Annotated in this window: 54 protein-coding genes and 1 tRNA gene (1 of these 55 only partly in view); 32 read left to right on the forward strand and 23 right to left on the reverse strand. The window is 62.5% G+C overall.

Features of this window, described 5'->3' with window-relative positions:
* The 3 genes from HY30_RS03220 to HY30_RS03230 form a co-directional block, all read right to left on the reverse strand.
* Nucleotides 1-198 carry the beginning of a GMC family oxidoreductase gene (locus HY30_RS03220; RefSeq protein ID WP_051614735.1) on the reverse strand. 1,443 nt of this gene lie to the left of the window's left edge, so 198 of the gene's 1,641 nt are visible here — the first part of the coding sequence; its start codon is at nucleotides 196-198; its stop codon lies off the left edge, out of view.
* Nucleotides 170-1,015 carry a helix-turn-helix domain-containing protein gene (locus HY30_RS03225; protein ID WP_034737051.1) on the reverse strand — a complete coding sequence of 282 codons (846 nt, stop codon included), beginning with the start codon at nucleotides 1,013-1,015 and terminating at the stop codon, nucleotides 170-172. Before HY30_RS03225 ends, HY30_RS03220 begins: the two co-directional genes overlap by 29 nt.
* Before the next feature lie 421 nt (nucleotides 1,016-1,436).
* Entirely contained in the window at nucleotides 1,437-1,790 is a 354-nt protein-coding gene (locus HY30_RS03230; RefSeq protein ID WP_034737052.1) for a hypothetical protein, read from the reverse strand.
* Nucleotides 1,791-2,100: 310 nt separating this feature from the next.
* Between HY30_RS03230 and HY30_RS03235 the strand changes: the two genes are divergently transcribed.
* Nucleotides 2,101-2,436, forward strand: coding sequence for a hypothetical protein (locus HY30_RS03235; RefSeq protein WP_034737053.1), 336 nt, complete (start codon nucleotides 2,101-2,103; stop codon nucleotides 2,434-2,436).
* Between the two features lie 74 nt (nucleotides 2,437-2,510).
* Here HY30_RS03235 and HY30_RS03240 read toward each other — a convergent pair whose 3' ends face one another.
* Together HY30_RS03240 and HY30_RS19930 are read right to left on the reverse strand one after the other, a co-directional pair.
* A complete protein-coding gene (locus HY30_RS03240; protein ID WP_051614737.1) occupies nucleotides 2,511-3,188 on the reverse strand; it encodes a cytochrome b/b6 domain-containing protein in 678 nt (225 codons plus the stop codon).
* Between the two features lie 6 nt (nucleotides 3,189-3,194).
* On the reverse strand, nucleotides 3,195-3,710 hold the full coding sequence (locus HY30_RS19930) for a c-type cytochrome (RefSeq protein WP_034737054.1): 516 nt from the start codon (nucleotides 3,708-3,710) through the stop codon (nucleotides 3,195-3,197).
* Nucleotides 3,711-4,136: 426 nt separating this feature from the next.
* On the opposite strand from HY30_RS19930, the gene HY30_RS03250 reads away from it, so the two are divergent.
* Complete coding sequence (locus tag HY30_RS03250; RefSeq protein ID WP_034737055.1) at nucleotides 4,137-6,035, forward strand: winged helix-turn-helix domain-containing tetratricopeptide repeat protein; 1,899 nt, start codon at nucleotides 4,137-4,139, stop codon at nucleotides 6,033-6,035.
* A gap of 28 nt (nucleotides 6,036-6,063) precedes the next feature.
* Here HY30_RS03250 and HY30_RS03255 read toward each other — a convergent pair whose 3' ends face one another.
* The gene (locus tag HY30_RS03255; protein WP_034737056.1) at nucleotides 6,064-6,918 is read right to left on the reverse strand and encodes a metal-dependent hydrolase; all 855 of its coding nucleotides are present in this window, start codon (nucleotides 6,916-6,918) and stop codon (nucleotides 6,064-6,066) included.
* Between the two features lie 69 nt (nucleotides 6,919-6,987).
* Here HY30_RS03255 and HY30_RS03260 point away from each other — a divergent pair, with 69 nt between their 5' ends.
* On the forward strand, nucleotides 6,988-7,590 hold the full coding sequence (locus tag HY30_RS03260; RefSeq protein WP_034737057.1) for a TetR/AcrR family transcriptional regulator: 603 nt from the start codon (nucleotides 6,988-6,990) through the stop codon (nucleotides 7,588-7,590).
* A gap of 76 nt (nucleotides 7,591-7,666) precedes the next feature.
* Complete coding sequence (locus HY30_RS03265; protein ID WP_034737058.1) at nucleotides 7,667-8,152, forward strand: DUF2165 family protein; 486 nt, start codon at nucleotides 7,667-7,669, stop codon at nucleotides 8,150-8,152.
* 9 nt (nucleotides 8,153-8,161) lie between these two features.
* Here the strand turns inward: HY30_RS03265 and HY30_RS03270 are convergent, their stop codons facing one another.
* The 4 genes from HY30_RS03270 to HY30_RS19010 form a co-directional block, all read right to left on the reverse strand.
* Nucleotides 8,162-8,518: a hypothetical protein gene (locus HY30_RS03270; RefSeq protein WP_034737059.1), complete on the reverse strand. Its 357-nt coding sequence runs from the start codon at nucleotides 8,516-8,518 to the stop codon at nucleotides 8,162-8,164.
* A 137-nt stretch (nucleotides 8,519-8,655) separates the two neighbouring features.
* Nucleotides 8,656-9,057 (reverse strand): VOC family protein, encoded by a 402-nt coding sequence (locus HY30_RS03275; protein WP_034737061.1) that lies wholly within the window; start codon nucleotides 9,055-9,057, stop codon nucleotides 8,656-8,658.
* 30 nt (nucleotides 9,058-9,087) lie between these two features.
* Entirely contained in the window at nucleotides 9,088-10,086 is a 999-nt protein-coding gene (gene hemB / locus HY30_RS03280; protein ID WP_034737062.1) for a porphobilinogen synthase, read from the reverse strand.
* A 30-nt stretch (nucleotides 10,087-10,116) separates the two neighbouring features.
* Complete coding sequence (locus HY30_RS19010) at nucleotides 10,117-10,653, reverse strand: GNAT family N-acetyltransferase (protein ID WP_051614739.1); 537 nt, start codon at nucleotides 10,651-10,653, stop codon at nucleotides 10,117-10,119.
* A gap of 62 nt (nucleotides 10,654-10,715) precedes the next feature.
* On the opposite strand from HY30_RS19010, the gene HY30_RS03290 reads away from it, so the two are divergent.
* From HY30_RS03290 to HY30_RS03305, 4 genes are all read left to right on the forward strand, one after another.
* A complete protein-coding gene (locus HY30_RS03290) occupies nucleotides 10,716-11,855 on the forward strand; it encodes an isobutyryl-CoA dehydrogenase (protein ID WP_034737064.1) in 1,140 nt (379 codons plus the stop codon).
* Between the two features lie 185 nt (nucleotides 11,856-12,040).
* Complete coding sequence (locus HY30_RS03295; protein WP_155839230.1) at nucleotides 12,041-12,490, forward strand: hypothetical protein; 450 nt, start codon at nucleotides 12,041-12,043, stop codon at nucleotides 12,488-12,490.
* Between the two features lie 104 nt (nucleotides 12,491-12,594).
* On the forward strand, nucleotides 12,595-15,126 hold the full coding sequence (locus tag HY30_RS03300) for a zinc-dependent metalloprotease (protein WP_051614741.1): 2,532 nt from the start codon (nucleotides 12,595-12,597) through the stop codon (nucleotides 15,124-15,126).
* 84 nt (nucleotides 15,127-15,210) lie between these two features.
* Nucleotides 15,211-16,050, forward strand: a complete 840-nt coding sequence (locus tag HY30_RS03305; protein WP_034737068.1) for a TauD/TfdA dioxygenase family protein — start codon at nucleotides 15,211-15,213, stop codon at nucleotides 16,048-16,050.
* Here HY30_RS03305 and HY30_RS03310 read toward each other — a convergent pair.
* Nucleotides 16,047-16,316 carry a PilZ domain-containing protein gene (locus HY30_RS03310; protein ID WP_034737070.1) on the reverse strand — a complete coding sequence of 90 codons (270 nt, stop codon included), beginning with the start codon at nucleotides 16,314-16,316 and terminating at the stop codon, nucleotides 16,047-16,049. The two genes, HY30_RS03305 and HY30_RS03310, sit on opposite strands and share 4 nt — an antisense overlap.
* A 134-nt stretch (nucleotides 16,317-16,450) precedes the next feature.
* Between HY30_RS03310 and HY30_RS03315 the strand changes: the two genes are divergently transcribed.
* From HY30_RS03315 to HY30_RS03330, 4 genes are all read left to right on the forward strand, one after another.
* The gene (locus HY30_RS03315) at nucleotides 16,451-17,512 is read left to right on the forward strand and encodes an enoyl-CoA hydratase/isomerase family protein (RefSeq protein ID WP_034737071.1); all 1,062 of its coding nucleotides are present in this window, start codon (nucleotides 16,451-16,453) and stop codon (nucleotides 17,510-17,512) included.
* A gap of 73 nt (nucleotides 17,513-17,585) precedes the next feature.
* The gene (locus HY30_RS03320) at nucleotides 17,586-18,290 is read left to right on the forward strand and encodes a DUF805 domain-containing protein (protein WP_034737074.1); all 705 of its coding nucleotides are present in this window, start codon (nucleotides 17,586-17,588) and stop codon (nucleotides 18,288-18,290) included.
* A 257-nt stretch (nucleotides 18,291-18,547) separates the two neighbouring features.
* Nucleotides 18,548-19,042 (forward strand): MarR family winged helix-turn-helix transcriptional regulator, encoded by a 495-nt coding sequence (locus tag HY30_RS03325; RefSeq protein WP_241765632.1) that lies wholly within the window; start codon nucleotides 18,548-18,550, stop codon nucleotides 19,040-19,042.
* 93 nt (nucleotides 19,043-19,135) lie between these two features.
* Nucleotides 19,136-19,828 (forward strand): hypothetical protein, encoded by a 693-nt coding sequence (locus tag HY30_RS03330; RefSeq protein ID WP_155839231.1) that lies wholly within the window; start codon nucleotides 19,136-19,138, stop codon nucleotides 19,826-19,828.
* Here the strand turns inward: HY30_RS03330 and HY30_RS03335 are convergent.
* Nucleotides 19,825-20,406 (reverse strand): c-type cytochrome, encoded by a 582-nt coding sequence (locus tag HY30_RS03335; protein WP_034737080.1) that lies wholly within the window; start codon nucleotides 20,404-20,406, stop codon nucleotides 19,825-19,827. The two genes, HY30_RS03330 and HY30_RS03335, sit on opposite strands and share 4 nt — an antisense overlap.
* A gap of 148 nt (nucleotides 20,407-20,554) precedes the next feature.
* On the opposite strand from HY30_RS03335, the gene mutL reads away from it, so the two are divergent.
* On the forward strand, nucleotides 20,555-22,423 hold the full coding sequence (gene mutL, locus HY30_RS03340; protein WP_034737082.1) for a DNA mismatch repair endonuclease MutL: 1,869 nt from the start codon (nucleotides 20,555-20,557) through the stop codon (nucleotides 22,421-22,423).
* A gap of 164 nt (nucleotides 22,424-22,587) precedes the next feature.
* Nucleotides 22,588-23,739 carry an alpha-hydroxy acid oxidase gene (locus HY30_RS03345; RefSeq protein ID WP_034737084.1) on the forward strand — a complete coding sequence of 384 codons (1,152 nt, stop codon included), beginning with the start codon at nucleotides 22,588-22,590 and terminating at the stop codon, nucleotides 23,737-23,739.
* Between the two features lie 6 nt (nucleotides 23,740-23,745).
* Here HY30_RS03345 and HY30_RS03350 read toward each other — a convergent pair whose 3' ends face one another.
* The 3 genes from HY30_RS03350 to HY30_RS03360 all read right to left on the reverse strand — a co-directional run bounded on the left by HY30_RS03350 (nucleotide 23,746) and on the right by HY30_RS03360 (nucleotide 28,716).
* Nucleotides 23,746-25,170: a DUF1501 domain-containing protein gene (locus HY30_RS03350; protein ID WP_081812030.1), complete on the reverse strand. Its 1,425-nt coding sequence runs from the start codon at nucleotides 25,168-25,170 to the stop codon at nucleotides 23,746-23,748.
* A gap of 23 nt (nucleotides 25,171-25,193) precedes the next feature.
* The gene (locus tag HY30_RS03355; RefSeq protein WP_155839232.1) at nucleotides 25,194-26,990 is read right to left on the reverse strand and encodes a DUF1800 domain-containing protein; all 1,797 of its coding nucleotides are present in this window, start codon (nucleotides 26,988-26,990) and stop codon (nucleotides 25,194-25,196) included.
* 340 nt (nucleotides 26,991-27,330) lie between these two features.
* Nucleotides 27,331-28,716, reverse strand: a complete 1,386-nt coding sequence (locus HY30_RS03360) for an endonuclease/exonuclease/phosphatase family protein (protein ID WP_051614745.1) — start codon at nucleotides 28,714-28,716, stop codon at nucleotides 27,331-27,333.
* 139 nt (nucleotides 28,717-28,855) lie between these two features.
* Here HY30_RS03360 and HY30_RS03365 point away from each other — a divergent pair, with 139 nt between their 5' ends.
* Nucleotides 28,856-29,653, forward strand: coding sequence for a hypothetical protein (locus tag HY30_RS03365; protein WP_034737088.1), 798 nt, complete (start codon nucleotides 28,856-28,858; stop codon nucleotides 29,651-29,653).
* Nucleotides 29,654-29,655: 2 nt separating this feature from the next.
* Here the strand turns inward: HY30_RS03365 and HY30_RS03370 are convergent, their stop codons facing one another.
* The 5 genes from HY30_RS03370 to HY30_RS03390 are packed head-to-tail and all read right to left on the reverse strand — an operon-like array spanning nucleotide 29,656 to nucleotide 34,665.
* Nucleotides 29,656-31,065, reverse strand: coding sequence for an FAD-binding oxidoreductase (locus HY30_RS03370; protein ID WP_034737090.1), 1,410 nt, complete (start codon nucleotides 31,063-31,065; stop codon nucleotides 29,656-29,658).
* On the reverse strand, nucleotides 31,062-31,679 hold the full coding sequence (locus tag HY30_RS03375) for an FMN-binding negative transcriptional regulator (protein WP_051614747.1): 618 nt from the start codon (nucleotides 31,677-31,679) through the stop codon (nucleotides 31,062-31,064). The genes HY30_RS03370 and HY30_RS03375 overlap by 4 nt, the downstream gene beginning before the upstream one ends.
* 41 nt (nucleotides 31,680-31,720) lie before the next feature.
* A complete protein-coding gene (locus tag HY30_RS03380) occupies nucleotides 31,721-32,662 on the reverse strand; it encodes an L-threonylcarbamoyladenylate synthase (RefSeq protein WP_199286275.1) in 942 nt (313 codons plus the stop codon).
* A gap of 37 nt (nucleotides 32,663-32,699) precedes the next feature.
* Nucleotides 32,700-33,926, reverse strand: coding sequence for a cytochrome b/b6 domain-containing protein (locus HY30_RS03385; protein WP_034737094.1), 1,227 nt, complete (start codon nucleotides 33,924-33,926; stop codon nucleotides 32,700-32,702).
* Between the two features lie 16 nt (nucleotides 33,927-33,942).
* Nucleotides 33,943-34,665, reverse strand: a complete 723-nt coding sequence (locus HY30_RS03390) for a YceI family protein (protein WP_034737096.1) — start codon at nucleotides 34,663-34,665, stop codon at nucleotides 33,943-33,945.
* A gap of 124 nt (nucleotides 34,666-34,789) precedes the next feature.
* Here HY30_RS03390 and HY30_RS03395 point away from each other — a divergent pair, with 124 nt between their 5' ends.
* Nucleotides 34,790-36,559, forward strand: coding sequence for an acyl-CoA dehydrogenase family protein (locus HY30_RS03395; protein WP_034737099.1), 1,770 nt, complete (start codon nucleotides 34,790-34,792; stop codon nucleotides 36,557-36,559).
* Between the two features lie 7 nt (nucleotides 36,560-36,566).
* Here the strand turns inward: HY30_RS03395 and HY30_RS03400 are convergent, their stop codons facing one another.
* Entirely contained in the window at nucleotides 36,567-37,703 is a 1,137-nt protein-coding gene (locus HY30_RS03400; RefSeq protein ID WP_051614748.1) for an MFS transporter, read from the reverse strand.
* A 152-nt stretch (nucleotides 37,704-37,855) separates the two neighbouring features.
* On the opposite strand from HY30_RS03400, the gene HY30_RS03405 reads away from it, so the two are divergent.
* The 14 genes from HY30_RS03405 to HY30_RS03470 all read left to right on the forward strand — a co-directional run bounded on the left by HY30_RS03405 (nucleotide 37,856) and on the right by HY30_RS03470 (nucleotide 51,517).
* Nucleotides 37,856-38,848: a pseudouridine synthase gene (locus HY30_RS03405; RefSeq protein WP_081812032.1), complete on the forward strand. Its 993-nt coding sequence runs from the start codon at nucleotides 37,856-37,858 to the stop codon at nucleotides 38,846-38,848.
* Nucleotides 38,845-39,345, forward strand: coding sequence for a gluconokinase (locus HY30_RS03410; RefSeq protein ID WP_034737103.1), 501 nt, complete (start codon nucleotides 38,845-38,847; stop codon nucleotides 39,343-39,345). The genes HY30_RS03405 and HY30_RS03410 overlap by 4 nt, the downstream gene beginning before the upstream one ends.
* 37 nt (nucleotides 39,346-39,382) lie before the next feature.
* Nucleotides 39,383-40,447, forward strand: coding sequence for an MBL fold metallo-hydrolase (locus tag HY30_RS03415; protein WP_034737106.1), 1,065 nt, complete (start codon nucleotides 39,383-39,385; stop codon nucleotides 40,445-40,447).
* Between the two features lie 124 nt (nucleotides 40,448-40,571).
* On the forward strand, nucleotides 40,572-41,429 hold the full coding sequence (lepB, locus tag HY30_RS03420; protein WP_051614751.1) for a signal peptidase I: 858 nt from the start codon (nucleotides 40,572-40,574) through the stop codon (nucleotides 41,427-41,429).
* A 133-nt stretch (nucleotides 41,430-41,562) separates the two neighbouring features.
* A complete protein-coding gene (locus HY30_RS03425; RefSeq protein WP_034737108.1) occupies nucleotides 41,563-42,165 on the forward strand; it encodes a histidine phosphatase family protein in 603 nt (200 codons plus the stop codon).
* A 72-nt stretch (nucleotides 42,166-42,237) separates the two neighbouring features.
* Nucleotides 42,238-42,483, forward strand: a complete 246-nt coding sequence (locus HY30_RS03430) for an exodeoxyribonuclease VII small subunit (RefSeq protein WP_034737169.1) — start codon at nucleotides 42,238-42,240, stop codon at nucleotides 42,481-42,483.
* A gap of 13 nt (nucleotides 42,484-42,496) precedes the next feature.
* Nucleotides 42,497-43,393, forward strand: a complete 897-nt coding sequence (locus tag HY30_RS03435) for a polyprenyl synthetase family protein (RefSeq protein ID WP_034737111.1) — start codon at nucleotides 42,497-42,499, stop codon at nucleotides 43,391-43,393.
* Nucleotides 43,394-43,468: 75 nt separating this feature from the next.
* Complete coding sequence (dxs, locus tag HY30_RS03440; RefSeq protein ID WP_034737113.1) at nucleotides 43,469-45,391, forward strand: 1-deoxy-D-xylulose-5-phosphate synthase; 1,923 nt, start codon at nucleotides 43,469-43,471, stop codon at nucleotides 45,389-45,391.
* 57 nt (nucleotides 45,392-45,448) lie between these two features.
* A complete protein-coding gene (locus HY30_RS03445; protein WP_155839233.1) occupies nucleotides 45,449-46,078 on the forward strand; it encodes a hypothetical protein in 630 nt (209 codons plus the stop codon).
* A 101-nt stretch (nucleotides 46,079-46,179) separates the two neighbouring features.
* Nucleotides 46,180-46,839: a hypothetical protein gene (locus HY30_RS03450; protein ID WP_034737118.1), complete on the forward strand. Its 660-nt coding sequence runs from the start codon at nucleotides 46,180-46,182 to the stop codon at nucleotides 46,837-46,839.
* Between the two features lie 153 nt (nucleotides 46,840-46,992).
* Nucleotides 46,993-48,744, forward strand: a complete 1,752-nt coding sequence (locus tag HY30_RS03455) for a class I adenylate-forming enzyme family protein (RefSeq protein ID WP_034737120.1) — start codon at nucleotides 46,993-46,995, stop codon at nucleotides 48,742-48,744.
* Nucleotides 48,741-49,403: a DUF938 domain-containing protein gene (locus HY30_RS03460; protein ID WP_034737122.1), complete on the forward strand. Its 663-nt coding sequence runs from the start codon at nucleotides 48,741-48,743 to the stop codon at nucleotides 49,401-49,403. The genes HY30_RS03455 and HY30_RS03460 overlap by 4 nt, the downstream gene beginning before the upstream one ends.
* A 59-nt stretch (nucleotides 49,404-49,462) precedes the next feature.
* On the forward strand, nucleotides 49,463-50,578 hold the full coding sequence (locus tag HY30_RS03465) for a dipeptidase (RefSeq protein WP_081812033.1): 1,116 nt from the start codon (nucleotides 49,463-49,465) through the stop codon (nucleotides 50,576-50,578).
* Between the two features lie 39 nt (nucleotides 50,579-50,617).
* On the forward strand, nucleotides 50,618-51,517 hold the full coding sequence (locus HY30_RS03470) for a 5'-nucleotidase, lipoprotein e(P4) family (protein ID WP_034737174.1): 900 nt from the start codon (nucleotides 50,618-50,620) through the stop codon (nucleotides 51,515-51,517).
* 3 nt (nucleotides 51,518-51,520) lie between these two features.
* Here HY30_RS03470 and metG read toward each other — a convergent pair whose 3' ends face one another.
* Together metG and HY30_RS03480 are read right to left on the reverse strand one after the other, a co-directional pair.
* Nucleotides 51,521-53,257, reverse strand: a complete 1,737-nt coding sequence (gene metG, locus HY30_RS03475) for a methionine--tRNA ligase (RefSeq protein WP_034737124.1) — start codon at nucleotides 53,255-53,257, stop codon at nucleotides 51,521-51,523.
* Between the two features lie 243 nt (nucleotides 53,258-53,500).
* Nucleotides 53,501-53,974: an OmpA family protein gene (locus tag HY30_RS03480; RefSeq protein ID WP_034737125.1), complete on the reverse strand. Its 474-nt coding sequence runs from the start codon at nucleotides 53,972-53,974 to the stop codon at nucleotides 53,501-53,503.
* A gap of 206 nt (nucleotides 53,975-54,180) precedes the next feature.
* Here HY30_RS03480 and HY30_RS03485 point away from each other — a divergent pair, with 206 nt between their 5' ends.
* Nucleotides 54,181-54,795 (forward strand): GNAT family N-acetyltransferase, encoded by a 615-nt coding sequence (locus tag HY30_RS03485; protein WP_051614756.1) that lies wholly within the window; start codon nucleotides 54,181-54,183, stop codon nucleotides 54,793-54,795.
* Nucleotides 54,796-54,862: 67 nt separating this feature from the next.
* Nucleotides 54,863-54,938, forward strand: a tRNA-Thr gene (locus tag HY30_RS03490).
* Nucleotides 54,939-54,949: the final 11 nt, after the last annotated feature.

Below are 54,949 nucleotides of genomic sequence, written 5' to 3' on the forward strand. Positions count from 1 at the left end.
GAGATAGCCGACGGGAATGTGGAACCAGATCCAGTTGTCGGCGCCGCCTGCCTCCAGCAGGAGGACGCTATGCCTGCCCGATGCGGAGAGGCGGTTGGCGACGACGCAGCCGGCGGAACCCGCGCCGACTATGATGTAATCGTATTCGGTTTGCACGTCGCGGCCTGCCTTACCCGACGAGGCTGAAGGGGGATTCATGGGCGATCTGGAGGCGTTCCTTCAGGGTCTGGCGGACGAGGAGGTGCGCGCCCTTTATGAACTCGCTGGGTGTGCGGCCGTTGAAATGCTTGAACTCGCGAATGAAGTGCGACTGGTCGAAATAGGCCGTGGTGGCGATGTCGCGCCAGTCTGTCAGTTCCTGCCAGGTCAGGCGATTGGCGGAGTGGAGGGCGCGGAACTTGCGGTGGAGGCGCTTGGGCGCGCTGCCGAAATAGAGCTTGCAGAGGCGCTCGACCTGGCGGGCCGAGATGTCGGTGGCGGCTAGGAGGTCTTCCAGTTCGTTGGGCTCGGGATCGGTGATCCATCGGGTGGCGAGGGCGAGGAATTCCTCGTGGACGCGGCGGGCGGGATCGTCCAGCGCGGCGAAGAGCGTGTCGGCGGCGGCCGCGCGGCTGGCGGCATCGGGGGCGTCGAAGACGGGCTGGATATGGTGCAGGCATTCCGGTGGCACATGGTCGGCGAACGGCACGGTGCGGTCTGCCAGCGTGTCCGCAGGAATGCCCAGCATGCGGGCCCAGCCGAGCGGCGTGACCGCAGCGCCGAAGATGAGCGTGTCATCGTCAAAGCCGACACTGCACCATTTATAGGTCGGGCCGCAGAGCAGGGCCGAGCCGGCGGGAAACGTTTCCGGCTTGCCGTTCATGTTGGTGCGGACGGCGCCCCGGATGACGAAGCGGACATTGGCGATTTCGGCGCGCATGACATCGTCGAAGCCGACGGGGATGGTGGTGTCATAATAGCTGCCGACAAGGGCGCGGATATCGGCGCGGGGGAGGACATATTCGAACTGCATCATGGGTATACGCTCCCTCTCGCAGGCCTGATGCCCGTCCTGGTTCTGATGCAAGTTGAACAGGATGGCGAATTTATACAATCCCGGATTCGGATTTGCGGAAATAATCCCTGATCGCCCATCCGGTTCGGATGCCCGTCAAGGCCGAGCTGGACAGGCGTTTCGCAAGGGGGATTCCTTGCTTCTGCCTGCCTGGGGATAGGCGGCGGGAGGCGTGAGTGAGCGCCGAACGGAATGAGCTGGTTAAGGGGACGCACCGCTGTGGATCGGGACCGATAGCCCGCGCCACGGTGACCACTGCGATCATTCGCAGTGGTCAGCTCACTTCGGTCGCTTCACCGACTGACATGACGACCAGCACATGCGGCCGGCATGGCGAGGCCATCCGGTTGCGTGAGTATGGGGTTTGGCAGGCAGGGAGGCGTCAGGACGTGTCGGGCGCCTGGCGGGCCGGAATCAGATGCCATTCGCAGAGAGGCAGGACGGGCGCCGGACGCGCAGGCCGGGCCACAGCCGCGACGGTTTCAGGCATGTCGGATGCGAGGCCGGGCGCGGCCCATGCGGGCACGGACGGGGCCTCGTAAGTATAGCGTGAGGGATCGCGCGGGGCGTCGCTGATGAAGTCCACATGGAGATTGCCGAAGCGATCGACGCGGAAGAGCACGTCGCGCTTGGTGGACTGTATCCACGTCCCAAGGCGCCAGAGCTGGAACCATAGCCATGGCCAGCAGAGCGGATACACGAAGGCATATACACGGGCGCGGGCGGGAAGATCCATGCGTGCATTCTAGGCCGGGTCCAGAGGGGGGTGGACAAGTTTTGAGGCACGGCCCGTGGGCCTTGCAGGATGCGGGCATGTACGTGTGGGAAAGGCCGCCTCATTGTCGCGATTGCCCGGACTCGGATCATTTTTTCCAAAAAAATATTGCGCCGTGATCTGTCAAAATAAATAAAAATTGTAGCGAAAACAGGTGCGTCAACTTTCCGTCAGATGGAAATCAGGCAGACTTCCGGACAAGGATTTACTGATGGGTGAGAGTGGCGAGACAGCAAAGGAACTGTCAACACGCACTCAGGAAACTTGTCTCATGCCCAGCCTCTTCAAAACATTGATCGCCGCTTCCGCCCTTGTCGCCCTGACGGGCGCGGCGTCGGCAGATGAAACATTCATTGCCGATTTTGAATTCACCCCCGACGCCCCCGTTGATGTCACTTATGCGAACTTCGAGAAAACGGCGAAGAAGGCCTGCCGTGTCGAAAGCCGCATGGTGGGCGGCATCGCAGCACGCGTGCAGATCGAGAAACTCTGCCGCGAGCATCTGATGACCGACGCGGTGGCCGCCACGAAAATGGACGCGCTGATCGCCTATCACGAGGGGCGCACCCTGCCCGAAACAAAACTCGAGCTCGCAAGCCGGAACTAGGGTTCTCCAACCCGACCTCAACTGTTCCGGCCCGAAAAGAAGGGGCGCTCGCACGGGCGCCCCTTCGATGCATTTCAGTTGCCGGTGAACCAGACGGCGCTGACGGCCCCTAAGGCGAGCGCGGCCGAGAGGATGACGCGGAGCCAGGACGCGCGGGAATCGGTGGGAACGTGTGGCGCGAAGTCCGCCTCGCTGCGCCGGCCGGTGAGCATGGGGCTGACGAGATTGTCCCGGAAGACAAGGTAATAGGCGGCGATCGCCACGACGTGGAGGGCGATCAGGGCGAGGAGGACGTTGAAGCTCGTCTCGTGGATTTCGGCGAAGAAGCGGCCTGTTTCGAAGGAGACCTTGCTGGCGAGCGGGCCGGATTCGAGGCCGTCCACATCGACAGAAAAGAGGCCGGTCGAGACCTGCGTGACGAGGGCGAGCAGCATGGCGATGACGCTGAGCGAGCCGACGGGATTGTGGCCCGCATGCGGGGTGTGGCGCCGGCCCAGCAGGTCACGGACATAGGCAACAAGGGCGCCCGGCGAGGGCACGAGGCGGGACAGCCGGACCGTTCCCGGACCAATCGTGCCCCAGACAAGGCGATAGGCGAGGAGGCCGAGCAGGACGAGGCCGACCCGCCTGTGCCAGTCCATCATGCCCTGTTCGGCCGTCCACCACATGGTGGCGACGCCGACCACGATGAGCCAGTGGAACAGACGGATCGTCCAGTCCCAGACGAGGACGCGCTTGCCGGGGGCCGTCATCAGGCGCTAGTCGTCTGCGCGATAGGTTTCGTGGCAGGACTTGCAGGTGGCGCCGGTGGCCTTGAAGGCCTCGCTGATGGCGGCGATGTCGCCCGCCTCGGCGGTAGAGGCCAGTGTGGCAGAGGCGGCGTGGAAATCGGCGATCTTGGAATCGAAGTCCGCCTTGTTTTCCCAGATGGCGGGGAGGGCATCAGTCTTCACGCCGGAAGCCGGGCCGGAGCCTTCGGGGAACCAATCGCCCATGTCGGCGGTCTCGGTCGGCACGCTGGCGGCGGCCGCCTGGATGGCGGCCATGTCGGGCTCGCTGGCCTTGAGATTGTCGCTGATGGTCTTGAAGGCCTTGCCGACGGCTTTCAGGTGAGTTTGGCGGGCGTCGACGACTTCGGAGACCGTCATGCCATTGTCGAGGACCGTGGCGGTTTCGGCTGCCGGAGCGGCCGGGGCGTCGCCCGAGCCGCAGGCGCCAAGCAGGGCAAGGCCGGCAAGGGCAGCAAGGGTGAGGCGGGTATGGCGAATCGTCATGTGGCTCTCCGTTCGTGGACTTGCCCCAGTGGTAGGCAAAGTGTGTGACGGGCGCAATCTCCGCCGCGCGAGGCAGGGCGGGAATCCGGAATGCGCGTGAAATCCGGGCAGGGGCGCGAGTCGGCCGGGTGATTTACAGGGACGGTCAGAGGCAAGTAATCGCCCGCAATACAGGGGGCAGCGCTGTTTTTTATTAAAAATATCGATCAGAATTATTTGCTCATGGACGGATGCGATCCGTAATTTCTTCCCTGACTGGACGGATGCATGACGGTTTCCTGCCCTTGAGTTGAGCAATTCTGCAAAGGAATGTTTTGGTTGCATCGTCTGCAAGCACAGGAACGGGTGGCCTCCTGCCCTCGGAGGTGCGTACATACGGGTTATGGGATATTTCTCCCTCAAAAAAATGTCCGGGGGGACGCGCAATTGGAAGATCCGTCGCTCGCAAATCTGGGCCTGGCCCCTTTCCTGATCGGTGACGTTACCGTCACGCCGTCAGCCTTGCGCCTGTCGGGGCCGAAAGGGACGTGCCAGGTGGAGCCAAAGGTCATGACCCTGCTGGTTGTCATGGCGCGGCGGCCGGGCGAGCTCTGGCTGCGGTCTGACCTGATCGACAATGTGTGGCCGGGCGATCTTGGCAGCGACCAGAGCCTGTCGCGGGCCGCTTCGCACCTGCGCAAGGCGCTGAGCAATCCGCATGGCATGGGCGATGCGATCGCGACCGTGCCAAAGCTCGGCTACCGGCTGGATGCGAAGATTGCGACGCAGCCGGGGCAGACGCGGGTGGCCGTATTGCCATTCCGGTCGCTGTCGAAGGATGGTGACCAGGAATATTTCGCCGATGGTCTTGTGGATGAGCTGATCGCACGGCTGGTGCAGGTGCCCGAGCTGATGGTGGCGGGGCGCACCTCGTCTTTCCAGTTCCGCAATTCCGAATTGATCCTGCCGGATATTGCCGCGCGGTTGCGGGTCGACCACCTGATCGAAGGCAGCGTGCAGCATCAGGACGAGCATGTGCGCATCGACATCTGCCTGATTGACGGCAAGACCGGGTTCGAGACCTGGAGCTACCGCTATGCCGGCAAGGTTGGCGACATGTTCGTGTCGCGCGATGAAGTGGCGGCTGCCGTGACGGCTGGCCTGAGCGAGGCGCTGAACGTGGCCCAGCCCGCGCTGAAGCCGCGCCCGATGACCGATAACCGGCTGGCCTATGGCCTCTACCTGCAAGGCCGGGCGCTGACCAATCGTGCGTTTGGCGATGGCTTGCTGGCGAAGGCCATCGATCTGCTGGAGCAGGCGCTGGAACTGGACCCGAACTTTGCCGAATGCTGGACGGCGCTGGCCGAGGCGCATGTCTACAGCGTGGTCTATACGCCCTGCCTGGACAGGCTGGGCGAGACCGAGATCATGGCAGACTGCGCGCGCCGGGCGATTGCGCTGGACCCGTCGCAGGGCCATGCGCGCTCGATGCTGGCGTTGCAGTGCTGGACGCAGAATGATGCGGTCGGCGCCCTGGACCTTGCCTATGAGGCCTACCGGCTGGAGCCGGAGAACCCGGATGTGATTGTCCGGCTTGGTTCGTTCCTGCTCTATTGCGGCCGCACGGCGGAGGCCTTGCCGCTGATCGAGGCGGCGATCGACCGCGACCCGGTGCATGGGCGCAACTATGGCATGCTGTGTATCGCCCATCTCAACCTTGGACATGCCGAGGAAAGCATTGCGGCCGGGCAGCGCATGGTCGACCTGGGCTTTCCGTCCATGTTCCTGGCGACGGCGACGGCCACGGCGGGCGAGCGTGACCTGGCGGTGCAGCAATACTGGCAGACTCGCCTCTTGATGAACTCGGTGATCTTCCCGCCGGTGGGCAGTACGCCGCTGGATGCGGAAGGGCTGGACGCCTATTGGATGATGGCAGCGAAGGGTGTTTGCAGCGGGCTGGAAGAAGACCGCAACGTGTATTGCCAGCTTCTGGAAATGCTGCATGCGACGCTGCACGATCCGTTCGACCCGAGCATCGTGATGCCGGCTGTGTGGATGGGCAACGCGCCGATGGTGTTCAAGACACTGGGCAAGCAGATCACGCCCGCCAACATGATCAGCCTGATGCTGATCTGGGCAGATGTCGATCCGATCCGGAGCGTTTGGCAGCACCCCGATTTCATGCGCTTTGCGACGCATATCGGCCTCGTGGCGGCATGGGACAAATATGGCTGGCCGGACCTGTTGCCGAAGCCAAAGGACGGGACCGGCGCGAGCCTTCCGAAACGCGCAGCCAGGGTGACCGGGCAAAGCCAGCAAACCGCCGGAATACGCGGCCGACGCTAGTCACAATCCGTGGCGAGCTAGGCCGGACCTATTCGGCGGCGACCAGGGTGAACTCTTCCTTCCACTTCGCCATGACATCGCGGTTGTCATGGTCCCATGGGTGGAAGCCGGGTTTGAACCAGGACAGCCAGACTTTCCAGCCCTTGCCGAAGAGGGCGGGTTTCTTCCAGAGGAAGGCCTTCACTTCGCGCAGCCCTTCTTCATAGCTGTAGCCGTCGGCGACCAGCAATCTGGCCGCATGATCGGCCACATGGCTGGTGAAGTGGTGCGTGATGATGCACATCGACAGGCAGCGGCGGAAATAGCGCCGGAAGGGCGGCCAGTCCTTGGTGGCCTCGAGGAAGACGTCATAGGCGACGGCCTTGTGCTCGGTTTCTTCCATTGCGTGCCAGCGCCAGAGGCGCTCCAGCGCGGGATCCGTCTTGCTGAAGAGCGGCTCGCCGTCGATTTCGAGGCCTGTCATCAGGTCTGCCATCATGGATGTGAAATGCTCAAGGCAGATTGTTGCCATCAGCATACGGATCGGACCGCCGGAGCGGCCGAAGGCAATGCGCTCGCGGATTTCGGCCTCGATCTCGTCGACGGGATATTTCGCGCGGTCGATCTTGTTGTTGAGCAGGTGGTGCTCGCGTGAATGGATCGCTTCCTGGGAGATGAAGTCCTTCACGTCCTGCGCCAGCTTGCCGCTGACCTGACTGCGATGGGCCTTCACGGCATCGATGAAGAGGCGCTCGCCATCCGGGAAGGTGAGCGACATGGCGTTGAAAATGGCGGTGGCAACCGGGTCGCCGTCCAGCCAGGGGCCGTTGTCGGCGCCGTCCATGCTGAAATGGAGATCGCGGGGCAGAATCGTCACATCTTCAGGTGTGCGCTTGTTCGTCATCGTTATTAGTGCCTTTTTAGAGCGGAACCGTTACTGAACATGTAGCCAAGATGGATACTACTGACAAAAATGTCAATAAAGAATAAACCGGCCCCGCGCATTCGCCGCTCTCCCGAGGAGTCGCGCAGCAATATCCTGTCGGCGGCGGAATCGCTGTTGGTGCAGCAGGGGCCGCAATCGCTGCGGCTGGCGGACGTGGCCAAGGCGGCAGGCGTGGCCAATGCCACCGTGCTGCACCATTTCGGCTCGATCGATGCGGTGCAGAAGGCGCTGATGGAGCGGATGATCGGCGACCTTGTGGACGCGATCATGGCGATCGAGGTGCCTGCCGACGCGCCCGCGACGGCGCGGGCGACGGGGCTGAAAACGCTGTTCGATGCGTTCGAGACGCGCGGCGCGGCGCGGCTGGCGGCGTGGCTGGAGCTGACCGACGAGACGAGCCGGCTGACGCTGGTGCGCGAGGCGGTGCAGGAAGTGGCGCAGAAGAAGATTGCGAACACGGGCGTGCCGGCCGAGATGGCCGAGGAGCTGATCCTGCTGAGCGTGACGCTGGCGGTGGGCGTCGGCCTGTTCGGGCCGTCGCTCAGCACACTGATCGGCAAGCCGCCGGAGCGGGCGCGCGAGCTGACGCTGCAGATGCTGCTGGCCTATTTGCAGAGCCTGTCGGCCTGAGGGCCTCCCGCTTTCCGGCTTTTGTTGCACTATTTCGTATTCGCCCTAGATTGCTTTAAAAATAGGGGGAGACGTTATGTTACGTATCGTGAAAATGCTGCTGATCCTGAGTGTGGCCGCATGGGCGCTTATTGGCGCGCTTGGCAATGTCATCGACTGGGGTGGAACAACCGGCGCGGTTGCAGCGGCAACGTCGATGTCGACATTTGACACTGTGCCGGCGAGTGCGCGGGCGACGTCGAACCCGGCGGTGATACTGATCGGTGCACTGTTGATTACGACCTTCAAGATCGGCGTCGGCGCCCTCTGCCTTTTGGGGGCGTGGCGCATGTGGGATGCGCGAAGGGGTGATGCCGCGGATTTTGCCAGGGCGAAGTCACTTGCGCTGACCGGCTGCGGTGTCGCCATGTTCATGCTGTTCGCGGGGTGGATCGTGATTGCGGAGACATGGTTCGAGCTGTGGCGCTCACCGGTGCTGCTCGACCCTGTGCTGGGATCGGCCTTCCGGTATGGCGGCTTTATCGCGGTTATTGCGCTGTTTGTCGGGGCGCGGGAAGAGTAGCGCCCCGCGCTATTCCATCGGCAGTTCCAGGAAGTCGAGCGAGCGTTCCATGACGACGGTGCCGAGGTGTTCGCCGTAGACGCGCATGGCGTATTCGAACATGGGCGAGCCGACCTCGTTGAAGCCGACGCCGCAATTGCCGGCGGCGCTCATGCCGGCCGTCATCATCAGCGAGCCGAGCACGCCGGTGGCCTCCTGCTTCTTCTCCTGCAGGGCCAGCAGCATCAGCTGTTTCATCTGGGCAATGTCGGCCTCTGTCGCATTGGCGACCATGCAGGCGGCGACCTCGTCGGCGCGGTCCTCGGCCAGGGCCGGGGCGGCGGTGAGGCATGTGGCAGCAAGGGCAAGGCAAAGCGTGCGGATCATGGGAGGACTCCTGAATGTGACCGCCGAGGGATAGGGGCGGATCGTGGCAGGAATGAGATGGAACTGCGCGTGTGAACCGGAGGTGAAGCCGCGCATTACGGTTGCGTTAGGCTCATGCATTCAAGCCGCGCAGGAGCTTAGTCTCCGTAGAAATTCAGTTCCAGAAGTACGCCGTTCGGCTCGCTGAAGAAAATCTGGCGGAGATTTACCGAAGGAATGTCGTTGGTCCGGAAGTCGATGCTGTGTTCCTTCAGGCGCGCGGAAAATCCTGCATGACCAGTACAGGCAAGAGCGACGTGGTGGATGGCGCCAGTTGCCGGACCAGCCGGTGTTTCACGCTGGAAGGCTTGCGGCGCGGATTTGGAATTGATGTGGAAGATGGCGCGGTTGTTTTCGTCATAGAGCCATTGGTAATGTTCGGGCGGCAGTGGCGCCGGTGCGTCACGGACATCGAGATCAAAGATTTCTACAAAGAAGCGGACGGTTCCGGCAAGGTCGTCGGTTATAATGTTGACGTGATCGAGTGCGTTGACCTTCAATGTGTGTACTCCCTGTTCAAGTATGACGTTTTACCCGCTCAACTTCTCCGCCGCTTCTTCCGCGAAGTACGTTATAATCCCGCTCGCGCCGGCGCGTTTGAAGCACATGAGGGATTCCATCATGACGCGGTCGCCGTCGATCCAGCCGTTCAGGGCGGCGGCCTTGATCTGGGCGTATTCGCCGGAGACCTGGTAGGCGAGGGTGGGGACGCCGAATGTGGTGGCGACGCGGTGGACAATGTCCAGATACGGAAGACCCGGTTTGACCATGACCATGTCGGCGCCCTCGGCGAGGTCGAGCGCGACTTCGCGCAGGGCTTCCTCGCTGTTGGCGGGATCCTGCTGGTAGGTTTTCTTGTCGCCCTTGAGGGACTTGGCCGAGCCGATGGCGTCGCGATAGGGGCCGTAGAAGCCGCTCGCATATTTGGCGGCATAGGCAAGGATCATCATGTTGGTGAAGCCCTCGTCGTCGAAGGCCTGGCGGATGGCGCCGATGCGGCCGTCCATCATGTCTGACGGGGCGACGATGTCGGCGCCGGCAGCGGCATGGGCGAGGGCCTGGATGCAGAGCTTTTCGACAGTGGCATCATTCGGGATGGTGCCGTCGGCATCGAGCAGGCCGTCATGGCCGTGGGTGGTGTAGGCATCGAGGGCGACATCGGTGATGAGGCCGATCTCGGGGGCGGCCTCCTTCATGGCGCGCAGGGCGCGGGGGACGAGTCCGTCGGGGTTCAGCGCGCCGGAGCCTGTCTCGTCTTTCCCCTCGGGGCCGATATAGGGGAAGAGGGCGATGGCGGGGATGCCCAGCTCGCTGGCGCGCTTGGCCGCGAGGGCGGCTTCCCTGACGCTGAGCCGGTCGATGCCCGGCAGGCTGCCGACGGGCACGCGGCCCTCGCCGTCATGCACGAAAATGGCCCAGACGAGATCGGCGGGCGTCAGCGTGTTTTCGGCAACGAGGCTGCGGATCCAGGGGGACTGGCGCAGGCGGCGCATGCGGGTGGCGGGGAAGGACTGGGGAAACTGGGTCATGCGCCGATAGATGCGGCAGATCGGGGCGATCTACAACCAGCCAATGCGCCGCATCATGAAGCAGCGCTTGGACAGGTCGAGGCTGGTGGCCTGCACCTTTTCAAGGTCGATCATCCAGTCGGCCTTTCTGGAGGCGGCAATCTCGCGGAAGCCGAGGCGGCGGTAGAAGGGGCCGTTCCAGGCGAGATCGCGGAAGGTGGACAGCGTGATGCATTTCAGCTTGCGGGCCCTGGCCTCGCTGGCGAGACGGGCGATCAGGGCGCGGCCGAGGCCCTTGCGGCCATGGGCCGGATTGACGCTGATCTGGTCGAGATAGAGCGTGCCGCCGCGCTGGGACGTGAGGGCGAAGCCGACGGCGCGGCCCTTGTGATCCCGCGCGACGAGCAGGTCGTCATTGGCGATGGCCTGCTCGAAAACCTCTTCCGGCACATGGTCGTGCAGGGCCTCTTCGGGGAGGAGGCCTGTTTCGGCAAATAGCGTGCTGGCCGCCAGATCGACACGGATCAGGGCAGGTATCTCATCGCGAGCGGCGCGCGTGATCGAATAATCATCGGGTAAACGGCGCATTGACTCTCGTGGCGGCAGTTTGTCATTGCTGACCAGTGTAATGAATAAGGGACAAAATGCCAATGAGCGCCATGTTTACAGATGAACAGGTCATGATCCGCGACATGGCGCAGAAGTTTGCTGTCGACCAGCTGCTGCCGCATTCGGACAGGTGGGACCATGAGAGCCATTTCCCGGTCGATGTGATCAAGCGCACGGCGGAGCTCGGCTTTGCGGGCATTTATGTGAAGGACGATGTGGGCGGATCGGGCCTGACGCGGACCGACGCGGCGCTGATCTTCGAGCAGCTCTCCTATGGCGACGTGTCGACGGCGGCGTTCATCTCGATCCACAACATGGCGAGCTGGATGATCGATACGTTCGGCAATGAGGCGCAGCGCCAGGAATGGGTGCCGCGGCTGACCTCGATGGAGCTGATTGCGAGCTATTGCCTGACCGAGCCGGGCGCGGGATCGGATGCGGCGAGCCTGAAGACGAAGGCCGTGAAGGATGGCGACGATTATGTCATCACCGGCACGAAACAGTTCATCTCGGGCGCGGGCACGTCTGACGTTTACGTGCTGATGGCGCGGACCTCTGACGATGGCGCCAAGGGCGTGTCGACCTTCATTATCGAGAAGGGCACGCCGGGCCTCAGCTTTGGCGCGAACGAGCGCAAGATGGGCTGGAAGAGCCAGCCGACGGCGCAGGTGATCCTCGACGGCGTGCGCGTGCCGGCAGCGAACCGGATCGGCGAGGAGGGGCACGGCTTCCGCTTCGCGATGGCGGGGCTGGACGGCGGGCGGCTGAACATTGCGGCCTGTGCCCTCGGCGGCGCGCAGCTGGCGCTGGACAAGGCGGTGGCCTACGCCAAGGAGCGCATGCAGTTCGGCAAGGCGCTGGCGGAATTCCAGTCGATGCAGTTCAAGCTGGCCGACATGGAGACCGAGCTGCAGGCGGCGCGCGTGATGCTGTACGAAGCGGCCGGGCGACTGGACGGCAAGACGCCGGATGCGACGCGCTGGTGCGCGATGGCGAAACGGTTCGTCACGGACACGGCGTTCAAGGTGGCCAATGACGCGCTGCAGGTGCACGGCGGCTATGGCTATCTGGCGGACTATGGCGTGGAGCGCATCGTGCGCGACCTGCGCGTGCACCAGATTCTTGAAGGCACGAACGAGATCATGCGGGTGATCATCTCGCGGGACATGCTGAAGGGCTAGGGTGCGCCGGATATCCGCACATTACAGATCAGTATACATTACAAAAAATTGTGGCTGATTTGCGCGTACAGTGATGATTTCGTGTTGTTCGTGCCTCGACATTGGGACGGCGATGCGGTGAGCTGTGCGTCCTTGTAGCGTGTGATGATGGAGGACCTGCGATGCATGTGGTCCGGAATATATGTGTGGCGGCGATGTTTGTGGGCCTTGGGGCCTGTGCGAGTGCGCCGCGAAGTCTCAACGATAATCTGATTGTGCCGGGTGACCGGGTTGGCGATGTCAAACTGGGCATGACGCTGTTCGAGCTGTTCGCGGCGAAGGGCAATCCGCGCAAGACGACGCCGATACCGAACACGCGCGCGACGACCTATTTCTATGATGGGCTGACAGTGGCCGCCGACGACAATGTGTACTGGATCATCGCGGACGATCCGAGCTATCGCACCGATGTGGGCGTTGGCCCCGGCGCCGAGCAGATCCTGGCGCGCGGCGCCTATGGCAAGCCGAAATGCGTGGTGACGCAGGATGATGTCACGCTGTACGGCTATGGCGACATCTATTTCGACGTGGATAATGTGTCCGGCAAGGTGAAGGATGTCGGCATCCAGCGGGATTCGCAGGCGTGTGATGGGTGATGCGGCCGCGATAGGCTTTTTGTGACGTATTGGGGCGAAAGGGTTTGAACTCCTTCGGGTGATGCGGCAGCTTGCGGGCAGCCAGACATTACCGGAGTTACCTTATGCGCCTTGTTGCCGCCTTCGCCATTGCTGCCCTTTCATTCTTGCCGCCTGCGTGTGCGGCGCAGCCGAAGGCGTCTGTGGCGGCGGAGGCGCCGGCTTCGGGTGACTGGGGCGCGGCGACGAAGGGGCTGACGCGGAGCGAGGGGTTCCTTGACCTCTATGTCGATGCCAAGGGCGGGCGCGTGCTGGCGGCGTTTCCGGCGCCGGACGGGGACGGGCTGTCGCTGCGGGCGATCCATTCGGCAGGGCTGACGGCGGGGCTTGGCTCCAATCCGATCGGGCTGGACCGGGGCTATTTCGACGAGGGCGGCATTCTCGCGTTCCGGCGCGTCGGCAAGAAGCTGGTCGCGGAGAAGGAGAACTGGACCTACCGCGCGAGCGCGGACAATCCGCTGGAGCGCAAGGCGGTGCGGGAATCCTTTGCGCGGTCTTTCCTCTGGTCGGGCGATATCATTGCGGAAGGCGCGGACGGCGCGCTGCTGGTGGACCTGTCGGGTTTCCTGACGCGGGATGCGCTGGATGTGCGCGGGGCGTTGAAGGCGAATGATGAGGGCGGCAGCTTTGCGATTGCCGAGGACCGGACGATGCCGGACGCGGGCGCGGCCTATGCCTTTCCGGACAATGTGGAATTCGATGCCTTCCTGACGCTGACAAGCGACGAGCCGAAATCGCAGGTGCGGGCGACCGCTGCGGATGCGCGGGCCTTCACGCTGGTGCAGCACCAGTCGCTGGTGCGCCTGCCGGACGATGGCTATACGCCGCGCGCGTTTGACCCGCGCAGCGGAGCGATTGATGTCGGCTTCTATGATTTCTCGGCGCCGCTTTCAGGGCAGGTGCGCCAGTCTTTCGCGCGGCGGTTCCGGCTGGAGAAGCAGGACCCGACGGCCGCAAGCAGCCCGGCCAAGAAGTCGATCGTGTTCTATGTGGACAGCGGCGCGCCGGAGGAGATTCGAAATGCGTTGATGGAAGGAACGTCATGGTGGGCGGATGCCTTCACGGCGGCGGGATTTCCGGATTCGTTCGAGGTGAAGGTGTTGCCGGAAGGAGTCAGCCCACTGGACGTGCGCTATAATGTGATCCAGTGGACGCACAGGCAGACGCGCGGCTGGAGCTATGGCGGCGGCGTGTATGATCCGCGTACGGGCGAGATGCTGAAGGCGAATGTCATTCTCGGCAGCCAGCGCGTGCGGCAGGACCGGATGATCTTTGAAGGGCTCGGCGGCACGGCCAAGACCGGCACGGGCGAAGCGGACGATCCGGTGGAGCTGGCGCTGTCGCGCATTCGCCAGCTGGCCGCGCATGAGGTGGGCCACACGCTGGGCTTTGCGCACAATTTTGCGGCCTCGGCGAATGACCGTGCGTCGGTGATGGATTATCCGGCGCCTCTGGTGACGGCGAAGGCGGATGGCACGCTGGACTTCTCGCAGGCCTATGCCGTCGGCATCGGTGCATGGGACAAGGTGGCGACGAGCTGGCTGTACGGGCAATATGCGCCGGGCAGCGATGCGGTTGCCGAAGGCAACAAGGTGCTGAGCGCGGCCTATGCGAGCGGCTTGCGCTTTGTCGACGATCCGCAGGCGCGGGGCACGGGCACGAGCCACCCCTATGCAAGCGTGTGGGACAATGGCAATGACCCGATTGCGGCGCTGGGCGAGACGATGCGTGTACGGAAAATTGCGCTTTCGCATTTCGGGCTGAACGCCATACGGGCCGGGCAGCCGACGTTTGACCTGCGCGCGGTGCTGGTGCCGGTCTACCTGTACCATCGTTATGAAGTGGCGGCGGCGGCGAAGTCTGTCGGCGGGTATGACTTCCAGTATGCGGTGAACGGGGATGGCGGCGGACGCGGGATGCCGGTGCCTGCCGATCGGCAACGCGAGGCGCTGACGGCGCTGCTGGCGACGCTGGACCCGGCGGTGCTGGACCTGCCGGATGCGACGCTGAACTTGTTGAACACGCCGCTGGATTCCTTCTTCGGGACGGATAGCGGCGCCGAATATTTCAACGGCGAGACGGGCGCGATGTTCGATCTGCTGGCGGCGGCGGACACGGCGGCGTCAACGACGCTGGGCGCGCTGTTGCATCCGGCACGGGCGGCGCGGCTGGTGGAGACGGCGCGGCGTGAGCCCGGTGCGCTGAGTTATGACGAAGTGCTGGGCGCGATTGAAGGGGCGGTGTTCACCGCGCCGGGGGCGCCACGGCAGGCCGCGATCCTGCACCGTGAGCAGGTGCGCTATGTGTCGACGCTGATCGACCTGGCGGCGGGCGGCAAGGCGACGCCGGAAGTGGTGGCCGAGACGAATGGCTACCTGATGGCGCTGGGCAAGAAGCTGGAGAAGCCGGTGGCGGGAACGGACGCGGCGACGCGGACCGATCTCGTGCGGCGGATTGCGGCGCACCTGGCGCGGCCAGCCGAGGCCTATACGCCCGGCGCGAAAGGCACGGACGTGCCGCCGGGCAGCCCGATTGGCGGTAGCAGCGCAGAAGAATGCTGGCATTGCGATACGGCGCTGCTGGCGTCAGATCGTTAGGCGCAATGTGCGCTTGCCTGCCGCCGTGTCTGGAGTAGGCTGATCCCACGAGACCGGCTGAAGTCGGCGGAACGGGAGAGACTTATGCATATCGAGACATTGCCCGGCGTGGGCGCGGAGATTACCGGCGTGGACCTGCGCAAGGTGACGGACGGGGAGTTTGACGCGATCCGGGCGGCCTATGCCGACCATGGCGTGATCTTCTTCCGCGACCAGGACCTCAGCGAAGAAGACCATATCGCCTTTGCCGAACGCTGGGCGCCGATCAATGTGAACCGGTTCTTCGCGGCGCATCCCAAATATCCGCAGATCGCGATGGTGGCCAAGGAGGCTGACCAGAAGGACAATATCGGCGGCGGCTGGCACACTGACCATTCCTATGACGAGATCCCCGCGATGGGGTCGATCCTCGTTGCCCGGGTTTTGCCGGAGACGGGTGGCGACACGTTCTTTGCCAGCATGTACCGCGCCTATGAGACGCTGGACGCTGCGACCAAGGCCGAGATCCAGGGCCTCAAGGCCGTGCACTCGGCCAAGCAGATTTTCGGGTCGCAGGGGCAGACCTATTACACCAAGACAGATGCCGGTGGCGAGCGGATCGGCAATGCGGCGGCGGCTGACGTGCTGGACGATGTGGTGCACCCGATGGTCATCACGCATCCGCTGAGCGGCAAGAAGGCGCTCTATGTGAACCCGGCCTTCACGGTGGGAATTGCGGGGCGGACGAAGGACGCGTCGATGCCATTGCTGGCGAAGCTGTTCGCGCATGCGATGAATATGGAGAATGCCTACCGCTTCAGCTGGAAGCCGGGATCGGTGGCCTTCTGGGACAATCGATCAACCTGGCACTGGGCGCTGAATGATTATCACGGCCAGCGGCGCATCATGCACCGCATCACGCTGGAGGGGTGCGCGCTGAACTAGTCTTCGACGGGGACTGCGTTCTCGAACTCGACGCCGGTCTCGCTGCCGCTCTGCCAGCGACGAATGCAGGTGCGCGCGGTTTTGAAATGGGGCATCCGCATGACGAAGCGCTCGGGCAGGTCAGTGCCTTCGGGCGTGACGATGCGGGCGCCGCCGGGCGACACGTCGCGGATTTCGCAACTCATGCGCTTGAACAGGCCTAGTTTGATGACGCCGGTTCCGGTAATCGGCTTGCGGCCGCCTCTGCGGTTTGGTGTCGTGTCCATGACGGCTCCTCGGGGACGCCGCGTGTCTGTATTGGGGCGTCCACAAGTATATATGCCAGAAACTGGTAAACAGATTGTCCTGTATTGCGGGGCGTTTTAAAGCATTCGCATAAGAATAGGAAAAGGAAACATTGATGACTGAAGACGTCAGGATCCAAGTTCATAAAGGCCTGGGGCGAATTACGCTGACCCGGCCTTCCGCCCTGCACGCCCTCAATGCGCCGATGTGCGAGAGCATTCTTTCGGCGCTGGAGCGCTGGGCGGAGGATCCGACCGTTCATCTGGTCATGGTGGAGCATGAAGAGGGCACGCGCGGCTTCTGTGCCGGCGGCGACATACGGATGCTGGCGGAAAGCGGCGCAGGCGATGCCACCGAAGCGCGGGCCTTTTTCAATGTCGAGTACCGGATGAATGCGGCGCTGAAGACATTCCCCAAGCCCGTGCTGGCGATCATGGACGGGGTGACCATGGGCGGCGGCGTCGGCCTTTCGGTGCACGGGTCGCACCGGGTGGCGACGGAGCGGACAGTGTTTGCCATGCCGGAGACCGGGATTGGCCTCTTCCCGGATGTGGGTGGCGGCTGGTTCCTGCCGCGCCTGAGCGGAGCGCTTGGCACATGGCTGGCGCTGACAGGTGCACGCCTGAAGGGCAGTGACGTGGCGGCGGCGCGGGTGGCGACGCATTACGTTCCTTCGGAACTGATCGGCAATTTGAAGAAACAGATCGAAGGCGCGGACTTCTCTGTGGATGCGGCGAACCTGCTGAACGAGATCCTGCGGACGCTGACGCATGCCGTGACGGATGCGAGCTATGCCCCGCATGTTGACGTTATCGACCGCTGCTTTGCGATGGATACGGCCGAGGCGATCGTGGCGGCGCTGGAGGCCGATGGCGGCGACTGGGCGCGCGAGCAGGTGGCCGTCATGGCAACCAAGTCGCCCGAGACCATGAAGGTGGCGCTGCGCCAGTTGCGCGAGGGCGCCGCAGCGGAGACGTTCGAGGACAATATGCGGATGGAATACCGCATTGGCTGGCGCAAGGTGCAGAGCGCGGACTTCCTGGAAGGCGTGCGCGCCGTGATCGTGGACAAGGACAATGCGCCCAAATGGTCGCCCGCGCGGCTGGAGGATGTCAGCGAGGCGGATGTGGCGCGTTATTTCGAGCCGCTGGGCGCCGACGAACTCGAATTCGACTGATCGGGCGCTTTGGGCTGGACAATCGCCTTGTATCTCGGCCAGAAAACGGGAAAGCAGCTGAGGCGGTGATTCAATGCGGGGTGAGGTTTTGAAGGCAGACAGCCCGGATGGGGCGGGTCTGATCCTGGGTGAGGATGGTCGGCGTTACCAGTTCTCGCAAGTGCAGGTACGCAATGGCTCAGTGCTGCAGGCCGGCCAGACGGTCGATTTCGTGAGCATGGGCGAGGAGGCGCGCGACATCTATGCGCTGGGCGCCGCCCCGGCGGCTGCACAGGCCGCAGCGGCGACGCCCTATCCGGCGGCGCCGAGCATGCCGGCGCCTGCCTATGCCGCGCCGGTGCCTCAGCCCAGCGATGGGCTGTGGACCTATTTCATACGGACGTTGACGAAGAACTTTGCCCAGTTCAATGGCCGTGCCCGCCGGGCGGAATACTGGGGCTATTTCCTGTTCGTGATAATAGCTTATGTCGTGTTCTTCATAGCCGATGTCGTTCTGAGCCTCGCGCTCTATGGGACCGCCTCGAATGGCGACCCGAACATCATACCCGTCCTGACGGCTCTATTCTGGCTCTATAACATACTGCCCGGCCTCTCCATCACGGTGCGGCGCCTGCACGACCAGGACCTGAGCGGCTGGCTGGTGCTGCTCAACTTCATTCCCTATGTCGGCGGCTTCATCCTGCTGGTCTTCATGTTCATGGACAGCAAGCCGGCCACCAACAAGCATGGGCCCAGCCCCAAGTATGCCGGAGCCATGACCGCCGATACATTCGCCTGACGCTGTATAAGTCTGCTTAACCAAGTATTGATGATGAATAGATGGCCGTCTCCTTCGCGAGGCGGCCATTTTTTCGCGTGAGGCGGGAGTTTCAGGGGCATTTTGGGCCTAAAAGCCGTTTCGCCGCAGTAACGGTTAATGCATTCGGCCAAATCTTAACGTTCTTCACTTGGAAAAGGCCTATGCTTATCAATTCATTAGGAATGACCGCGTAAATATACTCAAACTACAACAAAAGTTGAGTGATGGTGATACTAATGATGATCTCTGAAATGCAGGAAACTGCACCCCTTTCCGTCGGCGAGTCTTTCCTCAAGTCTCTCTCCCTTCTTGAACAGGCGCACCGTCGTCTTCACGATGTCGTCAAGGACGACCTCGAGCGCGGTGGTGAACGGTCGCTGACCGGCGTCCAGGCCCTGCTGATCTATGAGATTGGCGACGATGAAGCCCCGGCTTCCGTTCTTCGGGCCCGTGGCGCCTTTGCCGGCACCAGCCTGTCGTATAACGTCAAGAAACTTCAGGAAGGCGGCTACCTGATCCAGACGCGTTCCGAGGATGACAAGCGTACGGTGACCCTGCGCCTGACCGAGCGCGGCCTGAAAGTGCGTGACCGCGTGGCCAACCTGTTCGAGAAGCAGGCAACGGCCCTCGAGCCAACGGCGAGCGTACGTCATGACGATCTCTCGCAGCTGAACAAGACCATTTCGCGCCTTGAGCGCTTCTGGTCCGACCAGATCCGCTTCCGCCTTTAGGCAAAGCCCGCGCCCCAGGCGCCTGTATGGAAAAAGCCCCCGCAATCAACGCGGGGGCTTTTTTCGTTTCGGTTTCCACTATAGGTTTTTCCCATGAAGGGGACATGGGTGGGAGTGTTTGTGCTGGCTTTGGCCAGTGGTACCGCTGAGGCGGGCCCTTGGGCGCGTGACGATGGCGGGTTCTACCTGCGCGGGCTGGTCTCCAGCGAGACGCTTGAGGGGATCGATGGCTACCGGGCGGATGTGTATGGCGAGTATGGCCTGACCGACCGCTGGACGCTGACGGCCAAGAGCGAGGCCGTGGCCTATCAGGACAGTATCGGCAGCATTGACCGGCAGTCGTATCGGCTGACCGCACGGCGCCAGCTCTGGTCACGCAAGGGCTTCACGTTCGGCGTGGAGGGCGGGCCGGTCTATGGCAGCGCGATTGCCGGCACCTATGGCTGCGACGAGTGGGGCGCGGAGGCGCGTCTCAGTAGCGGCTATTCCGGCGTGCGGCGCAGCCTTGGCTATTACCTGTTCGCCGATGTCGCCGCAATCAGCCATCAGGACGGCTGTCTGCGCGAGCGGGCGGAATTGGGCTATGGCGCCGACATCAGCGACCGTATCTTCGTGACGCAGCAGGTATGGCTTGAGCGCAGCAATGACAGTGCGGATTCAAACAAGTACGAGTCGCAGATCGGCTATCACCTGGGCCATATTGACGTGGCCGTCGGCTATCGCGAGGAATTTGGCGGAGCCTATGAGGAGAGCGCCTGGCTGGTGGCGCTCACCACACGGCGCTAGGGCTGCGGCGCTTCTTCGGCCGGGGCGTCTGCTGCAGGGGCGGTGTAGCCGGTTTCCAGCATCAGGTAAGCGATGAGGCCATCACGATCTTCGGCCTTGCGGACACCCGCGAAGCTCATGCGGTTTCCGGGCAGGTAGGCGCGCGGATTGGTGAGCCATTCGTCGAGATGGTGCGGCTCCCAGATGAAATCGGCATTCTTGAGCGCGTCGGAATAGGCAAAGCCCGGAAGTGAGCCGGCTTCGCGGCCGAAAAGACCGTGCAGGTTCGGACCAACCAGATTGCCGGCGCCTTCAGCCGTCAGGTGGCAGGACTGGCAAAGCTTGAACGTGCGCTTGCCGCGCGCATAGTCGGCCGTGTTGTAGGGAGCGGGCAAGCTGGCGAATTCAGGGCTCGGCTCGCCGGGCGCGGTGGCAACGGGGGCAGGCGCAGGGGCGGGCGTTTCGGCGACGGTCGGGGCCGGTGCAGGAGCGGTCGCAGGCGTTGCGGTGGCGGCAGACGGACTTGCTTCGTCTGCGCCGGAGCCGCCGCATGCGGCAATCATGGCGAGGGCGGCGATTGCGGCAACGGGCTTCAGCATGGTCTTTGTATCCTCTTGAGACAGTCGAGGCGCAATGTGAGCCGAAGCGTTGCGGGTTGCAACCGCCTGAAACGCGACACTTCGCGCTGACATGCATGGCCTGATGCGGGGCCGCGACAAAAGCCGCCCGCTGGGCTAGGATTTCATTATGCCTGATTCCGTTCGCCCCCAGCCGCAGATACGCAAACTGCCCCATGATGTGGTCAACCGCATCGCGGCTGGTGAAGTGGTCGAGCGGCCCGCCGCTGCCGTCAAGGAATTGGTGGAGAATGCGCTCGATGCGGGGGCAACCCGTATCAGCATTGCCATAGAGGATGGCGGCCTGAAGCGGATGACGATTGAGGATGACGGCTGTGGCATGTCATCGGATGACCTGCTGCTGGCACTGGAGCGCCACGCGACATCCAAGCTGGCGCCGGGCGAGGATGGCCGTGTTGACCTCTTGAACATCCACACGATGGGATTTCGCGGCGAGGCGCTGCCCTCGATTGCGTCGGTGAGCCGGATCACCATCACGTCGCGTGCGCCGGGCGAGGACGCGGCGGATGTGTTTGTCGAGGCGGGGCGGATCGAAGGGCCCCGGCCAGCGGCGTTTACCGGACGCGGCGAGACGGGAACGCGCATTGAAGTGCGCGACCTGTTCCATGCGACGCCTGCGCGGCTGAAATTCATGAAGGGCGAGCGGTCCGAGACCATCGCCGTGTCGGATGTGGTCAAGCGGCTCGCCATGGCGAATCCGACCGTGGCGTTCAGCCTGGAAAGCAATGGACGCAGCCTGTTCCGGCATGCGGCAGAGCCCGAGGGCGAGGACGGTCAGCTCTCGCGCCTTGGCGCCATCATGGGCCGGGACTTCCGCGACAACGCCGTGGCGATCGATGCCGAGCGCGAGGGCGTGCGGCTGACAGGCTTTGCGGGCCTGCCGACGCTCAACCGTGGCAATGCGCAGATGCAGTTCATGTTCGTCAACGGACGGCCCGTCAAGGACCGTATGCTCAACGGCGTGATCCGTGCGGCCTATCAGGACTTCCTGGCGCGTGACCGCCACCCGATGGCCGCGCTGTTCGTGGAGCTGGACCCGGAATATGTGGACGTGAACGTGCACCCGGCGAAGACCGAAGTGCGCTTTCGGGATGCCGGGAATGTTCGGGGGCTGATGATCGGCGCGCTGCGGCACTCGCTGGCCGCGGCGGGGCACCGGGCCTCGACGACGGTAGCGGGTTTTGCGCTTGGCAAGGCGAAGGCCGAAGCGCCGATGCCGAGCGGGGCGCTGTTTGCATCGCGGCCTGCCTATGGGGCGAACGACGGCTATGGGGCGGCGCGGCCCCCGGCAAATACCTATCAGCCGGCGGCGTTCGCAGAGCCGGTGCATGAAGCCTATGACGCAGAGAATGCGCCAACGGCGCGGATGGAGCCGGTGCCAATGCCTGCGCAGGGAAATTTCCCGCTGGGTGTGGCGCGGGCGCAGCTGCACGAGACCTATATCGTGGCACAGACGGCGGACGGCATCGTGATTGTCGACCAGCATGCCGCGCACGAGCGGCTCGTCTATGAAGACATGAAGCGCCAGATGGCGGCAGGCGGCGTGAAGCGGCAGGCGCTGCTGATACCGGACGTGGTGGAGCTGACCGAGGACGAGGCCGCGCGCGTGCTGGAGCGGGCGGATGAGCTGGCCGATCTTGGGCTGGAGATCGAGGCATTCGGTGCGGGCGCCGTTTGCGTGCGGGCGACGCCGGCGCTGTTCGGCGAGATGGATGCGATTGGTCTTATCCGCGATTTGGCCGATGACTTTGCCGAGTATGAGGCGGGTCTGGCGCTGAAGGAACGGTTCGAGGAAGTGATGGGCAACATGGCCTGCCGAGGATCTGTGCGTGCCGGACGACGACTGAACGGGGACGAGATGAATGCCCTGCTGCGCCAAATGGAGGCGACGCCCCATTCCGGCCAGTGCAATCATGGCCGCCCAACCTATGTGGAGCTTAAGCTGGCCGATGTTGAGCGCCTGTTCGGGCGGCGCTAGGGGGGGCTTCCGGCGCCTCCGCGTTCACATGCGGACAGATCAGGGGCTGCGAAATTCGTCTGGAAATCGGCTCGCATATGCGGCGCATTTCTTTGCCATTTACGTTGCGCAAGCACCTGTTCGTGTGATTGCGCGAGGGGCAATTCCTGCCTAGTGTCCCGCCCATGAACCGGGTTTCACAAGCGATCAATATCAATGACCTGCGTACGCTGGCGAAGCGTCGCCTGCCGCGCATGGTGTTTGATTATATCGACGGCGGAGCCGAGGATGAGCTGACCCTGCGCCAGTCGGTGGACCGGTTTGCCGACTATGGATGGCAATGGAACTCACTGGTTGATAGTTCGCACATCGATACCAGTACGACCGTTCTGGGCGAGACGATTGCCCAGCCGTTCTTCATTTCGCCGACGGCAGCCTCGCGCCTGTTCCATCCACGCAAGGGCGAGCTGGCGGTGGCCGCGGCGGCGCAGAAGGCGGGCATTGCCTATTCGGTGTCGACTCTTGGCAGCCAGACGCTGGAGGATATTGCAGCGGTTGCGCCGGACGTACCGAAATTCATCCAGCTCTATGTCTGGAAAGATCGTGGCATCGTGCGAGAGTTCATGGCGCGGGCCAAGGCGGCGGGGTATACGGGCTGTATACTGACGGTGGATGCGACCGTTGCCGGCCTGCGCGAGCGTGACCCGCGTAATGGCTTTTCCATTCCACCGCGTATCAACGCGAAGACGGCGACGCAGGCGATGGCGAAACCCGGCTACCTCTTCGACATGTTTACGTCATCGTCGATCGGACCGGCCAATTTCGAGAGCGTCGATATGGGCGGGCGCGATGTGATGGCCGTGATCAACGAGCTGTTTGACCCGACCATGTGCTGGAAGGATCTTGAATGGTTCGTCAATGAATGGGGCGGCCCGTTCGCCGTGAAAGGGCTGAGCACGGCAGCAGATGCGCGCCGGGCGGTGGATAGCGGAGCAAGCGCGGTCTGGGTGTCGAACCATGGCGGGCGGCAGATCGATACATCCGTACCGGTGATCGACCTGTTGCCGGAAATCCGCGCGGCGGTTGGCACGGGCGTCGAGATCATTGCCGATGGCGGCGTGCGGCGGGGCGCCCATGTGCTGAAGCTGCTGGCGCGCGGGGCCAATAGCGTGGCCCTGGGGCGTGCCTATCTCTACGGCCTGGCAGCCGGGGGCGAAGCCGGTGTGACGCGGGCGCTTGATATACTCGCAGCGGATGTCAGGCGCGGCCTGTCACTGCTCGGCGTGCCGAACGTGGCGGACCTGGACGGCACATTGCTGAGACTGTGCCGCCCGTAAGTCGCCCTATGTGAGGAAGCCGAGATTCTTCTCGCTGAAGTTTGACAGGTTGGGCAAGGCCGCAGCCAGCTCCGTGGAATCGAGCCCGAACCATGAGCCGAGCGTTGCCGCATATTGCTCCACCGACACTTTCGGGATGAGGCGACCGTGGGTTGACGTGAACGTATCGGAACCCAGATCCGGTGTGGGGATATCGCCATAGATTTTCTTGCCGGCGACAGAGCCGCCCGCCACGAAGTGGTGACCGCCCCAGCCATGGTCTGTGCCGTCGCCATTGTCGATCGTGGTGCGGCCGAATTCCGACATCGTGAACAGGGTGACGTCGTTCCAGACGCCCTGATTGATCATTTCTGTACGGAAGGCAGAGACAGCCTCCGAGAGCTCGGTGTGCAGGTCCGGTATCTGGCCGGTCTGGCCGCTGTGCGTGTCAAAGCTTCCCATGAAGACATAGAAGACCTGGCGCTTTGTGTTGAGCGCATCTCGGATGCTGATCGTTCGCGCAACGCTGCTTAGCTGCTGGGCGGTATAGCTTGCAGGGAACGTGGCCGTGAGCCCCGGCTTGCCGCTAAGGGCGGCGTCATAGGCATTGTTGTTGATGACCGCATTGCCGGACTGACTGATATAGTCGCGGGCAAAAAGATTGTCTTCGGAGAAGCTGGCCTTGGCGACGTAGTCGTCAAGTGCACGCCGCGCGGCATCGTACTTGGATTCTCCGCCGAGGGTGTAGATGTCGTCGACAAGCTTTACCTGTTGCGCCCCTGCATAAGAAGTCGTGAACTGGCTGGCTTCCGTGCCCGAAAGGAACACATCGTTCGGGCCTGCCGAGACCATCGCATAAAGCGGGTTCATCGTGGAATTGGAACGGATGGCGGCGTCGGCAAAGGCGCCGCCCCAGCCATATTGGGAGCCTTCGACGCCGAGCGACATCCATGTGGATTGCTGGTCATTGTGCGAGAAGAGGCGTGGCGGCAGGCTGAAGGTCGCCTTCTCGAGGTCGGGACGTGAGGTCGGCTGGATCAATGGCCCGACATTGCCGACGATCGCCATTTCGCCAGATTCGAACATGGACTGAAAACCAGCCAATTGCGTTGGCAGGCCGTACTGGCGCGAGCCGAAACTGGCCGCATTGGTCGGGTTGAGCGGCAGAAGATTGGCGCGATCACGCGACGAAGAGCCCGATCCGACACCATAGGCGCCGTACAGGCCTGGCCGGGCATTGCGAAGAAGATCGTAGGAGGCCTGGTCGCGCGGGATGACCGTGTCGGCGTGGTCCATCCCGCCTTTTAGGAAGATACATACCAGTGCCTTGTAGCCGGACGTATCGGCGGCAAAGGCCTTGCCGCTTGTCAGTGTACTGAGAACGCCCGTGCCAGCGAGAAAGCTCGTTGCGGCTCCGGCCTGGAGGAAGTGGCGGCGATTCATTTTAGCCATTCTGGTTGTCCCTGAATCTGGAGCTAGCGCTGGATAGCGTAAGCGGATGAGGTGATCGTCATGAAGGCGGCGAGCTTGGCACGTTTCTCGCGGTCGGCATCAGACGCAACGGGTATGGAGGATACGGCATCGACAATGTCGGCCTTTGCTTCATCGGTCATCGTTTCGCCGGTGAGCAGGAGGTCGAGATAGTCGGTTAGCGCCTGGGCATCGTCTGCAATGGCGATTTCCGGGCTGTAATCCGGGATGAAGTTGTCGGCCGGGCCGCTCGTGTCGAAGATGAACGCCGTCATGAAGTTCATGAAGCTGACAATCGACCCCTGGTTCACCACCTGGAATTCCGGTGCGGTCAGGCCCTGTGCGCCTGTCTCCGTGCCCGGCGCGACATAGCCCGGCCGGTAGAAGTTGAAGACCGATGGAGACCGCATGGGCTGCTGACCGAGGCCGGTGGATGGCGATGACGTATCATCGAGCATGCCTTCGCGAGACGAATCTATGTTTCTGATATCGAACGCGCGGGCCCAGTTGACGAATTTCAGGACCGGTTCGCGGATCTTGCCTTCGCTCGGATAATTATTGTCGTCATTGACGCTCGGATCGAGCAGGATGGCCGCCATTGTGGCTTCAAGGTCACCCCGCTCCCCTGTGCCGAAGACGCGCCCGTTCAGGGCTGTGAATGTACCGGCGTCGAAAACATCGGCGACGCGTTTGACATATTCCGGGCTGGGCGAGCTGGCAGTGAAGCGCTGGATCAGCTGACGGGAAATAAAAGGCGCGACGTTCGGATGCTCGAAGATCGTGTCGAGGGCAATCTTGACGCTCTCGTCGCCGCCCGTGTTCGCCGGGATGACCGTGCCGAGGAAGCGCTTCTCTTCAGGCGAGTGCATGTAGTCGAACATGACGAGGCGCTTGTACTGCGAGCCCGCATCTTCCTGATAGAAATTGGGACCGGCCCAGCTGAGGCCGGTAAAGACTTTTGCGAGACCCTCGACGTCGTCATTGGTGAAGGTTTCGACCTCCTTGCCATTGACCAGTTTGGGGGTGCCATCCTGGTTCAGCTCGACCACACCAATGGTGAACAGCTGCATGACTTCGCGGGCATAGTTCTCGTCAGGCATGCGACCGGTTGCAGGATCGCCTTTTTCGTTGCGCCAGTAGGTGAGGTAGCGCGCCATGGCGCTGGAATAGGTCACTTCCTCCAGGAGGTCGCGGAAGTTGCCGAAGGCATTCTTCGACAGCACGTCCATGTAATAGGCGATTTGCGGCGTCGCATTGTAGGCTGTGTCATCCGAGACGACGAACAATTGGGACAGGGCAAACAGCATGCGGGTGCGCAGCTGGTCATTGCCGGCAATCATGTTGTCCCAGAGCACGTCGCGGTGCTTGTAGCCGTCGATATTCTCGCCAGCCGATTGGCGGGCGAGCAGGTCGCTGAGATAGAGCGAGGCTGGTTTGTCGATTTCGGCCTGCAGCCACTCCTCCGCATCGGTACCGACGAGAGACTGGATGGCGGAATAATCGGCGCCGAAGGTCGTCCGTCCCAGCCATTTCTGGGCCTCCACCTCGGTGTCGATCCGCGTGTCATATGTCCCGGTCGGCGTCGGGCCCGTGGTCGGCGGAGGAGGTGGTGGCGGAGGAGGAGGGGGAGGTGGTGGCGGAGGAGGGGGAGGCGGCGAGCCCGGCGTGGTGGGCGGGTTCGGCGTATCTATGCCGCCGCCAGTGCCGCCATCACTTCCGCCGCCTCCGCAGCCTGCAACGAGGCTCGCAAACACGACGCTTGCAGCGACTGTCTGCACATATTTGCGCGACCGCTGTTTCATTGGAAATCCCTCTACACTTGCTCAACGTGTATTGCGGCTTCTCCGGCATTCGTGAACTGAAGGATTGGTTAGAATCCGCTGTCACCATTGGGCTTTCGTGACATTCTGTCCATGCCCGGAGTTGAACTGACCGGCTCATTGCCTCATCCCGGACAAAAAGCGCAATAGTTAATGTCACCAAATGTCAAGGATTATCAGGGCGACGCGGCAAAAGCCTCGAAACTGTGTGGTTAACGACTGTTGCAGCCATTGGGATTCAGGGCGCGGCATACTCGCCACCAGTTAGAAACATTAATTATTTATAGGGTTGAATTCAAAGCAGTCCTGCGCGGATTTCGGGCTAGCTTTTCTGTTTGGGAGCGGCCTTCGAGGCCTTGGTTTTTTCAGCCTTGCGCTGGTTCTTGCGCTCGCGCTTGAACGCATCTGCCTTGCCCGAGGCGACCCACCAGAAAATGCGCCAGGCTTCGCCAAGCGTCATGTGCGGGGCCGGCGCGATCGTGCCCACTTTCTCTTTAGCCGCGATACGGGGGGCTTTTCGCTTGCGCGACCGGCGCTTGCCGACCGGCTCCGCGGGTTCAGGCGGCGAGGTGATCGTTTCGCCGTCTTCCGCGTCTGTATATTCGACCTGTGCCGGAACATCGCCCTTCTCGAATTGCGGTTCGAGATTGTGCAGCAGGTGTTCATCCGAGAAGTCGATGGCCAGTTCGACCCAGAGCGGCAGGTGGTCCGACATCTGCCATGTCAGCCAGCGCTTGGAATAATAGTCCTTGTCCTTGGCGCGATCCTTGGGCGTTCCATCCGAATTGAGGTCGCGGTGGCGCGCGGGCAGCACAGGGGCGTAATGGTCATACTGCTCGGGGGTGAACAGCGTCTTGGTGAAATTGAAGACACCTGCCGAGAGGAAAGTCACTTCGTCCTTGCGCGTGCGGAAAGCAATCTGGTCGTAATACTTCGTGCCGAGAATGTTTGAAGGGAAGAGGTCGGGCGGCAGCTGGAATCCGGCCTTTGTCAGCGCCTGCATGGTCTCATCGACCGTGTTCTTGATATTGAAGTCGCCCAGCAGGATGAAGTTCTCGTTCTCGCGCTCGGCGCGGCCTGCCATTTCCTTGGCGATATATTCGATTTCCTTGACGCGGCGCTGGTAGCCTTCGCTCTCCTTGCCATCGTCGCCGAAATAGATGTGTACGGTACAGAGGGAAAACTTGAACCAGCCAGCCTGGAACGAGACCATGAAGGGCGTGCGGGCAAATTGCTGCTCGTCCGGCAAAAGGGCCTGCTTGGGCAGAACGATCTCGCCAGCGATGTTGCGGAAGCGGACCTTCCGGCTGTCATAGACGAAGGCCATGCGCTCACGGTTGCCGGAGGGGCCGACGGTCACGTCAGTGGCGATGAAGTCCCAGCCGGGCCCCATGAGGCGGATGACCTCCTTGATGGGCGAGAGGTCTTCGTTGACTTCCTGGATGGCGCAGATGTCGAAGGCGGACAGGATCTCTGCAATATAGAACAGGCTTTCGCGGCGGCGGGGCCCGTGACGAAACTTGTTATTGTCAAAATCGCGCAGGTTCCAGGTGCCGATAATGATCGAGGCATCCTTGGTCTTGCGGGGCACGCCGTCAGGCAGGGCAGACTTCAGCCGGGCGCGCAGGTCCAGCAGGCGTCGCGATGTCCAGTCGCGCTCGGAGAGCGAAAATAGCCGTGTGTCCCGAAGGTCCGTATACCAGGCCATGCCCCGTCAGCTCCGCATTCTGCGCTGGTTAGCATCTCGTCAAGTTTGGTTAGCGGAAGGTTAATGCGCCTCTTCCAGAGGATAATTGACAGCTCACGCGAGCGATGGGATTAAACTTTAAACCTAAGGGGGAAATTGTATGAAGCTCTCCGGGATGCTGGCTGTCTATATGGTGTTTTGCGTCTCTGCATGTGCGCAGGGGGCCACATCTCCAACAGCGCAATGTGCGCCCTATTCGGAGCTGCTTGCGCTGGAGCAATCATACAGCGGCGTCTACCTCGGTGAGCTTCATGGCACGCTCAACAGCCCGGACATTTTGAAATGTTTCATGGACGCGCCGCGTGTCAGCCAGAGGCATCTTGTCCTGTCTCTGGAGGGCAGCGGCTCGATCCTTACTGATCCTGAGGTTGAGGCTAGTTACCGTCAAAACGGGGCCAAGGGGATGGGTGTGCTAACCCCGCCGGTATGGGCGCTGGTGGAGCGTGCGGCATCTGACCCGTCGCTTGCCGGGGTGGCGTTCCAGGAAAACGGGTCGATGAAAGTCACCAAGCCTTTGGAGGAGTGGGATACGGCGGACTATGAAGCTGCCATGCAGTTTCGCGAGACGGATATCGCAGACGGCATTCTGGGTGTTGTCGCGCCGGATACTTTCGTTGTGGCGCTCGGCGGAAACCTTCACGGCGCGCGCGCGACACGTAACCCGGCGATTAAATCTCCCGCCGGTTCGCAAATGCCAGCGAGTGTTGCGACAGTCTTTCTGGTCAGTTCGGAGGGCGGGAGTGCGCACTATTGTACCGATGAAGGATGCCAGGAATGGGACGTCGCTCCACAGGACTATGGCTTCAGTCCGGGTGAACGGCTGAAATCCGGTGAGGCCTATGGCTATGATTATATCTTCGACGTAGGCCCGCTAAGACCTATTCCTGCGCCGGAATAGGCTTAGACGCTGACCACGCGCCCCGGATTCATGATGCCCAGCGGGTCGATGGCGCGTTTTATCGCGCGCATGGTTTCGGTGGCGGCGAGGGGGCGCAGGTTGGCCAGTTCGTCGCGCTTGAGGCGGCCGACGCCATGTTCGGCGCTGATCGACCCGTCATGGGCCATGGTCTGGTCGTAGATGATGCGCGTGACGGCGGGCGCATGGCCCTTGAGAACAGGGGCATTGGCGCCAGCGGGTTCGCAGACCGAATAGTGCAGGTTGCCGTCACCGACATGGCCGAAGATGACGAATTCGGCGCTGGGCACCACTTCGAGCACGGCAGCGTTGCAGCTTTCGATAAAGGCCGGGATGCGGCTGACGGGCACGGCGATGTCCTGATTGATGGACGTGCCATAGGCGCGCTTGGACAGCGGGATTGTCTCGCGGATGTGCCAGAAGCTCTGCGCCTGCGCCTTGCTGGCGGCGGCGACGCCATCTTTCACGAGGTCCTGCTCAAAGGCGGCTTCGAGGGCCTTTTCGAGCGCATCGCGGGCATGGGCTTCGTCGACCATGGAGACTTCCATAAGCACGCGCCATGGCAGGTCCGACGGCAGCGGGTCGCGCGTGCCGGGCACGTCTTCCAGCACCATGGCGATGGCGCCGGACGGGATGATCTCGAAACTGGTGACCGTGTCGCCCGCATGCTGGCGGACGAGGGCGAGGAGGGAGACCACGTCTTCCGTGCTGGAGCAGCAGACCCAGGCGCTGGCGCGCTGGACCTGCGGGAAGAGCTTGAGCGTCGCGGCGGTGATCAGGCCGAGCGTGCCTTCGGCGCCGGCGAAAAGGTGTTTCAGGTCATAGCCCGTATTGTTCTTGCGCAGGCCCGACAGGCCATTCCAGATTTCGCCGGAGGGCAGTACAACTTCGAGGCCGAGGATCAGGTCGCGCATCATGCCATAGCGCAGCACGGCGACACCGCCCGCATTGGTCGAGATCAGGCCGCCGATCGTGGCAGTGCCTTCCGAGCCAAGGGAGAGGGGGAAGAGACGGCCTGCGTCTTCGGCAGCCTGCTGCGCGGTGACGAGCGGGGCGCCTGCCTCGATGACGAGGGAGTTGTTGAATTGGTCGATGCTGCGGATTGCATGCATGCGGGTCATGGATACGACGATTTCGCCATGCGGTGTGCCGGCATCGACAAGGCCTGTATTGCCGCCCTGCGGCGTGAGGGCGACGTGGTGTGCCGCGCAGAGTTTCACCAGCGCGGAGGCCTCCTCCGTGTTGGCGGGGCGGGCGAGGAAGGGTGTCTCGCCCTGATAGACGCCGCGCCATGGGGTGGCGACCTTGTCGAGCTGTTCGGGATCCTCGCTCCAGCCCTTGGGGCCGAGCAGGTTCTTGGCGGCGGCGAGGAAGGCGGCGGGTGGTTTGGTCATGACGTGTGTTTTCGCATTTCTTCGGCGATGGCGATACCGTCTTCGCGCGCGGAGAGGGCCGCGATCACCCCCGCGCGCGCTTCTGCGGGCTTGTTCTGGCCAAGCTTGGTTGTGCCTTCGAAGCGCTCGGGCACGAGGGTGAAGGCGCGGATGCCGCGCAGCATGGCGTCGAAACGGCCGGGCGTCATCTTGTGGCGCGTCCATTCGGGCTTGGGCGCGAGCGCGGCTTCGTGCTGGTGCGAGAGGTCGTCGAGGACCTGCGTTGCGCCGGCATCGTCCATGAGCACGACAGGACCTTCAGCTTCGACTGACAGGTAGTTCCAGGTCGGCACCTGATCGTCCATGCCGTACCAGTCGGGCGAGATGTAGGCGTCGGGGCCTGTGAAGACGACGAGCGCGCGGCTGCCGGACTGGAGCGCGGCGGTGACTGCGTTATTGACCGAAAGATGGAAGCGCAGCGCGACCTTGCCATCCGCCTCGTCGATGAGGATAGGCGCGTGGGCCGCCATGACGCGGCCATCCAGCGTCGCGCAGACAAGAGCGAACGCATGGGCGCGGGCGCGGGCGACCAGTGTGGCGACATCTGTTTCGAGGAAGGGGCGGGCTGGGTGCATGGGGGTGGACTTAGCAGGAGTGGCGTGTCGGCGCGAGAGGATCAGTCGCGATGGGCGGCGCGGGCGAGGCGGTCATTGATGGCTTCGCCAAGGCCGGTGCGCGGAATGGGGGCGACGGCAATCCGCTCATAGCGGAGGTCGAATGCGCGCAGCATGGCGAACAGGTTGGCGGCGGCTTCGGCCAGGTTGCCCGTCGGCGAAAGATTGCCCTCCAGCGGGCAGTGGTCGCCAAAGCCGAGATAGCCTTCGCCGGACATGGGTGTGGCCGCGTCCAGGCGAAGCGTCGCGCGAGGCGCATAGTGGCTCTTCAGCTGACCGGGCGCGGTGATGCCAGAAGCGTCGCCGGGGCGCGCCAGCCTAAGGCCAAGTACGGCTTCGATCTCGGCCGTTTCGAGGGAGCCAGCGCGGAGCAGCACGGGCGTTTCGCCGGTGAAGGCGACAATGGTGGACTCGATGCCGCGCGCGCACGGACCGCCATCGAGAATGTAGGCGACCTTACCGGCGAGATCGCTGCGGACGTGTTCCGGCGTGGTCGGGCTGACATGGCCGGACCGGTTCGCGGACGGCGCAACAAGCGGTCCGCCGAACACATCGAGCAGGGCCTGCGCCACCGGATGGGCCGGGCGGCGCAGCGCAATCGTGTCGAGGCCGGAGCGGGCGAGGTCGCAGGTCTGGCCGGTTGCGGCGACGGGCAGCACCATGGTGAGCGGGCCGGGCCAGAAAGCTTCCGCTGCCTTGCGGGCGAGCGGGGTGAACACGGCTTCGCGTTCGGCCATGGCCTGTGACGCGACATGGGCGATCAGCGGGTTGAAGCGGGGGCGGCCCTTGGCCTCGTAGAGCCCGGCCACAGCATCAGGATTGGCCGCATCGCAGGCAAGGCCGTAGACGGTCTCGGTCGGCATGGCGACAAGGCCGCCAATGCGCAACACATCTGCGGCGCGTGCCAGCACGTCTGGCGTCGGGGTTACGATCTTCGCGGTCATGGGCGCCGCCATAGCATTGCGGTGCGAGCGGCGGAACCTATTTGCGCGTCGCCTGCCCGGTAACCGTCACCTTGACCGCATCCTTGACCCACTGGGCGTTCGGATCGGACGTCTGGCCGAGATCGAGTTCCTTGCGATCGAACATCGCTTCGCCATTCAGCGTGGCCACATCGCCATTGATATCGAGCGTGAAGGCGAGCGGCGTGCTGACGCTGCGCTGTTTCAGCTGCAAGGTGGCAGTGGCCGTATAGCCCGTATCGGTTTTGGCGAAGTCTGACAGGCGGACCGTGGCGGCGGGATAAGTTTTGACGTCGAACCATTCCGGGGCGCGCAGGCTGTCATTATAGAGCTTCTTGGGCGTGGCGGCCGTTCCTGTCTGGATGGTGACGAGGACGGCGGACCTGGCGAGATCGTCCGGATAGAAGGCGACATCGGCCGTCCAGTCCTTGAACGTGCCGGTGAAGTCATTGCCGTCATGGACGCCCGAGAAGCTTATCACGGAGGCGTCATAATCGACGGTCCAGTTGGGCTCGATCGCGGGAGCGGCTGCGACTTGCGCTTCACCTTCCGCAGCGGGCGGCATGTGCGCAGGCGTACTCGCGTTTCCCGTGGACTGGCTGATGAGGGGCGCCGCAGCGATCAGCGCGAAGATCAGCGTGGAGCCACCGAGGGCGACAAGGAAGCCGCGGGCCGGCGGTTGTGGCGCCGCCGTACTGCCGAACAGGCCGGGAATCATGCGTTTCAAGACGCCTTCCTCGCCGGAGACTTCGTGCTTGATGGCGCCAGCCACGTGCAGGACGAGCAGGCCGATAATGACCCATGCGCCCTTGGAGTGGAGGGTTTCGAGAATGGCGTGGACGATTTCGTTTCCGCGCAGGCCGCCGAGGAAAGGCAGGTTGGGCCAGCTGACCGTGCCGAACAGGACGGTCGGAACCTGGAATTTCGAGGTCGAGACCAGGGCCCAGCCGAGCAGGGGCATGGCGATCATCAGCACGTAAAGGCCCATGTGGACCCAGTGCGATGCCTTTACCTCGATAGGTTTCATGTCCGCGGGAAGTGCCGGCGGCGGATTCATCAGGCGCCAGGCAACACGTGCCACGGAGAGGAGCAGGATCGAGATCCCGATCGACTTGTGCAGCTGGTAGCGTGTCTCGTTATCTTCCATGTTCCAGCCGAGCCAGATCATGAAGAGGATGAGTATCGCGATCGCCCAGTGAAGGGCGATCGCGACGGCTGTGTAGCGTGATGTATTGGTAGCGGACATGAAGTCGGGTGGTCCCTTATTCGGCTGGAGCGCCGACTTCGGCGAATTCGGCTTCGATCACGATTTCAACTTCGTCGCCGACATAAGGCGTGCCGGCAGACAGGCCGAATTCCGAACGTGTCAGAGTGCCCGTGGCGGAGAAGCCGATATGGTCTTCTTCAGGCGCCCAGGGGAAGTTGGCGACGCCATTGTATTTCACGTCGAGCGTGACTGGCTTTGTCACGCCGAGGAAGGTCAGGTCACCCGTCACCGTGCCGGTGTCAGGACCGGTCTTGGTGATATCGGTGGACTTGAACGTGATCTCCGGGAACGCGCCGGCATTGTAATAGTCAGGGCTCTGGCTGATTTCTTCGTCGAACGAGCTGTACGGGCTGTCGGGGTGGCCGGCCTTGAAGTCGCCCGGATAGTCGGTTTCCACCGATGTTGGGTCGATTGTGGCGGTCAGCGAAGTGGCCGAGGCATCATCGGGATTGAATTCGAGCGTTGCGTCGAACTTGGTGAAGCGGGCCGTGTAGTTGGACAGGCCCATGTGCTTCACGCGCCAAGTCAGCGAGGCGTGGTTCGGGTCGAGTTTGTAGGTGGCCGCTTTGCCGTATTTTACTTCGGCAGCGGGTGCTTCAGCTGGTGCGGCGGTTGGGGTCGCTTCGACGGGAGCTTCAGCCGTTTCGGCTGGTGTCGAGGCTGGGCCGCTGCACGCAACGAGCGCGATGGCGGATACGGAGGCTAGAAATAGGCGCATGGGGATAACTCCTGATGGCTGAAAATTGCAGAACGGTAATTCTGGACTGCACTTGGACCTTGGCCGTAGGCGCGGTAACTGCTTATCGCGAATAACATCTATTCACAATCCGGAGACACCCCAGATGGCCTACGATGCGCCCCTCGACGAAATGGCTTTCACCCTTGAAGCCGTTGCGGGTTTGAAGCGCCTTGAGGGTCTGGCCGGGCTTGAGGCCTATGACCCGGAACTGCTCGCACCAATCCTGGACGAAGCAGCGAAGCTGGCGCGTGATGTGCTGGCGCCGCTCAACCAGACCGGCGATTCGCAAGGCGCGACGCTAACCGAAGATGGCGTGAAGGCCGCGCCGGGCTTTGCCGAGGCCTATGCGGCGTTTCGGGATGGCGGGTGGATGGGCCTGACCGCGCCTGAGGAATGGGGCGGGCAGGGTCTGCCGAAAGCCCTGTCGCTGGCCGTGATGGAAATGTTCCATGCGGCCAACATGGCGTTCGGCCTTTGCCCGCTGCTGAGCTTTGGTGCGATCGAGGCGCTGCTGGCGCATGGCAGCGATGAGCTGAAGGCCGCCTACCTGCCCAATCTCGTCTCCGGGACATGGACCGGCACGATGAATCTCACCGAGCCGCAGGCCGGCAGCGATGTCGGCGCACTGAAGACAAAAGCCGTGCCGCAGGACGATGGCAGCTATGCCATTAGCGGGCAGAAAATCTACATCACCTGGGGCGACCATGATGTGGCCGAGAATATCGTGCATCTCGTGCTGGCGCGCCTGCCGGATGCACCTGTGGGATCGCGCGGCGTGTCGCTTTTCCTCGTGCCAAAGTTCCTGATGCAGGAGGATGGCACACCAGGCGCGCGCAATGGCGCCAAATGTATCGGCCTGGAGAAGAAGATGGGCATCCACGCCTCTCCGACCTGCGTGATGGAATATGACAATGCCAAGGGTTGGCTGATCGGCGAGGCGAACAAGGGCCTCGCCTGCATGTTCACGATGATGAACGCGGCGCGTCTGAATGTCGGCCTGCAGGGCGTGGCGGTGGGCGAAGCGGCCTACCAGACGGCCTTTACCTACGCGCAGGAGCGAAAGCAGGGCATGATCAAGGGCGTCGATGGCCCCGTGCCGATCCTGCACCATGCGGATGTGCGGCGTACGCTGACCACGATGCGTGCCCGCGTCGCGGCGGCGCGTTCCATCTGCTATGCCTGCGCCGTGGCAGCCGATCTTGCCGAGGCGGCACCGGACTCCGAAACGCGGCAGGCCGCGAAGCTGCGCGAAGACTTGCTCACGCCGATTGCGAAAGCCTGGTCGTCCGACATGGGCGTCGAAGTGGCGAGCATGGGCGTGCAGGTACATGGCGGCATGGGCTTCATGAACGAGACGCTGGCGGCGCAGCTTTACCGCGATGCGCGGATTGCGCCGATCTATGAAGGCACGAACGGCATTCAGGCGATTGATCTTGTCGGCCGCAAGCTGAGCGGCACGAATGGCGAGTCCATGCGCGTGATGCTGGGCGAGGTCGAGGCCTCGGCGGCGGCGGCGCGGGCGACGAATGACCCGCAGCTGGTGCAGATCGCTGATCGGCTGAAGGCGGGCGCCGATGCGCTGCGTACCGCCAGCGACTGGATGCTGGAGCAGATGAAGAGCCGCAATCAGGACAAGGCGCTGGCCGGGGCGACGGCCTATCTGGAACTCGCCGGCGACGTGATCGGCGGGCACTTCCTGACCAAGGCCGCCGTGGCAGCCCGCACCAGCGACGGCGCAGCGCGGGCGCGGCGGCTGGCCCTGGCAGGCTTCTTTGCCGAGACAGCTTTGGCAGCGGCGCCGGGCAAGGTGGCCAGCATTACCGAAGGCGGCAGCCGGTTCCTCGAGAATAGCGAAGCGCTGTTCGGGGTCTGATCCCGGCTCAGGCCTTCAATTTTGGCAGGACCGCAAGGCAGAGCAGCGAGCCGCAGGATACGGCGGCGGCGATGGTGGCCAGCGGTGTAATGCCGAGGGTCACGAAGGGCGCCGCTGCGGCGGTGCCAATAGCGGTCGTCATCAGGATCGCGAGGAGCACGAGTGCGGCGCCCCGGGCGTCATCGCCGCCGGATGCAACAATCGCACGGTAGAATCCGGGAGGGCCGCGAAAGCCGAGCCCGGCATTGACCGGCGCAAACAGGATGGCGAGCGCGATGGGGTGGCTGCCGCCGAGCAGGCCATAGATCAGCAGCGCCACGACGCCTGCCGCAGACAGTGCCGTGCCAAACCAGATCATCCGCTCTGGGCCGAACGTGTCGACGAGGCGACCTGCAAGGTTTGAGGCGATGATGAAGACCGCGATGCCGGCGACCTGCATGATGATGAAATCATTCAGCGTGCCGCCGAGGCCTTTCGTGATCATCGCTGGCGCGCCGAACACGAAGATGAGCAGGCCGCCCAGTGTGAAGGCCTGGCTGAGGGCGTAGCGCAGGAAGACGGGGTTCGCTGCAAGGTGGAGATAGCTACCTGCGCCGCGCGTCGGATCTGGCGCCGGCAAGCGGCGGCGCAGGGCGCCGACCAAAGCGGCGACGAGCAGGCTGAGCGCGCCGATCGCGATGAACGAGCTTTTCCAGCCAAAGGAGACGAGCAGCCAGACGCCGACCACGGGGGCGAGCGCCGGGACGAGGGATTCAACGCTGCCCATGAAGCCGAGGGCCCGGACGGCGCGCGCCTCGCTGAACATGGCGCGGATCATGCCCGGCGCGAAGACCGCTGCGGCCGAGCCTGTGAGCCCCTGAAGGAAGCGCAAGCCCACCAGAACGGTCATGGAAGGGGCAAGGATGCACCCGAGAGAGATCAGGGCGTAACCCATGAAAGACCAGACAAGCAGGTTACGCTGGTCGAAATGCGCCCCAAGTTCGCCATAGAGGATCAACCCCACGCAGCCGCCCGCCACGAAGGCGGCCAGCACCAGCTGGGCCATGGCCTGGCTACCGCCGAGCGTATCGGGAAGCGCAGGGATGGCAGGCAGGACAAGGTCTGTCCCCGCAATGCCGAGCGTCGTGCCCAGAATGAGCAACATAAACGCCAGGGCTGGCGCGGACAGGGGAGCGGGCGATTGAGACATGGGTGCGCGCGTATGGCCGGAATCGCCAAGCGTGTCGACATCAGGTTGCGAGGCGCCCGGCCTGCCTATATGACGGGCAAAACCGCCGCAGGAGGCATCATTCGGCCATGGCGTGGACCAAGACATATTCCGGCAGTGAGCCGATGCGCGTCAACAAGTGGCTGGCGACCGAGGGCGTATGCTCGCGGCGCGAGGCCGATGCGCTGATCGAGAAGGGCCTCGTCAAGATCAATGGCGAGGTGCTGACCGAGGCGGGCTACAAGATCGAGGACGGGCAGACGCTGAGCCTCACCGAGAAGGCGGCGCGGCGGCTGGATAACCAGCTGTCCCTGATGTTCCACAAGCCCGTCGGTATTGTGTCGGGCACGCCGGAGCCGGGAGAGATTCCCGCCGTGCGCCTGATCAATGAGGAAAGCCTGTCTGGTCGGGCGCATGCCATTCCGGGGCGCAACAACAAGCTGGCGCCGTTGGGGCGGCTGGACAAGGATTCCCGCGGCCTGCTGATCATGTCGGAAGACGGCGTTCTGGCGAAGGCGCTAATCGGGCCGGAAAGCAAGCTGGAGAAGGAATACCACGTCAAAGTGCGCGGCGACGTGACCGAGGAGAAGCTGAAGCTGTTGCGCCACGGGCTGGAGCTGGACGGGCGCCAGTTGCGACCGGCTGCGGTGACGGTGATCAAGGGCAATGAGCTGAAATTCCTGCTGCGCGAGGGCCGCAACCGGCAGATTCGTCGGATGTGCGACCTGGTCGACCTGCGCGTGCTGGACCTGATGCGGGTGCGGATCGGGCCGCTGTCGCTGGCCGGGCTGCCGGAGGGCAAGTGGCGGCCGATCAGTGCACGGGAACGCGACGAGCTGTTGCGCTGGGAAGCGAAGGGTTTTTCGGCTGAGCCGACGGCGCCCGTGATTGCCGAACCGGTGCGGCGCCCGGCGCCTGCTGGCAAACGCCCACCAGCCGGGGGCAAACGCCCGCCCGGCGCCGGCAAGAAACCGATCGGCAAGCCGCGCAGTGATGCGCCGCCCTCGTCCAAGCCCAAGCCCAATGAGCCGAAGTTCAAGCGGACCAAGCTGGCGCCCCGCAAACGGACGCCGATAAAATGAGAGACCTCGTCATCGTGATGGGTGTCGCGGGTAGCGGCAAGACCACGGTGGGCGCCGGACTGGCAGAGGCGGCAGGTTGGCCCTTCGTCGAGGCGGATGCGTTTCACCCTGAGGCCAATCGCGAGAAAATGGCGTCCGGTACGCCCCTGACAGATGAAGACCGGACAGGATGGATAGGTGCCATCACTGCGCATGTGGCGCAGAGCCAGGCGCCGCGCATGGTGCTGGCCTGTTCGGCGCTGACGCGGTTCGTGCAGGAGAGTCTGCTGCGAGATAGTGGGCGTGTGTGCCGCTTTGTGTGGCTGGATGTGCCGGCGGTTGATTTGCGGACGCGCATGGCGTCGCGGGCGGGGCATTTCATGCCGGTCAGCCTCCTGGAGAGCCAGCTGGCGGCGCTGGATGTGCCCGATGACGCGGTGCGGATGGATGCCACGCGGCCGGTGAGCGAGCTGGTTCAGATGCTGCAGGAGGCCTTGCCGGCGCCTGACCCAGCGTGATGGCTCGACGCATGGCAGGCTTGGCATATGCTGGGTCATGGACGGATTTCAGACAAAGACACCGAAGCGGCCCAACCTCGACTATCCGCACGGTGATGTGCGGCCGGAGCTGGCCGAGACGATTCAGGTTGCGCCGGGGATTGAATGGGTCAGCATGCCGCTGCCTTTCTCCCTCAAGTTCATCAATCTCTGGCTGATCGACGATGGTGACAGCTGGACGATTGTCGACACGGGCATGCCTCTGAAGGAAACGCGCGATGCGTGGAAATCGCTGCTGGATGCCCGGGTAACACCGGAGAAGCCGCTGAAGCGGGTGATGGTCACGCATATGCACCCCGATCATGTCGGCTGTGCAGGCTGGCTTTGCTACAAATACGGCGCTGAGCTGTGGATGAGCCGACTGGAATACACGACCTGCCGGATGCTGGTGTCGGACACGGGGCGCGAGGCGCCGCAGGCGGGGATCGACTTCTACCGTCGGGCGGGCTGGAACGAGGCCCAGATCGAGAATTACAAGGAACGGTTCGGCGGCTTCGGGCGCGGCGTCAGCCAGATGCCGGATTCCTTCCGCAGGCTGGCGGACGGCGATCCGCTGCAGATGGCTGGCCAGACATGGCAGGTGATCATGGGCAATGGCCACTCGCCGGAACATTCCTGCCTCTATTGCCCGGCGCTGAATGTGGTGATTTCAGGCGACCAGCTATTGCCGCGCATATCATCCAATGTGTCGGTGCACCCGACGGAGCCGGAGGCAGACCCGCTGCTCGACTGGATGATGAGCTGCGAGAAGCTGCTGGCGCACCTGCCGGAGGATGTGCTGGTTCTGCCGGCGCATAATGAGCCTTTCCGGGGTGCGCATGCGCGGTTGCGCCATCTGATCGACGGGCATGAGACGGCGCTATCGCGCCTCAAGGGCCGGATGCAGAAGGGCCCTTTGACCGTTATGGACACGTTCACGAGTCTGTTCGGCCGGGCCATCAAGGCTGACGAAGTCGGCATGGCGAGCGGTGAGGCCATTGCGCACCTGAACTGCATGATTCATCGCGGCGAAGTTGTCCGGATGGCGGGCGAAGACGGCGTTGATCGTTACGCACTGGCCTGAGGCCTGCTGCTGAACCCCTTGTCATGACGGGCAATTTGCAGTGCCGGAACAGTTTACACCTTCGCAAGGGAAGCGTGTTTCGTCTAAGTAGATTCCTGAGAGACGCAGATCAGGTGAGGCCTCAATGGCAGACGACGGCGAAAAGGCCCACTCCGTGGATGAGGACGAATCCCTGACCTTCGGCCAGAAGGTAAAGCGGGAACTCCACGAATGGGCGGTGACGCTTGCGGTTTTCATTCCGGTTTTCATGATTTTCTCGGGCCTGCTGTACGAGCAACGGGTCATCCCGTCCGAGAGCATGGTGCCGACGCTGCAGGTGAGTGACCGGGTTGCCGTGGCGAAATTTGCCTATGGCTATGATCGCTACTCATTGCCGTTCAGCCTTGGCCGGTACCTGCCCATTCCAGAGGGCCGGATCTTTGCCCGCACGCCAAAGCGCGGCGATGTGGTAGTGTTTGAACACCCCCATACGGCGCGTGTGATGATCAAGCGTGTGATCGGCCTGCCGGGTGACCGGATCCAGATGATCGGCGAGACTGTCTATATCAACGGCAATCCCATCGACAGCGAGTACATTCGCACCGTGCGCTACGTTCCCCATGGCCGGAGCCGTGCCGTGACGGCCTATGAATGGCGCGAGACGGCAGATGACGGGAAGTCCTGGCTGACGCATCGCCAGGAAAAGGGCGATCGCGGCGACAATACGGTTCTGTTCGTTGTGCCGGAGGGGCATTTGTTCCTGATGGGCGACAACCGGGACAATTCGCTCGATAGCCGTTTCCTGTCGGGCCATTGCCCACCGATTGACGGCGTTGTGGACCGTGTTGGCTGCCCGCTCAGCGTTGAAGCGGACCAGGCCTCGGTGGGTTTCGTGCCGATGGACCATCTGGTTGGCCGGGCCGAAACGGTGATCATGTCGCTCTATCGCTGCAAGTTCGAAGACAACGAACCCTGCAAGAAACGCGTGTGGCGCGGGCTGTAGGCTCGCATTCATCAACAGGTTGCCGCGCGGCCGGGCGATTGACGCCTTGCCGCACGCCGCCAACACCGCTAGTGGCAATTCCTAGACCGGGCTCGCGGGGCCCTGAGCAGGTTTGAAGACAGGCTGATTGGCGATGCCAGATACGACATCGACAGAACCCCGGCGCGGCCCGATCGTGGTCTCGCGCCATGGCCGGCCACAGCTTGACCGGACAGCTGGCCCGCGCCTTGGCTGGCGCGATTACAAGGACTGGTGGGCCCGTTACGAGGAAAGCCCGCTGCGCGACGACCAGCTTGCGCCGGATGTCCTGAAGGGCCTTGTGGCCGATTCCACGCTGGTGTTTGCCTCGGCCCGCATCCGTGCGCAGCAGACGGCTGAACGTGCGGCGCCTCATATGGCGGCCGTTCATGACCCTGTTTTCAATGAGGCGCCATTGCCGCCGCCGCGCATTGTCGGTGTGAAATACCTGCCCAAGACATGGAATATTCTCGCGCGCGCGGCCTGGCTGAGTGGCCATGCGCTGGACGGCGAGAGCGTGTCTGAAGCACGTGTGCGGGCGGCTGAAGCGGCCGCAAAGCTGCATGCTGCGTCCGAAGGGCACAAGGTCTACCTGGCCGCGCATGGCTGGTTCAATCGCATGCTGCGGCCGGAGTTGAAGAAGCTCGGCTGGCGCTGTGTCCACGATGGCGGCGACAGCTATTGGAGCCATCGCATCTACGAATACCACGGCAAGTAACCGCGAAGGTGGTTGTGGACGCCCTGTGAGCGCTCTAGAGTCGCCGCAAAATGATCAATGGGCAAGAACACCATGGCTGATGCAAAAGACAAATCCATCGACAAGATGAGCTTCGAGGAGGCGCTTTCCGAACTGGAAGGCATCGTCAAGCAGCTCGAAGCCGGTGAAGTCGAGCTGGAAAAATCCATTGCCATCTATGAGCGCGGTGCTGCGCTGAAGGCCCATTGCGAGTCGCGCCTCAAATCGGCCGAGCTGAAAGTTGAGCAGATCGTGCAAGGCGCGGGCGGCGTGACGACCGAGCCCGCAAGCTTTGACTAGGGCCGATGCACCTATGGGGGACGAGGCAGACTTCGAGCTGCGGCTGAAGGAGGTTGCCGACAAGGTCACCGTCGCGCTCGACCAGCTGATCCCGCCTGCGAGCGGCCCGGAAGCGGACCTGATGCGCGCCATGCGCCACGCCGCGCTCGCCAATGGCAAGCGGATGCGCCCCTTTTTCCTGCTGGAGACGGGCGCCATGTTCGAGGCGCCGGAAAAGACCCTGCTGCGCACAGCTGCCGCGCTTGAGTGCATTCACACATATTCGCTGGTGCATGATGACCTGCCCTGCATGGACAATGATGATTTCCGGCGGGGACAGCCGACGGTGCACAAGGCGTTCAATGAGGCGACAGCCGTGCTGGCGGGTGACGGCCTGCTGACACTGGCTTTCAAGATACTTGCGTCCAGCGAAACGCATGAGGATCCCGCCGTTCGCGTGATGCTGATCGAGCGTCTGGCCGATGCGGCGGGTGCGCGTGGCATGGTGGGCGGCCAGATGATCGACATGCTGGAAGAGGACAGCCCGCGCGACCTGAACACGATTACGCGCATGCAGCGGCTGAAAACAGGTGCGCTGATTTCCTATGCCACGGAAGCGGCAGGCATCATCGGGCGGGCGCGGGAACTGGAGCGTAACGCACTGGCTGGGTTTTCGAATGATCTCGGCCTCGCCTACCAGATTGCAGACGATTTGCTGGATGCGACGGGCGACGAAACTGCCGTTGGCAAGCCACTTCGGACCGACGAAATTGCCGGAAAAGCGAATTTTGTGACCCTTCTGGGGGTGGATGGCGCCCGGCAGCGTGTGCGGCTACTCGCCGCTCAGGCGAAGGAACACCTCGCAATATTCCGCAATAAGGCCGATATTCTGCTGCAATCCGTTGATTTTGTACTGGATAGAACCCGTTAAACAGGGCGTGTCATAGTATAAGCACTTACAATATGTCTTAAGACAGACAGCCACTATTCAAGGCTCCAGGGAAAGATGACCGAACTCAGCCCCAACCGGCTCCTCGATGCGATCAATTCGCCAGACGACCTGAAAGGCCGGTCGCGGGCGGAACTGAAGCAGATTGCGCAAGAGGTCCGCGAGGAAGTCATTGATGTCGTGTCGGTGACCGGTGGGCACCTGGGGTCCGGTCTGGGCGTGGTGGAACTCACCGTGGCGATCCATGCCGTGTTCGATGCGCCGGATGACAAGCTGATCTTCGATGTCGGCCACCAGTGCTATCCGCACAAGATCCTGACCGGACGGCGTGACCAGATGCGCACGCTGCGGCAGGGCGGTGGCCTGTCCGGCTTCACCAAGCGCGACGAGAGCGAATATGATCCGTTCGGCGCCGCGCATGCCTCGACCTCGATTTCAGCAGGATTCGGCTTTGCCAAGGCGCGCGACCTGCAAGGCAAGGACAATGACGTCATCTGCGTGATCGGCGATGGCGCGATGACGGCCGGCATGGCCTACGAGGCGATGAACAATGCGGGTGCAGACAAGTCGCGCCTGATCGTGATCCTCAACGATAATGACATGTCGATTGCTCCGCCGGTTGGTGCGATGAGTAATTACCTGTCGAAACTGGTTTCCTCACGGCCCTACCGGGGCCTGCGCAAGATCGCCAAGAAAATGGTGAGCCCGATGGGGCTGGAATCGCCGGCGCGGCGCGCGGAAGAGTACCTTCGCGGCTTCGCCATGGGCGGCACGCTGTTCGAGGAACTCGGCTTCTATTATATCGGGCCTATTGACGGTCATGACCTCGATACGCTGATCCCGATCCTCGAGAACGTGAAGGCGATGCGCGAGGGGCCGATCCTGATCCATGCGGTGACGCAAAAGGGGAAGGGTTATACCCACGCCGAGAATTCGGCCGACAAGTATCATGGCGTGTCCAAGTTCTCGGTCATCACCGGTGAGCAGGCCAAGGCCAAGCCCAAGGCGCCAGCCTATCAGAAAGTGTTCGGCCAGACGCTGACCAAGCTGGCCGAGAGTGACCCCAAGATCTGTACGATCACGGCGGCGATGCCTTCCGGCACCAGCACGGATATTTTCGAGAAGTCGTTTCCTGAGCGCAGCTTCGATGTGGGCATTGCCGAACAGCATGCGGTGACGTTTGCCGCGGGCCTTGCGGCGGATGGCATGCGCCCATTCTGTGCGATCTATTCGACCTTCCTGCAGCGCGGATATGATCAGGTCGTCCACGATGTGGCGATCCAGCGTCTGCCGGTCCGCTTTGCGATCGACCGGGCTGGGCTTGTCGGCGCTGACGGACCGACGCATGCGGGCAGTTTCGACATCGGCTTCATGGGAGCCTTACCGGGCATGGTCTGCATGGCAGCCGCCGATGAGGCGGAGCTGGCGCGCATGGTTTTGACCGCTGCGCAGATTGATGACCGGCCGAGCGCGTTCCGTTACCCGCGCGGCGAGGGTACGGGCATTGCGATCCCGGATTTGCTGCTGCCGCTGGAAATCGGCAAGGGCCGTGTCCTGCGCGAAGGCACAACGATTGCGCTGCTCTCCTATGGTACGCGTCTGCAGGAGGCGCTGAAAGCGGCCGAGATGCTGTCGGCGCAAGGCCTTTCCGTGACCGTTGCAGATGCGCGCTTTGCCAAGCCGCTGGATACTGAACTGGTCGAGCGGCTTGCGAAAAACCATGAAGTGCTGATCACTTTGGAAGAAGGCGCGACGGGCGGTTTCGGCAGCTTTGTGCTGGAGCATCTGGCCCGTGTCGGCGCGCTCGATCGGGGCCTGCGCATTCGTCCGATGACGCTGCCGGATGAATTCCAGAACCATGATACGCCAGACGCCATGTATGAAGCCGCTGGGCTGACGGCCCGCCATATTGCAGCCCGCGCCATCGAAGCACTCGGACGTGGTGATATCGCTGAAATCGACCGTTTGGCCCGCGCTTAGCAGACATGACGGAAATGCAATTTGTTTGGCGAGTCTGACCCGGAGTAGGGTGCCCGCATGACCCCCAGACTGATTCCTCTTCGTGCACTTGTTGTTGCTGTTTTCCTGGCAGGATGTGCCACGGCGCCGCCGACTGACATGGGCCCTGCCTTTGAGGTGGCCATGTCGGAAGCGAAGTCGGACACAAATCCCTATGAAGCGGACAAGACGTTGACCGCCCTTCTGGACCGCAGCGATCTCTCGACCGACCAACGCGCCCGTGCGCTTTATGCGCGTGGCAGCCTGCGCCGTCAGGCTAGCGACGACCGCCCGGGTGCCGTGAAGGATTTCGAGTCGATGCTCAAGCTGGCGCCTGACCATCCGCTTGTGCAGAATGCGAAAGAGGAACTGGCGTTCGCGGAGGCCGACGTGGAGACGGTCGAGGCCGGGCTGAAGCGCATGCTGACCCTCTCGCAGTGGTTCGACAGCAAATGGCTGCTTGGCGCGCACGACGAGGCGGCTGCGCGCTATCGCAAGTCAGGGATCAGTCCGAACGAATCGCAGGTCGGTAAGCTGAAGGCCGCCGGATATCTTTGCGAGGATGAGGATGGCGGCGCGCCGGTCTATACGGTGGGTGATACGCGCCCGGACCTTGAAAACATTTACTGGTGTGGCAGCGCAGCGCCTGAAAACCCGGCGCAATCGTAAGAAACACACTTTCTCCACAATGCCGCCCTGTCTCCGCTCGGCTTGGGCGGTTAGGGAAGTTCATCACACGCCAACAGACCGTCCCTATGGAGCCCTCACACATGATCCGCATTTCTCTACTTGCTGCTGCTTCCGCTCTCATGCTGGCGGCTTGTGCCTCGGCGCCCGAAACAGTGAAGGTGCCTGGTGGCATCGATGCCGAAGCAGCCAGTACGGCGCCGGACAGCGCCTTTGAACTCGCCATGCAGACAGTGGAGAACCTGGTAGATGCCGGCAATACCCAGGCAGCCGTGGACCGGCTGACGCAGCTGCTGGGCAGCCCGACCCTGAGCAAGGAAGAGATGGCCGAGGCGCTGTTCCGTCGTGGCGAGATCCGCTTCGGGCCGGGCGGTTATGATGCCGTTGGCGCCGTTGAGGATTTCGAAGAGATCGTCGATTCCTATAGCGATACGGAATGGTACACGGCGGCCGTTCCGATGCTGGATTCCGCGCGCGGCAAGGTGACCACGCTGGAAACCCAGCTCGCCCAGCCCGAAACGAGCAAGATGCAGAAGTTCAACTTCCTCATGGAGCTGGGCATGCACGAGGACGCCATTGACCTGATGATTGCAAATGACCTGCAGCCTAGCAATGAGGCCCTGATTGCCATGTATGACATCGGCTACCTCTGTGAAGGCGACGAGCTGACAGGTCGGACCTATGAAGCCGTGGAGCTTGATGGCACGACACGCGAACTGCGGTTCTGCGATTTCGGAAAATAGGTTTTCGAGACAATTTTCCCCAAAATACCCTGCAGCCGAGGCTGCGGGGTATTTTTTTGCCCTGAAAGCGGCGTTTCAACACCTAGGGTACTTTAAACCCCTCAAGGGGCGTGGTTTCTGTGTTTCAGAGAAGAAATCACCGGAGGATACCGAATGCCTGCAGATAGCGCTGCGCCCGCCTGGCCTGTCATGTCCATAGCGGATGCCAATGCCGCGCTAGGCGGCCCGGGCTCCCCCCTGGAAATCAGGGATGGCGAAGTCGACGGCGTGAAGATGAAGGTCTACGTCAACGCGCCGCCAACAATCCGCTCGATCCTCGAGATGGCCGCAGCCACATGGCCCGAGCGCGACTATGTCGTTTACGAGGATGAGCGCGTCACCTTCAAGGGCATGATGCGCGCCGTCCAGCATTTCGCGAAAGTGCTGCGTGAGACTTATGGCATCGAGAAGGGCGACCGGGTTGCAATTATCATGCGCAACTATCCGCAATGGCCGGTGGCTTTCTTTGCGGCCTGCAGCATCGGCGCCATCGCGACGCCGATGAACTCTTGGTGGACCGGCGACGAACTCGAATACGGCCTGTCCTTTGCCGGCGTGAAGCTCGCCGTTGTTGACGGCCAGATCTATGAGCGCATGCGCGAGCATATGAAGAAGCTGCCGGAACTGGAGCATGTCATCATCGCTCGCGACAAGGGCGAGGACCATGCCGATCCGCGCGTGAAGGGCCTCGAGACTTATATTGGCGATGCCAATAGCTGGGGGGAGCTGGATGATATCGGCCTCCCTGCTGTCGAGATCGGTCCGGAAGACGATGCGACGATCATGTACACGTCGGGGACGACCGGAAAGCCAAAGGGCGCCTTGGCAACGAACCGCGCGGTCATTTCCAACATGTTCAATTCATCAACCTGTCAGGCGCGCATGCTGCTGCGGCGTGGCGAGGCAATTCCGGAACCCGACCCGAACGAGCAGAAGGCCACGCTGCTGGCCATTCCGTTCTTCCATGCGACCGGCTCGTTCGCGATCCTGATCCCGTCCATGCTGCGTGGTGACAAGATTGTCGCGATGTACAAGTGGGATGCTGGCGAAGCGCTGCCGATCATCGAGCGCGAGAAGATTACGGCGGTAGGCGGCGTTCCGGCTATCGCATGGCAATTATTGGAACATCCGGACCGGGACAAGTATGACCTGTCATCGATCCAGGCGATCTCATATGGCGGCGCACCGTCTGCGCCGGAACTGGTCAGCACGATCAAGAAGCGCTTTCCTGATGCGGCCCCCGGCAATGGCTGGGGCATGACCGAGACCTGCGCCACGGCAACGCTGAATATCGGCGAGGATTATGTGAACCGTCCGTCGAGCGCCGGCGCGCCTCCCGGCGCTGTCGAACTGAAGATCTGCGATCCGGATGGCAACACGATGCCCGCTGGCGAGGTTGGCGAACTGTGGTGCAAGAGTCCGTCGAACTGCAAGCGTTACTGGAACCGGCCTGAAGCAACCGCCGAAACATTCCGCGACGGTTGGGTCGTGACGGGTGACCTCGCGCGCATTGATGAAGAGGGTTTCCTCTTCCTCGTCGACCGCGCGAAGGACATGCTGATACGGGGCGGAGAGAACATTTACTGTATCGAAGTCGAGAGCGCGCTCTACGATCATCCGGCAGTAATGGACGCGGCTGTGGTTGGTATTCCGCACAAGGTGCTGGGCGAGGAAGTTGGCGCCGTGGTGCAGCTGAAGCCGGGCAAGACGGTGACGCAGGATGAGCTGCGGGCACATGTCGCGGGAATTCTGGCGGCGTTCAAAGTGCCGGTCGAGATCCAGTTCCAGGATGAGCCCCTACCACGCAATGCCAACGGGAAGATCCTGAAACCTGAACTGCGTAGCCGGTTTACGGCGCGCGCGTGAGCGAGACGCCGCCCAAGCCTGTTGCGCTGGAAGCTCGCGAGGCTGGCGAGGACGGGCGGCGCTTTTCGCCATCGGTTGCCCGCAATCGCGAGCCGATCCGGGACGCATTTGCCGAGCACGTTGCGCGCGAGGGACGCGTGCTGGAGATTGCGTCCGGCACCGGCGAGCATGGCGCGTTCCTGACGGAGGCACTGACAGGCCTCGACTGGACCTACTCTGACGTGGATGCGGCCAGCCGGGACAGCCAGGCCGCCTGGGTCGCGGCGGCGGAACATGATCGGCTGCACGGGCCACTGGTGCTGGATGCAAGCCTTGCCGACTGGGGCGAGGCGGAGGCGGAGCGGCCATGGGACGTCGTGGTCTCCATCAACATGGTGCACATTGCGCCGATGAGCGCCGTGGAGGGCCTGTTTGCTGGCGCGGGCAGACTTCTTAAGCCCGGCGGGCGGTTGTTTCTCTATGGGCCTTTCGGGCGCGACGGGGTCATGGCGCCGTCCAATGCGCGTTTCAGCGAAGACCTGAAACGACGGGATATGGAATGGGGCGTTCGCGATCTCGAGATGGAGCTGCTGCCGCTCGCGTCGCTGGCGGACATGATCCTGCAGGAAATTATCGAGATGCCCGCGAACAATCTCGCTGTCGTGTTCGAGCGCACGTGATTGACAGAGTGTGCGGCGCGGAACGTACATGGGCCGCGTTAAATAGACAGGTAGCCTACATGACTTTTTCGAGACGGAATGTTCTTCAGGTTGGGGCAGGCTTTTCTGCCATTGGTCTTCTTGGCGCATGTGCGGGGCGTACAGCGCTGGCAGGTGCACCAGCCGAACATCGTCGTATGATGATCAATGGCAATATGGTCATTCCCGGCAATTCTGATGAACCACTGAGCGATGAGGACAAGGCCCTTATTCGTTCAACGGGTATAACCGCGCTCAAGATTACGGCTGGCGGAAGCCAGGGCACCTATGATGAGACTCTGGAAGAGCTGGGCGCCTACGCGAAAGTATTCGCGAACAATCCTGATGTGTTCATGAAGATCGACTCTGCGGCGGATATCGAGACCGCTTTTGCGACGGAGCGGGTTGGTATCATCCTGGGATTTGAGGCCTCGACGATGCATGAGGGCAAGACCGAACGGATTGCGGAGTTTGCAGGGCGTGGTGTGCGGATCATGCAGCTTTCGTACAACGTGGCTTCTCCGTTCGGTACGGGCGTGATGGTGACGGAAGGTCCAAAGGGCCTGACTGCGCTTGGCCGCGAAGCGATTGCGGTGATGGAGGCGAACAGGGTGTTGCTCGATCTCAGCCATTCGGACCGGGAGACGACCCTCGAAGCCATCAAGGCATCAAGCCACGCCCCGGCGATAACACATGCAGGGTGTGCGGCGGTAAATTCTCATCCACGCAACAAGACGGATGACGTTCTGCGCGCGCTTGCCGGGAAGGGCGGCGTGGTTGGCCTTTACGAGCTGAGCTATCTGACGCCAGATCTGACGCAGACGCCCCTTTCAGCCTATATGGCGCATCTTGAGCATGCGCTGAACATGTGCGGCGAAGACCATGTCGGCATTGGCAGCGACGCGCTCATGCTGGCCTTCGACACGAGCCCTGAAAGCAAGGCGGCGTGGGACGAGTCCATTACTGCGCGTCGCGAGGCGGGCGTAGCGGCGCCGGGTGAGGGGCCGATGCCCTTTGTTGAGGGGCTGAACGGCCCGCAGCGCATGTCCATGATCGCCGACAGGCTGGCGCTGCTGGGTTACAAGTCCGGTGTTGTCGACAAGGTGATGGGCCGTAACTTCGAACGCGTGATGAAGCAGGCGTGGGCGACAATCTAGCAGATGGACTTTCGGGCGTTCCCGATTGAAATACGCGGCATGAAACAGATCATGAGTGTTGCCTTCGTGGCGTTGCTGGCCGCTTGCCAGACCGCGCCAGTCCAGACGCCTGCCGATGTCGTGCCCGTCGTGGCGGCTGCTGCGCCGGAGCCCACAGCGGGCCAGCAATGGTTGTTCGGATCAGCCGAGGCGAGCGTTGTGATGCGCCAGGCATGGGCAACGATTGCAGACTATGTCGAGGCAAAGGCGGCTGAGGCGCCGACATATGGTGTTGTGCTGACGCCGGATAGCTCGCCTGTGCAGCCGGGTTTCCTGGCGTGTGAAGGCAAACCGCTCGCCGCCGTGTTTGACGCCGACGAGACGCTGATCTGGAACCTCGGATCCATGGCGGCCTTCGGCCGTATGGGCATCGGCTTTGACCCGGCCATCTGGGACGAATGGGAGAAGACCGGTGCGGGCAAGGCGGTGGCCATTCCGGGCGCGCTGGAGGCTCTGGCGCGCATCCGTGAGGCCGGTGTCACGGTGATCGTCAACACGAATCGCGCGGCAGAGAATGCCGCCGGGACCGAAGCGACTCTGAAAGCCGCCGGTATTGGTGAGTTTTCCCATGGCTCGACGCTGTTCCTGCGTGGCGATGCGCCGGACGGATCCGGCAAGGACGGCCGGCGCATGATGATCTCGGAGAATTATTGCGTGATCGCACTGGTCGGTGACCAGTTGGGCGACATTGCAGATCCGTTCAACGAGAAGACATTGAGCGTGATGGACCGGAAAGTGCTGACCGAAGCGCCTGCGATTACAGACCTGTGGGGTAATGGCTGGTTCGTGTTGCCAAACCCCGTCTACGGCCCGTCGATCCGGGGCGATTTTGACGACATATATCCTGAAGCAACACACTGGGTACCGTCTGCGGCGAGCGAACTACCCGCCGCCAACTGAGGCTCAGTTGCCGCCGCCGAACTGCTCGGTCCATGCGGCGACCTGCTCGTCTTCGATCTTCTGGAAGAGGACATCTGGCGGCGTGATCGGCATGCCATGGGGCAGGGCATCCAGCAGCTTTGCGAAATCCGTGTCCGGCTTGGCGCCGGGCAGGTTACGGTGCTCTTCCGGGATGCCAAGGGCATCAAGGATTTTCTTGCCGGCATCCGGAATGATCGGCAGGGCGAGAATGCCGAAAAGGGCGGCGAGGTTCAGGCCTGCGCGCACCCCGACAGCGGCCGCATCGAAATCATTCTTGTACTTCACCCATGGCTCGGCCTTGGTGAGGTATTCGTTGCCTGCCGCCCAGATGGCGCGTGTTTCGGCAGCGGCCTTGCGGAACTCCATGGCTTCATAATGTTCGATCAGGCGGGGCAGGCGCTCGGCCAGCTCGGCTGTCATCCACGCCTCTGCGTCGCCCTGCTCGCCTGCGGCGGGCACCTGGCCGTCAAATTTGCTGGCAGCATACTTGGTGATGCGGTTGACGAAATTGCCGAGCACGTTGGCGAGGTCGGAGTTAACGGCGGCCTGGAAGCCTTCCCATGTGAAGGCTGCATCGGAGCCTTCCGGCGAATTGGCGATCAGGTACCAGCGCCAATAGTCTGACGGGAGCAGCTCTAGCGCCTGGTCCATGAAGACGCCGCGCTTGTTGCTGGTCGAGAACTTGCCACCATACCAGGTGACCCAATTGAAGGCCTTGAGCTTGTCGACCGTCTTCCATGGCTCGCCGCTTCCGAGCAGCGTGACCGGGAAACTGACCGTGTGGAAGGCGACATTGTCCTTGCCCATGAACTGGACATACTCAGTCTCATCGGCGCCCTTGTCGGTGCGCCAGAGGGCTTCCCAATCACCGCCTGTGGCTTCGGCCCATTCCTGTGTCGCGGCGATATATTCGATCGGTGCATCGAACCAGACATAGAAGACCTTGTCCTCATACCCGGGCCGAGGCGCGCCGTCCGGGCCGAGCACTTTGATGCCCCATGAAAGGTCACGCGTGATAGAGCGGGCGATGAGGCCCTCGTCCAGCCACTTGTTGGCAATCGAGACGGCGAGGCTTGGCCAGTTGGCGCCTTTCTTGTTCACCCATGCGCGGATCTCGTCCTGCGACTTCTCCTGCAGCAGATAGAGATGGTTGGTGTCGCGGATCTCGATATTGGTTCCGCCGGAGACGGCAGAATAGGGATTGATCAGGTCGACGGGGTCGAGCAGGTTTCCGCAATTATCGCATTGGTCTCCGCGCGCCTTTTCGAAGCCGCAGTGCGGGCATGTGCCTTCAACATAGCGATCGGGCAGGAAGCGGCCGTCATCGACCGAATAGACCTGCTTCGACGTGCGTTCCTCGATCAGGCCCCGCGCCTCCAGCGCCTGCGCGAAGTGCTGTGTCAGGGCATGGTTGGCCGGGCGGGATGAGCGGCCGAACCAGTCGAAGGACAGGTTGAAGCCTTCGCCAGCCTTGCGCTGGATCTCGAACTGTTCGTCGCAATAGGCCTGCACGGTCATGCCAGCGGCCTGTGCGGCCAGTTCGGCGGGCGTACCATGTTCGTCGGTGGCGCAGATATAAGTCACATCGTTGCCCATCAGGCGCATCACACGAGCATAGACGTCGGCTGGCAGCATGGAGCCTGCGAGGTTGCCGAGGTGTTTGATGCCGTTGATATAGGGCAGAGCGGAGGTGATCAGAATGCGCCGGGGTCGCGACATGAGGGTATTTCTTTCCGGTTTTGCCTCTGAGGAGGCGTGAATCGGGCTGCATGCCCGCTGAAACGGGACTTTTAGCGTGATGAGCCGGAAAAGAAAGAAACTTGGGCGGAATTGGGCAGTTGCGGCGTCAGTCTTGGCGCGAGCACCAAAAAAAGCCCCGAACCGTCAAGCGACCGGTCCGGGGCAGTGTTTGCACAGAGGGGAGCGGTGAGGCACCCTCCGTGCCAGCCAAATGAATGGGTACTAGAGGCCGTAGCCGGGCTGCGCCGTCAGAACGATGTCGACGCGGCGTGCCAGTGGGGCGTTGGTGCCTGCAGGCATGGCCACATCGACCTTGGGTGAGATATCAGTGTGGACTTCACGTGCCTGGATGCCGCGGGCGTTGAAGGCATCCAGAACAGCTTGAGCTCGGGCTTCCGACAGGTCGGCCAGATCTTCGTCGTCATGGGCTTCTTCAGACACGACTTCAGCATTGATTTCAGTTACAGCGCACCCGGCGAGCCGGTCGCTGGCCGCATTCACTGCACGCATCGAATAAGAGGAGAGCATGGATTCATAGGCCGAGAAATAAACGGACATACTGACATCTTCACAGGACTTGGCGTGAGATATGTCGGCCGGTTGGGTCGGCGGAGCAGGCGCCACCTCGGCAAAGGCCGGGGCCTGCATAACGGCGGCGACAGTCAAACCGGCGAGGGCGATCATCGAGCGTTTCATAGTGTATTCCTTCATGCACTTATCGTTGTTGGTACTGGATCTACGCATGAAATGGGGCCGAAACGTGCAAGCCGTTGGGCGAATGGGGCGGTTGCAAGGTGATTGCGAGAATTTGGTCTGCCACCGAAATGATAGCGCAATCAGAAAATGCGGTCAGGCTGCCGCAGGGGCATTGCTTTCTAATGCTGCGGTGCAACATATGGCGCATGGACAACCGGGCGATCTATACGAGCCTCAAGACAGGCAAGCGCATCTATCTGAGGCCCATCCGGCCGCAGGACAGCCTGCGTATACGCGATACAATCGCGAACCTGTCAGAGCAGTCGAGATATTATCGCTTCTTTTCAGGGATGAAGAAGGTGCCGGAGCCTGTGTTACAGCGCCTTGTCGCTGTGGACGGCGTCAACCATCTTGCCTGGGGCGCGCTGGATCTTGGTGAGCATGACCTGCCTGCCATCGGCGTGATTCGCGTGGTGCGGGATCCCGAATCGGGCGTTGCAGAGCTTGCCATCGCCACATTGGACGCTTTCCACAATACCGGACTTGCGCGCATCCTGATGGCCGTGATCATCTGTGACTGCCTGCAAGCAGGGATCGACACGATGCAGGCGAATGTGCTTGCCGAGAACAAGAAGGCGCGCGCGCTTTTCAAGACATTTGGCGGTGTCTGCACCCATTCAGACGGTGCCTACCTGACCTACACGCTGGATGTCGCAAAGATGGACGCCCTGATTCACGGTGTCGACATACCCGAAGCCGTCAGCGATGTGTTCCACGCTTTTGACCGGTTCAATGCCTATAAGCCCCGTTTGGCCGGCTAAGTCAGCGCGTCGCATAAACCTGACTTGCGCCCGCGCGCTGATCGAAGTAGTGACACCCTCTCCAGCCGCCGGTTTAGCTCAGCTGGTAGAGCATCTGATTTGTAATCAGAGGGTCGGGAGTTCGAGTCTCTCAACCGGCACCACTGGAAACAAG

Source organism: Hyphomonas chukchiensis (genome assembly GCF_000682695.1).
GTDB lineage: Bacteria > Pseudomonadota > Alphaproteobacteria > Caulobacterales > Hyphomonadaceae > Hyphomonas > Hyphomonas chukchiensis.

Coding starts and splice junctions, on each gene's coding strand:
- HY30_RS03345 (WP_034737084.1), top strand. CDS start 22,588: ATGAACCGGGTTTCACAAGCGATCAATATCAATGACCTGCGTACGCTG.
- HY30_RS03430 (WP_034737169.1), top strand. CDS start 42,238: ATGGCTGATGCAAAAGACAAATCCATCGACAAGATGAGCTTCGAGGAG.
- HY30_RS03315 (WP_034737071.1), top strand. CDS start 16,451: ATGACTGAAGACGTCAGGATCCAAGTTCATAAAGGCCTGGGGCGAATT.
- HY30_RS03230 (WP_034737052.1), bottom strand. CDS start 1,790: ATGGATCTTCCCGCCCGCGCCCGTGTATATGCCTTCGTGTATCCGCTC.
- HY30_RS03485 (WP_051614756.1), top strand. CDS start 54,181: ATGGACAACCGGGCGATCTATACGAGCCTCAAGACAGGCAAGCGCATC.
- HY30_RS03425 (WP_034737108.1), top strand. CDS start 41,563: ATGCCAGATACGACATCGACAGAACCCCGGCGCGGCCCGATCGTGGTC.
- HY30_RS03465 (WP_081812033.1), top strand. CDS start 49,463: ATGACTTTTTCGAGACGGAATGTTCTTCAGGTTGGGGCAGGCTTTTCT.
- HY30_RS03255 (WP_034737056.1), bottom strand. CDS start 6,918: ATGACGAACAAGCGCACACCTGAAGATGTGACGATTCTGCCCCGCGAT.
- HY30_RS19010 (WP_051614739.1), bottom strand. CDS start 10,653: ATGCGCCGTTTACCCGATGATTATTCGATCACGCGCGCCGCTCGCGAT.
- HY30_RS03240 (WP_051614737.1), bottom strand. CDS start 3,188: ATGACGGCCCCCGGCAAGCGCGTCCTCGTCTGGGACTGGACGATCCGT.
- HY30_RS03405 (WP_081812032.1), top strand. CDS start 37,856: ATGGCGTGGACCAAGACATATTCCGGCAGTGAGCCGATGCGCGTCAAC.
- HY30_RS03480 (WP_034737125.1), bottom strand. CDS start 53,974: ATGAAACGCTCGATGATCGCCCTCGCCGGTTTGACTGTCGCCGCCGTT.
- HY30_RS03235 (WP_034737053.1), top strand. CDS start 2,101: ATGCCCAGCCTCTTCAAAACATTGATCGCCGCTTCCGCCCTTGTCGCC.
- hemB (WP_034737062.1), bottom strand. CDS start 10,086: ATGACCCAGTTTCCCCAGTCCTTCCCCGCCACCCGCATGCGCCGCCTG.
- HY30_RS03290 (WP_034737064.1), top strand. CDS start 10,716: ATGAGCGCCATGTTTACAGATGAACAGGTCATGATCCGCGACATGGCG.
- HY30_RS03330 (WP_155839231.1), top strand. CDS start 19,136: ATGAAGGGGACATGGGTGGGAGTGTTTGTGCTGGCTTTGGCCAGTGGT.
- HY30_RS19930 (WP_034737054.1), bottom strand. CDS start 3,710: ATGACGATTCGCCATACCCGCCTCACCCTTGCTGCCCTTGCCGGCCTT.
- HY30_RS03450 (WP_034737118.1), top strand. CDS start 46,180: ATGATCCGCATTTCTCTACTTGCTGCTGCTTCCGCTCTCATGCTGGCG.
- HY30_RS03380 (WP_199286275.1), bottom strand. CDS start 32,662: ATGACCGCGAAGATCGTAACCCCGACGCCAGACGTGCTGGCACGCGCC.
- HY30_RS03335 (WP_034737080.1), bottom strand. CDS start 20,406: ATGCTGAAGCCCGTTGCCGCAATCGCCGCCCTCGCCATGATTGCCGCA.
- HY30_RS03225 (WP_034737051.1), bottom strand. CDS start 1,015: ATGATGCAGTTCGAATATGTCCTCCCCCGCGCCGATATCCGCGCCCTT.
- HY30_RS03400 (WP_051614748.1), bottom strand. CDS start 37,703: ATGTTGCTCATTCTGGGCACGACGCTCGGCATTGCGGGGACAGACCTT.
- HY30_RS03310 (WP_034737070.1), bottom strand. CDS start 16,316: ATGGACACGACACCAAACCGCAGAGGCGGCCGCAAGCCGATTACCGGA.
- HY30_RS03365 (WP_034737088.1), top strand. CDS start 28,856: ATGAAGCTCTCCGGGATGCTGGCTGTCTATATGGTGTTTTGCGTCTCT.
- HY30_RS03260 (WP_034737057.1), top strand. CDS start 6,988: ATGTCAATAAAGAATAAACCGGCCCCGCGCATTCGCCGCTCTCCCGAG.
- HY30_RS03305 (WP_034737068.1), top strand. CDS start 15,211: ATGCATATCGAGACATTGCCCGGCGTGGGCGCGGAGATTACCGGCGTG.
- HY30_RS03395 (WP_034737099.1), top strand. CDS start 34,790: ATGGCCTACGATGCGCCCCTCGACGAAATGGCTTTCACCCTTGAAGCC.
- HY30_RS03385 (WP_034737094.1), bottom strand. CDS start 33,926: ATGTCCGCTACCAATACATCACGCTACACAGCCGTCGCGATCGCCCTT.
- HY30_RS03350 (WP_081812030.1), bottom strand. CDS start 25,170: ATGGCTAAAATGAATCGCCGCCACTTCCTCCAGGCCGGAGCCGCAACG.
- HY30_RS03455 (WP_034737120.1), top strand. CDS start 46,993: ATGCCTGCAGATAGCGCTGCGCCCGCCTGGCCTGTCATGTCCATAGCG.
- HY30_RS03355 (WP_155839232.1), bottom strand. CDS start 26,990: ATGAAACAGCGGTCGCGCAAATATGTGCAGACAGTCGCTGCAAGCGTC.
- HY30_RS03270 (WP_034737059.1), bottom strand. CDS start 8,518: ATGATCCGCACGCTTTGCCTTGCCCTTGCTGCCACATGCCTCACCGCC.
- HY30_RS03360 (WP_051614745.1), bottom strand. CDS start 28,716: ATGGCCTGGTATACGGACCTTCGGGACACACGGCTATTTTCGCTCTCC.
- HY30_RS03325 (WP_241765632.1), top strand. CDS start 18,548: ATGATGATCTCTGAAATGCAGGAAACTGCACCCCTTTCCGTCGGCGAG.
- metG (WP_034737124.1), bottom strand. CDS start 53,257: ATGTCGCGACCCCGGCGCATTCTGATCACCTCCGCTCTGCCCTATATC.
- mutL (WP_034737082.1), top strand. CDS start 20,555: ATGCCTGATTCCGTTCGCCCCCAGCCGCAGATACGCAAACTGCCCCAT.
- HY30_RS03390 (WP_034737096.1), bottom strand. CDS start 34,665: ATGCGCCTATTTCTAGCCTCCGTATCCGCCATCGCGCTCGTTGCGTGC.
- HY30_RS03445 (WP_155839233.1), top strand. CDS start 45,449: ATGACCCCCAGACTGATTCCTCTTCGTGCACTTGTTGTTGCTGTTTTC.
- HY30_RS03320 (WP_034737074.1), top strand. CDS start 17,586: ATGCGGGGTGAGGTTTTGAAGGCAGACAGCCCGGATGGGGCGGGTCTG.
- HY30_RS03370 (WP_034737090.1), bottom strand. CDS start 31,065: ATGACCAAACCACCCGCCGCCTTCCTCGCCGCCGCCAAGAACCTGCTC.
- lepB (WP_051614751.1), top strand. CDS start 40,572: ATGGCAGACGACGGCGAAAAGGCCCACTCCGTGGATGAGGACGAATCC.
- HY30_RS03265 (WP_034737058.1), top strand. CDS start 7,667: ATGTTACGTATCGTGAAAATGCTGCTGATCCTGAGTGTGGCCGCATGG.
- HY30_RS03435 (WP_034737111.1), top strand. CDS start 42,497: ATGGGGGACGAGGCAGACTTCGAGCTGCGGCTGAAGGAGGTTGCCGAC.
- dxs (WP_034737113.1), top strand. CDS start 43,469: ATGACCGAACTCAGCCCCAACCGGCTCCTCGATGCGATCAATTCGCCA.
- HY30_RS03415 (WP_034737106.1), top strand. CDS start 39,383: ATGGACGGATTTCAGACAAAGACACCGAAGCGGCCCAACCTCGACTAT.
- HY30_RS03300 (WP_051614741.1), top strand. CDS start 12,595: ATGCGCCTTGTTGCCGCCTTCGCCATTGCTGCCCTTTCATTCTTGCCG.
- HY30_RS03470 (WP_034737174.1), top strand. CDS start 50,618: ATGAAACAGATCATGAGTGTTGCCTTCGTGGCGTTGCTGGCCGCTTGC.
- HY30_RS03375 (WP_051614747.1), bottom strand. CDS start 31,679: ATGCACCCAGCCCGCCCCTTCCTCGAAACAGATGTCGCCACACTGGTC.
- HY30_RS03410 (WP_034737103.1), top strand. CDS start 38,845: ATGAGAGACCTCGTCATCGTGATGGGTGTCGCGGGTAGCGGCAAGACC.